48 protein-coding genes and 1 pseudogene are annotated in these 53,746 nt (G+C 68.1%); 35 read left to right on the top strand and 14 right to left on the bottom strand.

Annotated features, from left to right (window positions below):
- The 3 genes from AC36XV_RS13950 to AC36XV_RS13940 form a co-directional block, all read right to left on the bottom strand.
- A partial coding sequence (locus tag AC36XV_RS13950) for an ABC transporter permease (RefSeq protein WP_492204295.1) occupies positions 1–1,353 on the bottom strand: 1,353 nt, incomplete at its 3' end.
- Between the two features lie 137 nt (positions 1,354–1,490).
- On the bottom strand, positions 1,491–2,660 hold the full coding sequence (locus AC36XV_RS13945; RefSeq protein WP_492204294.1) for a DUF819 family protein: 1,170 nt from the start codon (positions 2,658–2,660) through the stop codon (positions 1,491–1,493).
- 158 nt (positions 2,661–2,818) lie between these two features.
- Entirely contained in the window at positions 2,819–3,760 is a 942-nt protein-coding gene (locus AC36XV_RS13940; protein ID WP_492204297.1) for an alpha/beta hydrolase family protein, read from the bottom strand.
- Here AC36XV_RS13940 and AC36XV_RS13935 point away from each other — a divergent pair.
- Positions 3,671–4,306: an LEPR-XLL domain-containing protein gene (locus tag AC36XV_RS13935; protein ID WP_492204296.1), complete on the top strand. Its 636-nt coding sequence runs from the start codon at positions 3,671–3,673 to the stop codon at positions 4,304–4,306. The two genes, AC36XV_RS13940 and AC36XV_RS13935, sit on opposite strands and share 90 nt — an antisense overlap.
- A gap of 631 nt (positions 4,307–4,937) precedes the next feature.
- On the opposite strand, the gene AC36XV_RS13930 is transcribed toward AC36XV_RS13935, so the two are convergent.
- On the bottom strand, positions 4,938–6,560 hold the full coding sequence (locus AC36XV_RS13930) for a trypsin-like peptidase domain-containing protein (protein WP_492204293.1): 1,623 nt from the start codon (positions 6,558–6,560) through the stop codon (positions 4,938–4,940).
- 143 nt (positions 6,561–6,703) lie between these two features.
- Here AC36XV_RS13930 and AC36XV_RS13925 point away from each other — a divergent pair, with 143 nt between their 5' ends.
- Entirely contained in the window at positions 6,704–7,438 is a 735-nt protein-coding gene (locus AC36XV_RS13925; RefSeq protein WP_492204292.1) for a 3'-5' exonuclease, read from the top strand.
- A gap of 33 nt (positions 7,439–7,471) precedes the next feature.
- On the opposite strand, the gene AC36XV_RS13920 is transcribed toward AC36XV_RS13925, so the two are convergent.
- Positions 7,472–7,894 carry a PIN domain-containing protein gene (locus AC36XV_RS13920; protein ID WP_492204291.1) on the bottom strand — a complete coding sequence of 141 codons (423 nt, stop codon included), beginning with the start codon at positions 7,892–7,894 and terminating at the stop codon, positions 7,472–7,474.
- Positions 7,895–7,971: 77 nt separating this feature from the next.
- The gene (locus tag AC36XV_RS13915; RefSeq protein ID WP_492204290.1) at positions 7,972–8,226 is read right to left on the bottom strand and encodes a type II toxin-antitoxin system Phd/YefM family antitoxin; all 255 of its coding nucleotides are present in this window, start codon (positions 8,224–8,226) and stop codon (positions 7,972–7,974) included.
- A 138-nt stretch (positions 8,227–8,364) separates the two neighbouring features.
- Here AC36XV_RS13915 and AC36XV_RS13910 point away from each other — a divergent pair, with 138 nt between their 5' ends.
- Both AC36XV_RS13910 and AC36XV_RS13905 read left to right on the top strand, forming a co-directional pair.
- Positions 8,365–11,544, top strand: coding sequence for a PD-(D/E)XK nuclease family protein (locus AC36XV_RS13910; protein WP_492204289.1), 3,180 nt, complete (start codon positions 8,365–8,367; stop codon positions 11,542–11,544).
- Between the two features lie 2 nt (positions 11,545–11,546).
- Positions 11,547–14,999, top strand: coding sequence for a UvrD-helicase domain-containing protein (locus AC36XV_RS13905; RefSeq protein ID WP_492204288.1), 3,453 nt, complete (start codon positions 11,547–11,549; stop codon positions 14,997–14,999).
- Positions 15,000–15,046: 47 nt separating this feature from the next.
- On the opposite strand, the gene AC36XV_RS13900 is transcribed toward AC36XV_RS13905, so the two are convergent.
- The gene (locus AC36XV_RS13900; RefSeq protein WP_492204287.1) at positions 15,047–15,628 is read right to left on the bottom strand and encodes an SRPBCC family protein; all 582 of its coding nucleotides are present in this window, start codon (positions 15,626–15,628) and stop codon (positions 15,047–15,049) included.
- Between the two features lie 176 nt (positions 15,629–15,804).
- Between AC36XV_RS13900 and AC36XV_RS13895 the strand changes: the two genes are divergently transcribed.
- Positions 15,805–17,085, top strand: coding sequence for a dipeptidase (locus AC36XV_RS13895; RefSeq protein ID WP_492204286.1), 1,281 nt, complete (start codon positions 15,805–15,807; stop codon positions 17,083–17,085).
- A 51-nt stretch (positions 17,086–17,136) separates the two neighbouring features.
- Here AC36XV_RS13895 and AC36XV_RS13890 read toward each other — a convergent pair whose 3' ends face one another.
- Complete coding sequence (locus AC36XV_RS13890; protein ID WP_492204285.1) at positions 17,137–17,964, bottom strand: class II glutamine amidotransferase; 828 nt, start codon at positions 17,962–17,964, stop codon at positions 17,137–17,139.
- Between the two features lie 152 nt (positions 17,965–18,116).
- Here AC36XV_RS13890 and AC36XV_RS13885 point away from each other — a divergent pair, with 152 nt between their 5' ends.
- The 10 genes from AC36XV_RS13885 to AC36XV_RS13840 all read left to right on the top strand — a co-directional run bounded on the left by AC36XV_RS13885 (position 18,117) and on the right by AC36XV_RS13840 (position 25,837).
- Positions 18,117–18,845, top strand: coding sequence for a ZIP family metal transporter (locus AC36XV_RS13885; protein WP_492204284.1), 729 nt, complete (start codon positions 18,117–18,119; stop codon positions 18,843–18,845).
- Positions 18,842–19,579 (top strand): ZIP family metal transporter, encoded by a 738-nt coding sequence (locus AC36XV_RS13880; protein WP_492204283.1) that lies wholly within the window; start codon positions 18,842–18,844, stop codon positions 19,577–19,579. The genes AC36XV_RS13885 and AC36XV_RS13880 overlap by 4 nt, the downstream gene beginning before the upstream one ends.
- Positions 19,580–19,713: 134 nt before the next feature.
- Positions 19,714–20,316 (top strand): hypothetical protein, encoded by a 603-nt coding sequence (locus AC36XV_RS13875; protein WP_492204282.1) that lies wholly within the window; start codon positions 19,714–19,716, stop codon positions 20,314–20,316.
- A gap of 95 nt (positions 20,317–20,411) precedes the next feature.
- Positions 20,412–21,191 (top strand): 3-deoxy-manno-octulosonate cytidylyltransferase, encoded by a 780-nt coding sequence (kdsB, locus tag AC36XV_RS13870; RefSeq protein WP_492204281.1) that lies wholly within the window; start codon positions 20,412–20,414, stop codon positions 21,189–21,191.
- A gap of 2 nt (positions 21,192–21,193) precedes the next feature.
- A complete protein-coding gene (locus AC36XV_RS13865) occupies positions 21,194–22,381 on the top strand; it encodes a DegT/DnrJ/EryC1/StrS family aminotransferase (RefSeq protein ID WP_492204280.1) in 1,188 nt (395 codons plus the stop codon).
- Between the two features lie 3 nt (positions 22,382–22,384).
- Positions 22,385–23,455, top strand: coding sequence for an iron-containing alcohol dehydrogenase family protein (locus AC36XV_RS13860; protein WP_492204279.1), 1,071 nt, complete (start codon positions 22,385–22,387; stop codon positions 23,453–23,455).
- Between the two features lie 146 nt (positions 23,456–23,601).
- Positions 23,602–24,159, top strand: a complete 558-nt coding sequence (locus AC36XV_RS13855) for an RNA polymerase sigma factor (RefSeq protein ID WP_492204278.1) — start codon at positions 23,602–23,604, stop codon at positions 24,157–24,159.
- Positions 24,152–24,559 (top strand): anti-sigma factor family protein, encoded by a 408-nt coding sequence (locus AC36XV_RS13850; protein ID WP_492204277.1) that lies wholly within the window; start codon positions 24,152–24,154, stop codon positions 24,557–24,559. Before AC36XV_RS13855 ends, AC36XV_RS13850 begins: the two co-directional genes overlap by 8 nt.
- Before the next feature lie 10 nt (positions 24,560–24,569).
- A complete protein-coding gene (locus tag AC36XV_RS13845; protein WP_492204276.1) occupies positions 24,570–25,046 on the top strand; it encodes a hypothetical protein in 477 nt (158 codons plus the stop codon).
- Positions 25,047–25,420: 374 nt separating this feature from the next.
- Positions 25,421–25,837, top strand: coding sequence for a TadE family protein (locus AC36XV_RS13840; RefSeq protein WP_492204275.1), 417 nt, complete (start codon positions 25,421–25,423; stop codon positions 25,835–25,837).
- A gap of 136 nt (positions 25,838–25,973) precedes the next feature.
- On the opposite strand, the gene AC36XV_RS13835 is transcribed toward AC36XV_RS13840, so the two are convergent.
- A complete protein-coding gene (locus tag AC36XV_RS13835) occupies positions 25,974–26,336 on the bottom strand; it encodes a hypothetical protein (protein WP_492204274.1) in 363 nt (120 codons plus the stop codon).
- A 149-nt stretch (positions 26,337–26,485) separates the two neighbouring features.
- Between AC36XV_RS13835 and AC36XV_RS13830 the strand changes: the two genes are divergently transcribed.
- Positions 26,486–27,586 (top strand): PA0069 family radical SAM protein, encoded by a 1,101-nt coding sequence (locus AC36XV_RS13830; RefSeq protein ID WP_492204273.1) that lies wholly within the window; start codon positions 26,486–26,488, stop codon positions 27,584–27,586.
- Positions 27,587–27,661: 75 nt separating this feature from the next.
- Here AC36XV_RS13830 and AC36XV_RS13825 read toward each other — a convergent pair whose 3' ends face one another.
- The 3 genes from AC36XV_RS13825 to ligD form a co-directional block, all read right to left on the bottom strand.
- A complete protein-coding gene (locus tag AC36XV_RS13825) occupies positions 27,662–28,021 on the bottom strand; it encodes a hypothetical protein (protein ID WP_492204272.1) in 360 nt (119 codons plus the stop codon).
- A 90-nt stretch (positions 28,022–28,111) separates the two neighbouring features.
- Positions 28,112–28,804, bottom strand: coding sequence for a DUF72 domain-containing protein (locus AC36XV_RS13820; protein ID WP_492204271.1), 693 nt, complete (start codon positions 28,802–28,804; stop codon positions 28,112–28,114).
- 42 nt (positions 28,805–28,846) lie between these two features.
- Complete coding sequence (gene ligD, locus AC36XV_RS13815) at positions 28,847–31,432, bottom strand: DNA ligase D (RefSeq protein ID WP_492204270.1); 2,586 nt, start codon at positions 31,430–31,432, stop codon at positions 28,847–28,849.
- Between the two features lie 47 nt (positions 31,433–31,479).
- Here ligD and ku point away from each other — a divergent pair, with 47 nt between their 5' ends.
- The 9 genes from ku to AC36XV_RS13770 all read left to right on the top strand — a co-directional run bounded on the left by ku (position 31,480) and on the right by AC36XV_RS13770 (position 40,780).
- A complete protein-coding gene (gene ku / locus AC36XV_RS13810) occupies positions 31,480–32,343 on the top strand; it encodes a non-homologous end joining protein Ku (protein WP_492204269.1) in 864 nt (287 codons plus the stop codon).
- A 9-nt stretch (positions 32,344–32,352) separates the two neighbouring features.
- The gene (locus AC36XV_RS13805) at positions 32,353–33,180 is read left to right on the top strand and encodes a tetratricopeptide repeat protein (protein WP_492204268.1); all 828 of its coding nucleotides are present in this window, start codon (positions 32,353–32,355) and stop codon (positions 33,178–33,180) included.
- A gap of 56 nt (positions 33,181–33,236) precedes the next feature.
- Positions 33,237–34,910, top strand: a complete 1,674-nt coding sequence (locus tag AC36XV_RS13800; protein ID WP_492204267.1) for an aminopeptidase P N-terminal domain-containing protein — start codon at positions 33,237–33,239, stop codon at positions 34,908–34,910.
- A gap of 114 nt (positions 34,911–35,024) precedes the next feature.
- A complete protein-coding gene (locus tag AC36XV_RS13795) occupies positions 35,025–35,507 on the top strand; it encodes an aminoacyl-tRNA deacylase (protein ID WP_492204266.1) in 483 nt (160 codons plus the stop codon).
- A gap of 237 nt (positions 35,508–35,744) precedes the next feature.
- Positions 35,745–38,246 carry an ABC transporter permease gene (locus tag AC36XV_RS13790; protein ID WP_492204265.1) on the top strand — a complete coding sequence of 834 codons (2,502 nt, stop codon included), beginning with the start codon at positions 35,745–35,747 and terminating at the stop codon, positions 38,244–38,246.
- A 143-nt stretch (positions 38,247–38,389) separates the two neighbouring features.
- Positions 38,390–38,983 (top strand): PadR family transcriptional regulator, encoded by a 594-nt coding sequence (locus AC36XV_RS13785; protein WP_492204264.1) that lies wholly within the window; start codon positions 38,390–38,392, stop codon positions 38,981–38,983.
- On the top strand, positions 38,980–39,288 hold the full coding sequence (locus AC36XV_RS13780) for a hypothetical protein (RefSeq protein WP_492204263.1): 309 nt from the start codon (positions 38,980–38,982) through the stop codon (positions 39,286–39,288). Before AC36XV_RS13785 ends, AC36XV_RS13780 begins: the two co-directional genes overlap by 4 nt.
- Positions 39,289–39,359: 71 nt before the next feature.
- On the top strand, positions 39,360–39,917 hold the full coding sequence (locus tag AC36XV_RS13775; RefSeq protein WP_492204262.1) for a DNA-3-methyladenine glycosylase I: 558 nt from the start codon (positions 39,360–39,362) through the stop codon (positions 39,915–39,917).
- 74 nt (positions 39,918–39,991) lie between these two features.
- Positions 39,992–40,780 (top strand): SDR family NAD(P)-dependent oxidoreductase, encoded by a 789-nt coding sequence (locus tag AC36XV_RS13770; protein ID WP_492204261.1) that lies wholly within the window; start codon positions 39,992–39,994, stop codon positions 40,778–40,780.
- A gap of 92 nt (positions 40,781–40,872) precedes the next feature.
- Here AC36XV_RS13770 and dpp5 read toward each other — a convergent pair whose 3' ends face one another.
- Positions 40,873–42,942 carry a dipeptidyl-peptidase Dpp5 gene (gene dpp5, locus AC36XV_RS13765; protein WP_492204260.1) on the bottom strand — a complete coding sequence of 690 codons (2,070 nt, stop codon included), beginning with the start codon at positions 42,940–42,942 and terminating at the stop codon, positions 40,873–40,875.
- Between the two features lie 140 nt (positions 42,943–43,082).
- On the opposite strand from dpp5, the gene AC36XV_RS13760 reads away from it, so the two are divergent.
- The 7 genes from AC36XV_RS13760 (at position 43,083) to hypE (ending at position 51,359) form a co-directional block, all read left to right on the top strand.
- On the top strand, positions 43,083–45,230 hold the full coding sequence (locus tag AC36XV_RS13760; protein WP_492204259.1) for a S9 family peptidase: 2,148 nt from the start codon (positions 43,083–43,085) through the stop codon (positions 45,228–45,230).
- A 221-nt stretch (positions 45,231–45,451) separates the two neighbouring features.
- On the top strand, positions 45,452–45,706 hold the full coding sequence (locus AC36XV_RS13755; RefSeq protein WP_492204258.1) for a hydrogenase/urease maturation nickel metallochaperone HypA: 255 nt from the start codon (positions 45,452–45,454) through the stop codon (positions 45,704–45,706).
- Positions 45,693–46,370 (top strand): hydrogenase nickel incorporation protein HypB, encoded by a 678-nt coding sequence (gene hypB, locus AC36XV_RS13750; protein WP_492204257.1) that lies wholly within the window; start codon positions 45,693–45,695, stop codon positions 46,368–46,370. The genes AC36XV_RS13755 and hypB overlap by 14 nt, the downstream gene beginning before the upstream one ends.
- The gene (gene hypF / locus AC36XV_RS13745) at positions 46,367–48,787 is read left to right on the top strand and encodes a carbamoyltransferase HypF (protein ID WP_492204256.1); all 2,421 of its coding nucleotides are present in this window, start codon (positions 46,367–46,369) and stop codon (positions 48,785–48,787) included. Before hypB ends, hypF begins: the two co-directional genes overlap by 4 nt.
- Before the next feature lie 3 nt (positions 48,788–48,790).
- A complete protein-coding gene (locus AC36XV_RS13740) occupies positions 48,791–49,144 on the top strand; it encodes a HypC/HybG/HupF family hydrogenase formation chaperone (RefSeq protein WP_492204255.1) in 354 nt (117 codons plus the stop codon).
- Positions 49,141–50,253: a hydrogenase formation protein HypD gene (gene hypD / locus AC36XV_RS13735; protein ID WP_492204254.1), complete on the top strand. Its 1,113-nt coding sequence runs from the start codon at positions 49,141–49,143 to the stop codon at positions 50,251–50,253. Before AC36XV_RS13740 ends, hypD begins: the two co-directional genes overlap by 4 nt.
- Positions 50,250–51,359, top strand: a complete 1,110-nt coding sequence (gene hypE / locus AC36XV_RS13730; RefSeq protein WP_492204253.1) for a hydrogenase expression/formation protein HypE — start codon at positions 50,250–50,252, stop codon at positions 51,357–51,359. The genes hypD and hypE overlap by 4 nt, the downstream gene beginning before the upstream one ends.
- A 27-nt stretch (positions 51,360–51,386) precedes the next feature.
- On the opposite strand, the gene AC36XV_RS13725 is transcribed toward hypE, so the two are convergent.
- Positions 51,387–51,845, bottom strand: coding sequence for a hypothetical protein (locus tag AC36XV_RS13725; RefSeq protein ID WP_492204252.1), 459 nt, complete (start codon positions 51,843–51,845; stop codon positions 51,387–51,389).
- A gap of 199 nt (positions 51,846–52,044) precedes the next feature.
- On the opposite strand from AC36XV_RS13725, the gene rpmE reads away from it, so the two are divergent.
- The 3 genes and pseudogenes from rpmE to AC36XV_RS13710 form a co-directional block, all read left to right on the top strand.
- A complete protein-coding gene (rpmE, locus tag AC36XV_RS13720; protein ID WP_492204251.1) occupies positions 52,045–52,383 on the top strand; it encodes a 50S ribosomal protein L31 in 339 nt (112 codons plus the stop codon).
- A gap of 51 nt (positions 52,384–52,434) precedes the next feature.
- Positions 52,435–53,523: a peptide chain release factor 1 gene (gene prfA / locus AC36XV_RS13715; RefSeq protein ID WP_492204250.1), complete on the top strand. Its 1,089-nt coding sequence runs from the start codon at positions 52,435–52,437 to the stop codon at positions 53,521–53,523.
- Positions 53,523–53,746 (top strand): annotated as a pseudogene (locus tag AC36XV_RS13710) (hypothetical protein); the annotation flags it as partial. The gene prfA and the pseudogene AC36XV_RS13710, both read left to right, overlap by 1 nt.

Genomic DNA, 53,746 nt, shown 5'->3' with positions numbered 1-53,746 from the left:
GAAGTTGATCGAACGCAGCTGGGCCACGCTCTTGATCATGAGCCCGGCCGCGATCAGCAGTCCGCACGAGACCGCCACCTCTCCGATCACGATGATCGAGGTGATGCGGCCCATGCGCAGCCCGGAGGACCCTCGTCCCTCGTCCTTGAGCGCCTCGTTCATGCCGCGTCCCGTGGAGCGCAGGGCAGGAAAGAGCCCGGCCGCGACGGCGGAGAGGACCGTCACCACCACCACGAACACCATCACCCTCCCGTCGGGCTGGAACGTCATCCAGAAGGGCGGGGGATTGGTCGCCACGGCCCGGTTGAACCAGGCGACGCCGCCGAGTCCGATCAGCACCCCCACCGCGGCCCCCAGCGTGGACAGCACGCCCACCTCGATGAGGAGCTGCCGGATGATCCTTCGCCGCCGCGCTCCCATCGCCGAGCGCACGGCCACCTCCTTCTCCCGCACCGCGGCCCGGGCGAAGAGGAGGTTGGCCACGTTGGCGCAGGCGATCAGGAGCACCCCGATCGCCGCCCCGAGCATCGTCATCAGGAGCCCGAAGATGTCATCGCCGATCACGAACTTCGTGTAGGGCTCGACGAGGGGCGAGAAGCCTTCGTTGGATTCGGGGTACTGGGACTCGAGTCGCATGCCGATGGTCGCGAACTCCGCGGAAGCCGCGTCGAGAGACACGCCGTCGCGGAGCCGACCGAATGCCGGATACTGCGGCCCCTCTCCCCTCGCGTGCTCCAGGGGGTCGATGACGAGCGGGGCCCACATCTCCGCCTCGATCGGGAACCGGAAGCCCTCCGGGGCCACCCCCACGATCGTGCGGGGCTCCCCGTTGGTGCGCACCGTCATTCCGAGGACCTCGGGCGATCCGTCGAACTTCTCCTGCCACACGTCGTAGCCCAGGATCATCACCGGCTCCGCACCGGGCGCGTCCTCGCCGGGCAGGAAGCCCCGCCCGAGGACCGGCGCCACGCGGAGCGTCTCGAACATGTTCGCGCTCACCCGCGCGCCTTCGTATCGCTCGGGCTTGTCGTCCGCTCCCACCAGGTTCACGGCCCCGCCGGCCCACAGCCCGAAGTTCTCGAGGGTGGTCTGCTCGTCCCGATAGTCGACGAAGTCGTGCAGCGACACGCCGCCCCGCTCGATGTCCCGCTCCGGATTCGCCCTCCAGATCGACACGATCCGGTCGCCCTCGGGGAAGGGGAGCCCCTTGTACATGGCCCCGTTCACGATGCTGAACACCGTGGTGGTCAGGCCGATGCCGAGAGAGAAGGCGAGGATGGCGATGAAGGAGAGAACCGGCGAACCGATCAGCATGCGGACGCCGTACCGGACGTCCTTGAAGAACCCATCCATGTCACTGCCCCTTCGACCGGAGTCCCTTCCGCCCCACGACCACGCACTCAGCCCCGGCGGCGGATCCGTCGCTGCCGGGGTTCTCTACGGATCGATTCCGAAGGGAGTTTCAGTCGCCGGCCGGAGGAGGCCGCGTCCTAGGCCACCAGGCTGCACAGATACGCAGTCGCTACCCCGAGGTAGTTCCCGAGCGCGTACCCGATCAGGGCGAGCATGATCGAGATCGGGACCAACTCCTCCCGGTGGTAGCCGGCCGCCACCGGGGCCGAGGCCGCGCCCCCGACCGCCGCCACGCTGGACACGGCCGCCATGCTCACGTCGAGCTTCAGGGCCTTGGCCCCGATGAGCACGAAGACGAGGTGCACCGTGATCGTCAGGAATCCGGCGATGAGGAAGAACTGGCCGCCCCCCAGGGCCCTCAGGTCGGCGGAGGCGCCGATCATCGTCATGTAGATGTAGACGAAGGCCATGGCGAGCGGCTCCGTGCCCGGCACGTCCTTCAGCTTCGTGGCCGACAGGAGGATCCCGAAAGTGGTGACCAGGAGAAGGTACCAGGTCCGCTGCGTCAGCACCGGGGGCAGGGGAGGCACGAGCGTCGACAGCCAGTTCGCCGCCAGCATGACCACGAACGCCCACCCGACGAGCGTCAGCACGTCACGGAAGTGGACCTCGTGCGTCTTGCGCTCCACCTGCTTGGAGACCTCGGTGAAATGGTCGAGCTGCGCCTGGGACACTCCGGTCCAGCGATTGAACGGCTTCGCCCACCGCTTGCAGACCAGGATGAGCGGGAAGTACGCGAGGTACACGAAGTTGTCCACGAGAACGACGAGGCCCAGCTGCTCGGCCGGCGTGTTCAGGCTCTCCGCCACGGCGGCCAGGTTGCCCGTGCCGCCGATCCAGCTGCCGGCCAGGGCGCCGAAGCCCGACCACGCGTTGGAAGGCAGCCCCGAACGGAACAGGATGAACGCCACCACGGCGCCGACGACCACTCCGACCGACCCGATCACCAGGACGATGGCTCCGCGCCAGGCGACCTTCATCGCCTCGCGGATGTTGATGTCGAGCAGCATCAGGACGATGAACATCGGTACGGCGAACGACTTGAAGGTATCGTACACCGGGCTCTGACGGGGTATGACGCCGAAGTTGCTCAGGAAGACGGGGGTGAGGAAGATCCAGATGATCGCCGGCAGGACGTTGAAGACCTTCCAGCCCGTCTTCCTCTCCAGCCACAGGAAGACCACCGGGACCATGAGGATCACCGCCATGATCCCGGTGAGATCGTTGAAGATCGGTTCGGCGTTCATGCATTCTCCGGTAAACGTGTTCGGGCCGCGCGTGATCGTCGGCCGGACCTCGGACGACCGGACAACCTCGGCGGGGCCCAGCGATCCTGCAACACGCGCCAGGTTCGTCTACGGGCGTGGACCGCTGCGGATTTCGGATCGCCGCCGCATCCGTCCGATCAGGGAGCCTCGCAGGCCTCCGGTTCGTCCCCCCGGGCGATCCCCGACCCGCACACCACGTCCTGCAGGAAGTCGAAGCGGGTCTGGTAGTACGTGACCTGGTTCTCCAGGCCCGAGATGCCGTGGCCCTGTCCCTCGAACTCCACGTAGGTGACCGGCTTCTCGAGCCGACGGGCCGCCTCGACGAACGCCCGGCTCTCCGTGACACCGACGCGGTTGTCGTTGGAGCCGTGGGTGAGGAGAATCGGCGAGTCGAGAAGGTCCACGTGGGCGATCGGAGAGCGGTCGAGCAGCTTCTCGCGCTCGGTGGCCGGGTCTCCGGCCTCGAGGATGATCCAGTCGGGAATGTTCGTGGCGTCGTAGAACGAGACGATGCTCGAGAATCCCGCGTGGCTCATCCCGAACCCGAAGTCGTAGTCCTCGCCCCGCCCGTTCGTCTCCGGTGGGAAGGTGAGGGCGCGCATGGTCGCGTATCCACCATGCGAGCCTCCGGCCACCCCGATCTGGCGCGGCTCGAGGCCGAGCTTCCGCTCCAGGAACCGGGCGCCGTAGAACAGGTCGATGATCTCGTCGCCCCCGAGATCGCCGTCGTTCAGCGCCATGAATTCCTTGCCGAAGCCGGAGCTCCCCCGGACGGCGGGCGAGAGCCACGCGATCCCCGCCTCGCAGAACACCTGCGTGCCGACGCTGAAGCCGTTGCCGCCCCCGTAGAAGGAGGTGATCACCGCCAGCCGGGCCTCCGGATCGTCGAGCTCGTGGCGCGGAGTGAAGAGGAAGGCGTGCAGCCTCCGGCGCTCGCCGGTGGCCGGATCGATGTCGAACGTCGGGTACTCGACGCGCTCGACGTCGCACTGCTGGATCGCCGCCAGGTAGTCGTCCGGGAGGCGGATCGCCGGCGAGAACTCGAATCGGGCCTCTCCGCCCTCCACGGACACCCGCATCCGGTCTCCCTGAAACGGGGAGGACGCCGACGTCTGGCTGACCACGAAACGATCCCGATCGTCGAATCCGAGGACCCCGAGGTTGGTGTCGATCGTGCGCTCTCCGAGCAGGTCGCCGGTCTCGAAGTCCAGCACCTGGAGCACGTTCTCCCACGGACGGTCCAGCACCTGGAGGATCGCGCGCCCCCCGTCCGTGTCGAGCAACTGGAACCACGCATTCTCCTCGACGGACGTGAGGGGCGTAGAGGTGCGGCTCGCGAGATCGTACGCGTACAGGTTCGTGTAGCCCGTCTCGTCGGACGCGTACACGAAGCGGTTCTCGTCCAGCCACCCCTTCTCGAACGAGCCGACCGACGGTCGCTCCACGTCGTCCGGGAGCAGCAGGTCCAGATGGGGGTCGCGGAGATGCACGTAGGCGAGCGTGCCACGACTCCGGTGCCCGTCCCGGTTGAGCCGGATCACCACACCATCGCCGGACGGCCGGAAGTTCACCGCCGTCCACACCATGCGGTGTGTCCCACCCTCCTCACACAGCACCTCGGATGACTCTCCGGACTCGAGATCGAGCAACGTGAGGCAATTGCGGTACGGCTCCGTGTCTCCGTACCGTGCGATGTAGCCGATCGTGCGGCCGTCCTTCGAGAAGGACCAGCCGTAGAGGTAGGGGACATCCGTCAGCCGCGTCAGCGTTCCCTCGTCGAGCGACAGCCGGTAGAGGTTCATCACCTCATCGTTCCGCTCGTCCCCCTGCACGATCATGTCCCCCCGGATCGAGTCGTACTGCATCCCCCACAGGTTCCGGGTCGAGAGATCGATGTCGATCACCCGCTCACCGGCCTGCGGATCGACCCGCCCCGAGCCCAGGGCCTCCTCGAGGTCCTGCGACATCAGCCACGTTCCCTCGGGTGTCGTGTGACGGTAGAACAGCCGTCCGGCCTCGAAGTCGGCGTTCCAGCCGCTGTAGGGGTAGTCCTGGAAGTACGGTTCCAGGTCCACCTGGCGGTCGAGGAAGCGGACCGTGTAGTCGAGGCCCGGGTCTTCTCCCGTGCCCGGTTCTCCGCACCCCGTCAGGACGCACAGGAAACCGGCGATGAGAAGGGTCGAGGTCGAGATCAGGGATCGATGCATGGCTGCCTCCGGGTCCTCATGGCTTCATGCTGCCGTGGAATATCGCCGACTAGTCGCTGCCCCCGAGGTCCCGCGCACGCTCCAGGAGGCGCCGGACTTCGGCGACCGGGACGCCGAGGTTGGATCCGCCGAAGTCGGCGAGGATCGCGAAGGTGACGGCGACCACCTCGCCGTTCAGGGAGAGGACGGGCCCTCCGCTCCCTCCACGGGTGGTCTCGGCGTCGTAGGCCACCGTGGAGGGAGTCACCTGTCCGATGATGCCTCGAGTGGCCAGGGGCCGAATGAACCCGGCGTCGGAGAGCTCGCGGACGACCGTCCAGAAGTCCGGCCTCTCGCGCATGACGGAGTCCACGAAGACCTGCCCCGATCTGGCGAGAAGGGCTTCGATGCCTGCCGGATATCCGAGCACCAGGATCGGTTGCCCGGCCGCGGGATCCGATTCCGCCAGAGGCAGGGGCGTCCGACCCTCGAGGTCCGCCGCCCGGACCACCGCCAGGTCCGCCTCTTCGCTCGCGACCACGAACTCCAGCTCCACCGGCTCGGGCTGGTCCGGCAGGTAGGCGAGCAGTCGAAGTCGTGGCTCGAATCCCTGCTCGAAGATCGGTCCGATCTCCTGGTTCTCGCTCCACGGGATGGCCACGTGGCGGTTGGTGACGAGAAGGCCGTCCTCGTCCGCCAGCCAGGCGCTTCCGGTGAACTGCACTTCGAAGATCGGTCCGTCTCCCTCCAGCGTCGTCAGGGGGATGCCCCCGGGACCGATGCGGGGCGTCCCGGATGGACCGACGCGAATGCGAAGCGGCCGGCCGGATTCCGTCTGGTACAATCGGTAGCCGCCCTGAACGAAGAGCACCGAGGAGGAAGCCGCCGTGACCACCCGGCGTCCGGCATCGCTCATCTGCTCCAGCGCCTCGATTCGACCGGTCAGCGCTTCCTGGAGGTTCCGCACGAGTCCCCGAAGCTCGGGGTCTTCCTCGGCCATGGTGGCAAGGGCGCTGAGTGCGGCTTCGACCCGGGCGCTGCGCTCCTCCTCCGCTCCGAGTCGTCTCTCCACGCGGAGTCCATAGGAGACGAGCGCCGCGAGGCCGACGATCGCGAGCAACAGCACGCTTCCGACCGCGATTCGAATCCTCGGCGAAGTTCGGGTGAGGAGCTCGGCCGGGAGGGTTCGAAGAACCAGCCCGAATCGACGCAGCCGTCCATGGCGTCCGTGCCGGGCGCAGTCGAGGGCGTCCCTCCAGGCCTCTCCGACGGACTTGTAGCGCGGAGCCTGACGCGTCTCCATGACGAAGCGGATGACGGGACCGCCGGAACCGATCTCCAGGATGTCACCGGGCACGAGCGTCTCGCGCCCGTGCAGACCGGGCACGTCGGCGCTGTTCACGAAGACCTGGCCCTCGGCCTCGAGGATGGACCACCCGTCCTCGCCCCGAACCAGCACGGCGTGCCGTCCCCGCACGCGGGGATCGGCGCCGGTCGGGAAGTGCACCACGGCGTCCGGTGACGTGCCGACGATGGCGCGGGTGCCCGCCAGGTGCTGGCGGGTCCCGCGGTGGGGTCCGGTGAGGTGGAGAATCACCGCGTGACCTCCCGGCTCGCCGGAGGAACCGTCCGGCCGGTCGCCTTCCGGCGGCGGAAACGCGCTCTCCATGGCCGGCGTCGTGTCGGCTGTCATGCGAACTCTCTCCTCGACAGATGAACCCCACCAACGTAGGGGCAGGGCGACGGGTTCGGAACAGCGGTTCGTCGAGCGAGACTCGACGGGCCGGCCGGTGTAGATTGAGAGTCCCCCGACGCATCCAACCGGGAGGCCGGATCATGTGGGAACGCCTAGTCGCCGTCGATGTGGAAGCCACGGGCCTCGATCCGCACCGGGACCGTATCGTCGAGCTGGCGATCGTGCGGGCCACGGATTCCGTGGTTCTTCTTCACGAACGATTCGATCCCGGAGTTCCCATCCCCCCGCAGGCGACGGCCGTGCACGGCATCACGGACGCCGACGTGCGGCGCTGCGACCGGTTCGCCATCCACGCGGCCGAGGTCCAGGCCATGCTTGCCGACGCCGTCCTGCTCGGGTACAACTCCCGCGTCTTCGACACGGTCCTGATCGATGCGGAGCTGCGGCGCTCCGGAGAGCCGGGTCTCGATCTGGCGAAGCTGGCCGAGATCGACCTGCTGAGAGTGTGGGCGGAGTCGGAACGGCGCACTCTCGAGCTGGCCGTTCACCGGTTCCTCGGTCACGACCACGCCGGCGCGCACTCCGCCGTATCGGACGCTTCCGTGCTGATCCCGCTCGCCGCGGCGATGAAGCGCGCCTGGGCCCTGGAGGACTACGACCTGCTGGACCGGAGCCGGCCGCCCTGGGAGGTGGATCGCTCGAAGCGGCTCCGGCTCGATCGCGGGGGCCGCGCGGTGTTCAACTTCGGCAAGCACGCCGGCGAGCCGGTGGGAGACCACCCGGACTACGTGGAGTGGATGCTCACGTCGGACTTTCCACCCGATACCCGTGACGCGTTGATCCGCTTGAAGGAGAACGGCTGGCGGTGGCCCTGACCCCGCAGGGCCACCCTCGCGAGCTCCGGCGGGTCAGGCCGGTTTCCGGGCGCGGGGAAGAGAGCGGACGCTCAGGCCCGGCACCCGGCGGAATCGTTTCGGGCGGGAGGTCACGAGCTGAAGTCCGTGGTGGAGGGCGGTCGCCGCGACCTGCAGCTCGCGAGTCGACAGGTCGCCGGGCAGCTTCACGGACGAGCGGATCTCGCTGAACCTGCGGGCCACTGCGACATCGAAGGGAAGCACCGTGACGGCCGGCACCACCCGTTCCTCGATCAGCCGGCGCTGCCGACCGGGCTCGCTCGAACCGTCGGCCCCCAGATAGAGATCCGCCATGGATACCGCGCTGGTGAACTGGTCCTCCCGCGGTAACGTCCGCAGCCACTTCGCGTAAGCCGAGCCCGGCTCCGAACGAAGTGCGTCGGCGATCGCGTCGGCGTGAAACAGGTATGCGGTCACGGACAGAGACACTCCCCCCGGCTCCCGCGACCTCCGCGAGGCCCTCGAGAGTCGGGGGATTCAGGTGAATCGAGGCGTCAGCCGGTGCGCCGGCGGCCCTTCACCAGACGCACGAGCTCCTCCGAACCCTTCCAGCCGCCCGCCAGGCTGGCCAGTCCTCCCTCGGGGCCGGCCGCGCGCAGCTGCTTCAACCGTTCCACGTCGCTGACCTGCACCAGCGCCGCGACGGGCTTTCCGTGCCGACTGATGATCACCGGCTCGCCGTCCTCGGCCCACCGGACACAGGCCGCGAACGTCGCCTTCGCCTGAGCGACAGACAGTGTGCGGGACACGTCGTACCCTCCTCGCGGATCAGGGCGAGATTATGGTCATAAAGACTATTATGACCATAATTGGATCCTCCGCTTCCGGCAAGACCCCTGTCGGCCGCCGGGGCTTTTCCCGTCCGACGCGTGTGATATGTTGCCCCGATGCCGCTGCGACTCGTCCGCTCCCGCCGACACGAGGCCCTCTGGAAGGCCTGCTCCGAGGCCTTCCTGGAAGGAGTGCGCGGGAGCCCGGGACCCGAGGGCCATACCGCCTTCCTTCTTCTCACGCACCGGGTGCAGCGCGATGCCCTGCTCGAAACCGCGGCCGATGCGGGCGTCGGCGGCTGGCTCGATCCCCCGCTCGCCTTTTTCTCGGACCTCCGCCGGATGTTCGGGATCGAGGCGCGCCCCGTGGGGATCCTCACGGGGCGGATGCTGGTGGCGCGGCTGGCGGGGCAGGTGGCACTGCGAACGGGTGTGCGCACGGCGGGCCGCGACCGGGGTCCGGCAGGCACGCACATGCTCGACCGGGTGTTCAGCGAGCTGCTTCCCGAGGGTGTCACGCCGGATGCGCTGCGCCGGGCGCTCGAGCCGCTCTCCGTAGACGACTTCACTCGCCGGCGGAACGCGTGGGTCGCGGACACCTACGAGGCGTTCCGGGCGGAGCTGGATGCCCGGAAGCTGTACGATCCCCGCTCGATCCACGCCATGGTGGCCGAGCGGATCGAGCAGGGGGACCTTCGGAAGGGGATCGGCGGCGCCCACGTGCTTCACGTGTACGGGGTCACGTCCCTGCGCGCCCGGAGACGCCTCTTCCAGGCCCTGGCGGACCAGGATGAGGTGGAGGTTCGCGTCTACCTCCCGCTGGAGGATGAGCCTTCCGAATGGGAGCCGCTCGCCACCGGCGGGATCGAGACGCTGGAAGACGACGAAGCCGCGGGGGACGTCGAGGTGCAGCCGGCCCCGGACGCCATTCGTGAGGCGTCCTGGGTGGCCCGACACGTGAAGCGGATCCTGGCCGAGGGGCTGGCCGAACCGCACCAGGTGGCCGTCGTGGCGCGATCGGGGCACGAGGACACGCGCCTCGTACACACCGCGCTCGAGGAAGTCGGAGTGCCGTCCACGGCCCGGCTCCGCACCGTTCTGGCCGAAGTCCCCGCTCTCAAGGCCCTGTTGCAGCTCCTCCGCGCCGAGGCGGAGGGCTGGACCTTCGAGAGACTGCGGCAGGTGCTGACCAGTCCCTACTTCTCGCCCGGGGTGGACCTCCGGCCGGTGGACGTCCTCGCGACGACGCGCAGGCTGGAGGGGCGGACCGAGTGGCGCGCCGGGCTCGAGAGGATCCGCGACGAGATCGGGGGCGACACCGGCCGGAGGTGGCGCCGTGCAGGGATCTCGGAACCGAGCCTGCGCTCGGATCTGCCGCGACTCTTCGACTTCCTCGACCGGACCGCGGACCTCGGAGACCCGAGACCCGAGCAGGCCTGGATCGACCTCACGATGGACGTGCTGAGCGGAAGGAGGTTCGAGCTCCGCCAAAGGCTGTGCCAGCCCGTGGGCGAGCGGTGGGACATCGTGAGGCTGGACCAGCGAGGCGTGGAGCACGTGGAGCGTTTGTTGCGCGAGTGGCGGGACCTGGTGCGCTCGACAGATGCCGTTCCGATCCGCGAGTGGTACGAGCGCTTGCGCCGGCTGCTCGAGGCCAACGAGCTGGCGCTCTCCACTCCGTCGAAGGAGGGGGTTCACGTTCTGGAGGCCCACGAGGCAGCCCTGAGCCCGTTTCCCCACACGATCGTCATGCACGCCAACGACGGCGTCTTTCCGCGGACGCCCGTTTCGATGGGGGTGTTCTCCGACGAGGAGCGTCTCGAGCTCCGGGAGGCCGGCCTCCCGATGACCGATCGGCTCGAGTCGATGCGTCGAGAACGGACCCTGTGGCGGGCGGTCACCGGAGGCCCTCGGGTCACGGTCACGTACCGGACCACGGACGCCAGCGGGGTGCCCCGCCTTCCGTCTCTGATGGTGCCGGAGCACGACCCGGCCCGTGAGCTCCCACGGACGCTCGACCTGGACGCCGGGGCGGAGCGGAGCCCGGACGCGGCCGGCCTCGGTCCCGTGAGCTCCGGGCAGCTCCGGAGATCGGAGGCACTCAAGCTCAAGGCCGTCCGGCGCGCCGGCCTCCGTGATCCCTTCGAGACGGCCTCTCCGGAGCACCTGCGGCGTGCCGTGCTGGGAGCGTTCGCCGACGAGCTCCGTTCGGGAGGGCTGGACGATTTCGTGCGCCGCGAGGCGGATCTCGGCATCGCTCGCGGGCCGGAGCTCGAGGCGCCGGTCGATCCGGCCCGGGTGTTCGGCATCGATCGCCCGATTTCGCTTCGACCCACGGCCTGGAACGGGAAGATCCGGGATCCGGTGGTCCTGGCGGCGCTCGAGCGGACGTTCGGCGAAGACTACGTGTGGTCGTCGAGCCAGCTCGAAATGTACGGAAAGCGGCCCTTCGACTTCCTGCTCGGCCGGGTGCTCGGACTCGAGGAGATCGCGGAGGCCGAGGAGGAAACGAGCGTCCTGACGCTCGGGAACGTCGCGCACCGCATCCTCGAAGGTTTCTACGCTTCGATCCCCGAGACGCCTCCCGCCTCACTGGACCCGGCGACCGAGCGGCACCTCGAGGAAGTCGCCGATGCGGTGATCGCGGACATAGAGGCCGACCGGGACGAGTGGCTGGGACTGGAACCCCTGTGGGAGGTCACCCGCCGGGACGTGCGGGCAATGGTCCGGTCCTACCTCGAGTGGGAGCTTCCGTACCTCGCCTCGAAGGGCGAGCGACCGATCGCCGTCGAGCTGCAGTTCGGCATGGGCGACCATCCCCCGGTCGAGCTGCGCGGTCGCGATGCCGCGGGAGACCCGGCGCGGCTCCTGCTCCGGGGCAGGATCGATCGGGTGGACCGGCACGGCGACGGCGAGGGGGGCGTGCTTCGCGTCCTCGATTACAAGACGGGCTTGACCAGCCTTCCGAAGCAGAAGGGCTACGAGGACGGCGCCCTGCTGCAGACGGCGCTCTACATGCTCGCGGTGGACTCCCTGGGCATCGGGTCCGTCGACCGTGCCCGATACCGGGGCATTCGCCAACCCGGCGATCCCGCGAACAAGTACGAGCTCAAGTACACCCGCGCCGAGCCGACCCTTCGCCTGGCCCTGTCGATCCCGGGCCGCGTCCGGGCAGGCCTGTTCGAAGCCGTGCAGGCCGCGTCCGCCTCGATCGCGCACTGGCAGCCGGGCCGCGATGTGACCCGCAGCGAGGCGCAGCTGGCGGACGGTTCACGATTCGACCGGCTGTCGGAGTGACGATGGGCATCCGGGACATGCAGTGGACCGACGAGCAGGCCGCCGCCGTCACCGCGACGGGCGACGTCCTGCTGGCGGCGAGCGCCGGAACGGGCAAGACGACGACCGTGGTGGGCAAGATCCTCTGGATGCTGGGACTGGAGGCCGGGACGAGCGGCGCCACGGGTGAGCCACTCGCGGCGTGTCCGTCGCCCTGCCGGCTGGACGAGATCGCGGCCATCACCTTCACGGAGAAGGCCGCGTACGATCTGAAGAGGAAGCTGCGAATCGAAATCGAGGCTTCCGAGCGTGGCGACGAGCTGCGGTGGGAGATCGACCGCGCCTCGGTGGGAACGATTCACGGCTTCTGCGGGGAGCTCCTGCGGGACCACGCGCTCCGGCTCGAGATCGATCCGACCTTCCGGGTACTGGACGAGCGCGAGACCCGGGTACACCAGGACGACCTGCTGAAGGACGTCCTGAAGAGCGCGCTGGCGGAAGGCGAGCCGGAAGCGCGGGCGCTGGTGACGCGATTCAAGGGGCTGTACGACCGGACTCACCAGGCCGGGGCGATCGGGAACATCCGCGGGGTCATGCGCGATCTGCGGTGGCACGCGAGGCGGTATGCCCCGTGGCTGACCGAGGACCCGAACGGTCCTCCCCGGCTCGACACGGAGGGGCTTCGGGCCCTGGCGGATCGGGTCGGCCTGACGGATGCGGCCGGGACCACGGCGGAGCACGATGAAGCGTCCCTGAGCGTGGCCGCCGACCTCCACCGCTACGCATACCGGGCCCTGGCCCGGTGGCTGAACTGGCTCGAGACCGAGAACGTCCGTGACTTCGACAGCCTGATCCTCGACGCCCGGCGCCTGCTCACGCGCCCCGAGACCCAGCCGGCGCTCGAGGCGGTCCGTTCTCGATACCGCATCCTGATCATCGACGAGTTCCAGGATACGGATGCGGCCCAGCGGGACATCGCGTTCGCCATCGCGGGACTGCCGATCCCGGGAGCGACGGACACCGCCGCCGGTACGCCTGCGCGTGGCCGGCCGGCCGACCGGCCGCAGCTCTTCCTGGTCGGGGACCCGAAGCAGAGCATCTACCGCTTCCGAGGCGCCGACATCGGCGTGTGGAACGAGGTGCGCGACGTCGTAGGTACGAGGGGTCGGCTGCTCGAGCTCAGCTACAACTTCCGGAGTGAGCCGCCCGTCGTGAAGTTCGTCAACCGGGTCTGCGGTCCGGTGATGGATGAACGGGCCTCGGAGCTGAGAGAAGTCGCTCCTCGAAGCGCCGTGAACTACGTGCCGCTGCGGGACGCCATCGCGGGGACACCGGCGGGCGGACTCGAGTGGCTGGTCAACGATGGACGGGGGAGCGAAGCGAAGCGGGCCGAGGGGCGGCTGATCGCGTCCCGGATCCGACGGATCGTCGGACACGAGCTCGTGCGCGACCCCGACACCGGCCGCTGCCGCCCGGCGGCGTACCGCGACATCGCCATTCTCGCCCGCACCCGCCTGGCCCTGCGGGAGCTCGAGGAGGGGCTGCATCAGTACGGCGTTCCCTTCTACAACAGCTCGGCGGGCGACCTGACCGACCGACAGGAAATCCTCGACGTGGTCACCGCGCTGCGGCTGGTCGACAACCCGAGCGACGACCTCAGGGCCTTTGCGTACCTGCGATCCCCCTTCGTCGGATTGAGAGACGAGGTCGTGGCCCGGATCCGCCTGGACCCGAAGGTCCGGGGCGCTTCCGGTCGATCCTCGCTTCTCGCCCGGGCACGGTCCTGGTTGACGGGGCTCGAAGACGGATCGATCGAACCGTTTCCGGCGCCGGAGAACCCGCAGGTACACGAGGTGGAGGCTTGGGCCCTCCGCCAGGGGCTCGAGGCGATCGACCATGCCCAGGGGCTGGTGGACCGCGCCCACCACGGAGAGATCCTGCGCCGCCTCCTCGACCGGACGGGATACCGACTCCACCTGCTTCTGCGCGACCATGCCGCCGAAGCTCTGGCGAACATCGAGCGTTTCCAGGCCCTGCTGGAAGAGTATCGCCACCTGCCGCTCGGAGGGTTCCTGCGCCTGTGGGACCAGTGGAACGACCAGGACACGGGCGTGCCTCAGGCTCCGCTCACCAGCCAGGACGACGACGCGGTCACGCTCAGCACGGTGCACACGGCGAAGGGGTTGGAATGGCCGGTCGTGGTGCTGGCCGGCACCCGGGGCGGGCCCGACGACACGGGACGGCGGCTGACGGGCACCTACTGGAGCGATCCGGCCCTCGGTCCGGTCTTCATGGGCGTGAAGGGCGAGCGGGGCCCGCGATCGGAGCGCCTGTTCGACACCGCTCTCGCCGAAGACCACGCCGAGGAGGCGCGGCTGCTCTACGTGGCGGCCACTCGGGCGCGCGACCGGCTGATCATCTCGGGTCCGACGGAGCGCCCGCGGGGCTACGCGCTTTGGCTGCAGCCCGGCCTCGATGGAGCGGTGGAGGCGCACGAAGTCGTGGACTTGCGAGGAGGCGCCGCGGCCTCGGAGGGGCGCGATCGCCGGGGAGAGCCGGCCCGTGACGACGACTCGGCTACGGGCACGGGTCGGCAGCTGGATGCGTTCGGCTTCGACGACGAAGAAGAGGACGAGTCGGGCCAGCTCAACATCTTCGCCCATCGGGCCGACGACGGGGCGAGGGACGCGGGCGCTCCGGCCCCGGGAGACAGCGCGGAGCTGCCGGTGGTGCTGTACCGCACGCCGGACCCCATCCAGGCATCGCTCGTTCCCGCGCCGGTCGAGCTGTGGTGGCTCGATCACCTGGTCGAAAGGGAACCGCCTCCGATCACCCGTCCCATCCGGGGGGCGGAGGAGAGCTTCCTGAGCTCAGCCACCGAGCTCCGGCTCCGCGCGCTCGATCCCGGCGAGTGGGAGCTGCGATACCGGCACGGGGTCGTCCCCGAGGCCGAGTTCTGCCGGCGGTCGTCCGGCGACGGTCTGCCGGCCACCGTCCGGGGCACCCTGATCCACACGGTGCTCGAGCGGCTCGAGGCCGAGTCGGAGCTCTCTCGCCTTCTCGGGGAAGCGATCGCGGGCCTCGACGCCCCGGAATCGGAAACCCTGCTCGAGCCCGGATCGGCGTATAGGGAGAAGTTGGAAGCGGAGATCGCCGCCGTGGTGCGGAGCGACGAGTGGTCGCACTACGTCGCCGGTCCGCACTGGCGCGAGCTCCCGTTTCTTCACCTGATCGGGAGGCGCGAATGGCGTCTCGGCGCCTACGACCTCTTCCGTCCCGGCGACGGTGCGGGCGCGTCCGGTCCCTGGATCATCGACTTCAAGACCCACCAGATCGATGCGAACCAGGTGCCCCGGACGGCTGCTGGCTACGCGGTTCAGGTGTCGGTGTACCGCGAGGCAGCGTCCGCCCTCCTCGGCGTCCCGGTTCGGGTGAGCCTGCATTTCACCCATCCAAACGTGGCGGCCGACCTGTAGAGAGCGGGGGCGGAGCCGTGCGGCGATGGCGATCGCCGGTGCAGGACCTACTCGTCCACGTCCGTCTTGCCGCCCGCCTCCATGTACGCGACGAACTGCTCGTCGATGAAGTGGTGCCACACCTGTTCCACGGTCTCGGGCCAGCCGTCGTGCATCTCTCCTTCCGCGCGGACGGTGACGTTCACGTTCGTCGATGTGCCCTGCAGCCCGACTTCGCTCAGCTCGAACGTGGCCACCATCTGGATGGCATGACCGGCCAGGCCGAGCGGTCCTTCGAAGCGAAGCAGCAGCCCGCGCTCGGCGGCGGTGACCACGGCGTGTCGGATTCCGTCGCCCGATGCGTCGAAGATCTCGTAGAAGCCGCCCCCGGGACGGGGCTCGATGTACATCCTGTACGGATTCCCCGAGAAACTGTGGTCCCACCAGCCGCTGACATCGCCCGTCAGCGCGTTCCACGTGTCCATGGGCGAGCCCGGGACGGTGCGGGCGATCGAGAACTCGAAACCGCCCGTGTCCAGCCCGTCGGCCGCCGTCGGGGCATCCGGCCGGGCGCTTCCGAGCAGTGCCGTGACGAGGATGCCGGCCAGGGCGCCGGCTGCGAACACCGGGATGCGTCTGCGTGAGGCCATGTCTCCACTCCAGTAGCGGATTCAACTTCTGGGGCCGGTTCTTTCCACCAATATACGCGCGCCTCGCGCGAGTCGGGGGTCTGACGTGCCGCGGCCGGATTGCGCGATCGCCGATCCCCGTCCTACCGTGGCGTCGAGGGAAGAGTCATTCGTTCGTACCACACCGGGAGGCGGTCTTGCAGCGAGCGTGGTGGATGGTGGCGGTCATTGTGGCGGTCGGGGCGTGCGAGGCGGGCTCTGCCGGAAGGCCGGCGGAGGAAGCGACGGGGAGCGATGCGGACCCGCTCGCGCATGCCCGGGCGGTGCTCCAGCGCACCCCGGTGTTCGACGGCCACAACGACCTCGCGTGGGAGATCCGGGCCTTCGATGAGGCGCCGATGGACGTCGAGGCGTACGACCTCTACGAAACGGTTCCGGGACACACGGACATCGCGCGGCTGAGGGCCGGAAGCGTGGGGGCCCAGTTCTGGTCGGTCTACATCCCGGGCGAGGTTCCCGACAGCGGCTACGCGCGGATGCAGCTCGAGCAGATCGACATCGCCCGCCGGATGATCGACCGGTACCCGGAGCTGGTGCTGACCGGGACGGCGGACGAGGTGGAGCGGGCCATGGCGGAGGGGAAGATCGCGTCCATGCTGGGGGTGGAAGGCGGCCACGCCATCGAGAATTCGCTCGGGGCGCTGCGGGTGTACTACGCCCTCGGAGCCCGCTACATGACGCTCACCCACAACGTGACCCTGGACTGGGTCGATGCGGCACAGGACGAGGTTCGCAGCGACGGCCTGGCGCCGTTCGGCGAGGAAGTCGTGCGTGAGATGAATCGGCTCGGGATGCTCGTGGATCTGTCGCACGTCTCGCCGGCCACGATGAGTGACGTCCTGAACGTTTCGGAAGCGCCGGTGATGTTCTCGCATTCCTCGGCACGGGCCCTCGTCGATGTGCCGCGGAACGTGCCGGACTCGATCCTCGCGAGGATGCCCGAGAACGGCGGGGTCGTCATGGTGACCTTCGTGCAGCCGTTCGTGAACCAGGCGGCCGCGGACTACGATGACCGCCTCGCCGCCCGGGTCGAGGAGATGCGAGCCGCCGGAGCGTCCCGGGAGGAAATCCGGGACGAGGTGCGCCGGCTTCGAGGCGAGGAGCCGCGTCCGATCGGCACGGTCGACGACGTCGCCGACCACATCGAGCACGTCCGCGACGTGGCCGGAATCGACCACGTGGGGATCGGGTCCGACTACGACGGGATGACGGCCCCTCCGGACCTTCCCGATGTCTCCGCCTACCCGGTCCTGTTCGCGCGGCTGATCGAGCGCGGGTGGAGCGACGAGGATCTCGGGAAGCTGGCGAGCGGGAACATCCTGCGGGTCCTACGGGAGGCGGAGTCCGTGGCCCGCCGTCTCCAGGAAGAGCGCCCTCCGTCCACGGCGGTGATCACGGACTTCGCGCCGGTTCCCTGAGCAAGACCCCGGCGTGCGGGAGCTTCCGGTGGTCCGAGGGGGCGAGACGGATCAGGCGGGCCTTTCGGGCCTGAATGGACGCTGGCTGACCTCGCGTCCCTCCACCACGATGACGCTCGATTCGGGGATCTCCTCCCAGTAATCGGCGACGTCGCTCAGCGGCTCCGAGACGACGACGATCGCGTCATCGCTGTAGCGCTCGAACATCGGGTTCAGCTCCTTGAGGGCGCGGATGCTCCGGCTGTGGTAGAGCGTTCGCGACGCGCTGTTCGACGAGTAGCGGACCGCGTAGAGGCGGTGTCCGTTCGTCAGTCCGATCGTCATCTGCATCGGGTGCTCGATGCCCGCGTTCCAGCCGGCCTCCTCCACGAAGCCCACCATCCTCTGAAGGCCCCCGATCGGATCCTCTTCGAGCCCGAAGCTGAGAGCGAGGTGGAACATCACCTCCGAGTCCGTCGTTCCCTCGATCCCGTTGTAGAGCTCCGGGCTGACGGCGAATTCCAGGGCGCGCCGGATCTCCCGGTAGCCCTCGATGCGTCCGTTGTGCAGGAACAGCCAGCGTCCGTGAACGAACGGGTGACAGTTGGTCTGCTGCACCGGCGTGCCGCCGGTGGCCGCCCGAACATGGGCCACGAACATATGCGAGCGGATCTGCTGAGCCAGATGCCTCAGGTTGGCGTCGTTCCAGGCCGGCTGGATGTCGCGGTACACGCCCGGTGTGTCGCGGGAACCGTACCAGCCGATGCCGAATCCGTCGCCGTTGGTGGTCGTCGGCCCGCTGCGGGCCGACAGGCTCTGGTCGATGATCGAGTGCTCGGGCTCGAAGATCATCTGTTCGAGGTAGAGCGGGGCTCCGGAGTAGGCGAGCCAGCGGCACATGAGTGCTTCTCCGTGAAAGTGACCCGGCAGGGCTGACCGGACCGGGACAGAGCCGGTCATCGTTCCGAAGCTGAGGGTCACCCATGGAGGGACTCTGCGCAAGCGGTCCCGCACGTCTGGCCGGGTGGGATTCCGCAGGGTAACCTTCGGCCATGAACCAGGCGCTCACCGTCCTGCTCTACGCCTCGATTGCCGCGCTCTCGGCCGTTCCCGGAGCCTTCGTACGCTGGTCGTCCCGATCGGGGCGCGATCGGTGGATCGGCTGGGCTCACGCGCTCGCGGCCGGAGCCATGCTGGGCACGGCCTTCGTGCTGACGGCCGAGCCCGTCGGACCGCCGCTCGCCGCGGCCGCCGGAGGTCTGGTCGGCGTGCTGGCGATCGTGGCGACGCACGGGCTCACGCGCCTGGACGGTCTCGATCTGAGCCGTCCGAACCGGAACGACCCGACGGCGGCCCGGCGACTCGTCGCCGTGCACGCCTGGCACGCCTGTGCGGAGGGCGTGGCGATCGGCGTCGCCATGGCTCTCGATCCCTCGCTCGGCGTCTTCGTGGCGCTGGCCATCGCCCTCCACAACATGCCGGAAGCGGCGCTTCTGAAGGGGGCCGCCGGCGGGGAGGGGTCGGGCACGGTCCGGGCCATGCGTCTAGCGATCCTGTCGAACGCGGGCCAGCCCTTGTTCGCGGTCGGCAGCTGGCTGGCTCTCCAGGCGTTTCCGGGCTTCCTGCCCTGGTTCGCAGGCTTCGCGGTGGGAGCCCTGCTCAACCTCGTCCTCACGGAGCTCCTGCCTGCCTCGTATCGACACGCCGGCTCGACGAGCATCGCGCTGGTCTCCACGATCGCGCTCTCCCTGGTCGTCCTCTTCGGGGGCCAGCTGTCATGAACGAGGCCGTGACCGTCTTCGGGTACGGGCTGATCACGGCGCTCGCCACGGGGCTCGGGGCGCTGCCGTTTCTCCTCGTGCGGCGCGTGTCCGGCCACCTCGTGGGGCGACTGAACGCGGTCGCTGCGGGCCTCATGCTCGGGGCCTGCTTCGGGCTTCTCGCCGAGGGCACCCGCTACGGAAGCGGGCAGACGATGGCCGGCGGTCTGCTGGGCGTGCTCTTCATTCTCGGCGCGAACCGCTTTCTTCGGGAGCACCACGTCCACGCCGGGGACGAGGTCGGAGCGGAGGGGATGCGGCGGATGGTTCTCATCGTGACGGTGATGACGGTGCATTCCTTCGCGGAAGGAGTGGCGATCGGCACGTCCTTCGGGGGAGGCATGGTCCTCGCCACCTTCATCACGGCGGCCATCGCCGTGCACAACATCCCCGAAGGCGTGGCGATCAGCGCGGTGCTGCGTTCCCACGGAGTCGGCGTGCCCCGATGCGCGGCCTGGAGCGTCGTCTCATCGCTGCCGCAGCCCATCATGGCCGTTCCGGCCTTCCTCTTCGTCGACGCCTTCGCGCCGGCCCTGCCCTGGGGCATCGGGTTCGCCGCCGGCGCCATGGTGTTCATGGTGCTGCTGGAGGTCCTCCCGGAGGCATACGGAAGCGGCTCGGTGCGCGAGATCGGAGCTATCACGGCCCTCTCGATGATCGCGATGATCCTCTTCCAGCGACTGGTGGCTGGATAGCCGGGCGGAGCCGAAGGGACCGCGATCCGGAGCGAGCGTCGCCGGAACGGCTCAGAACGGACGCGACGGTGTAGGAGCTTCGAACGCAAGGGTCCCCGACGGACCCGCTCAGCCATCGGACGCCAGGAGGAAGCGTGCGGAATCGGAACCCGGACCGGAGAATGGTGGGCCTGCCCGGCCTGATGGCGTCGGTGGCCTGCCTCACGCTCGCCCTGCCTGCCGATCTCGCCGGCCAGCAGGCCCAGACGATGGTGCGTGGCGGAGGGGACAACGGCGGCTACGGCGCGGCCGTGTTCAAGGGATCTGCGGTCAACGACCAGTTCGCCGGATTCTTCGGCCTGCGGGGAGGCTACATCCTCGACCACGTGTTCTCGGTAGGGGCCGGCGGTTACCTGATGGGCGGCGGCGTGGATGTCGACCTGCAGGGAGGGGGCACCGGCTCTCTCGACATGTGGTACGGCGGGGCGGAGATCGAGTTCATCGGGATCTGGAACCAGCTCTATCACATCACCTTCCTGGTGCTGGTCGGCGGTGGAGCCATGGAACTGGATGGGGCGAACGATGGAATCTGGGCCACGGAGCCGGCGCTGAACCTGGAGATCAACGTGGCGCCCTGGCTTCGAGTGGACTTCGGGGGCGGGTATCGGTTCATCTGGGATGTCGACACCCCCGGGTTGAGCAACGGGGATGCCAGCCAGTTCTTCGGCCAGCTGGTCATGAAGTTCGGCACGTTCTGAGACGTGGGGCGTTCGCGAGCGGGCTTGCCGCCCCGGACGGGCCGCCGCTAGTCTCTCCTCTCGTTCCGGTCCACCTTTAGACGCCGCTGTCGACCATGTCTTCCTTGCACGCCGTCGCCGTCGTCCCGGCCCGCTACGCATCCCAGCGTTTTCGAGGCAAAGTGCTCGCGGACATCGGAGGCGAGCCCCTCATCCGCTGGGTGTTCGAGCGCGCCGCGCGCGCGACACGGATCGACCGCGCCTACGTCGCCACCGATTCGGACCACGTGGCCGACACCTGCCGTGCGTTCACGGACCGGGTGTGGGTGAGTCGCGCACGGCATGCGAGCGGCACCGATCGGGTGGCGGAGGTGGCCCGGGAGGTGGAGGCCGATGTCTTCGTGAACGTCCAGACCGACGAGCCCCTGATCGACCCGGCGCTGATCGATGCCCTGGTGGATCTCATCGACCGGGAAGGGGTGCCGTTCGCCAGCGCGGTGGCGCCGATCCGCGAAATGCGGGACTTCCTGGATCCGAACGTGGTGAAGGTGGTGTGTGACTCCCGTCGGAACGCGCTCTATTTCTCCCGGGCCCCGATCCCCTGGCCGCGCGGCGAGACCATCGCTCCGGACGCGGAGTGGCCGGCGGGGCTGGCGGCCCACAAGCACATCGGGATCTACGCGTATCGCCGGGAAGCGCTCCTGGAGCTGGCGGAGCTTCCGCGCTGCCGGGCCGAAGAGATCGAGAGCCTCGAGCAGCTGCGAGTGCTCGACCAGGGCTGGGCCATGCGCATTCTGGAGTGGGAATACCGCGGCGTCGGCGTGGACACGGCCGACGATCTCGATCGACTTAGAAAGTACATAATACAAAACAATATAACCGTATCAGGAGTATAAACTTGCCCGGATTCGAGTGGTTCGGCGAAGAGGAGAGGCGCGAAGTCGGCGAGGTGCTGGAGACGGGGGTGTTGTTCCGGTACGGGTTCGACGAGGCAAGAAACGGAATCTGGAAGACCCGCAGCTTCGAGCGGGAGCTGTGCGAGAGGCTCGGCGCGCGCCACTGCCACGTATGCTCGAGCGGTACGGCCGCCCTCGGGGTGGCCATGGCCGCCTGCGGCATCGGGGCTGGAGACGAGGTGATCGTTCCCCCGTTCACCTTCATCGCCACGATCGAGGGCGTGCTGCAGGCGGGCGCGGTGCCCGTGTTCGCCGATGTGGACGAGACGCTGTGTCTGTCCCCGGAGTCCGTGGCGGCGCGGATTACGGAGCGCACGCGGGCGATCGTTCCGGTCCACATGTGCGGCTCGATGGCCCGGATCGACGAACTCAAGACGCTGAGCGATGAAGCGGGCGTCTGGCTGATCGAAGACACGGCGCAGGCGCTCGGGGCTTCCTTTCGTGGCCGGTCCCTGGGCACCTTCGGAGCGGTCGGCTGCTTCTCGTTCGATCCCGTGAAGACGATCACGTGCGGAGAGGGCGGGGCCATCGTGACCGATGATGAGAGCCTGTACGAACGGGCCGCACAGTACGCGGATCACGGGCACGATCACCTGGGAGCGGACCGGGGGGCGGACGGCCATCCGATTCTCGGCACCAACCACCGGATCAGCGAGCTGGGCTCGGCCGTGGGACGGGCGCAGCTCCGTAAGCTGGATCGCATGCTCGAGGTGCAGCGCGCGAACAAGGCGCGACTTCGGGCGGCGTTCGAGACCTGCGAGGCGGTACGATTCCGCTCGATCCCGGACCCCGCAGGAGATTCCGCCACCTTCCTGTCGATCTTCGCGCCGGACGAGGCGACGGCGCGGGGCTGGAGCCGATCCCTGTCCGACTCCGGAGTGCCCGGCTGCTTCTACTGGTACGACAACAACTGGCACTATCCCCGCCGCTGGGATCACCTGAAGGCGCTGCGGACGCCGGGAACCTCGCCGCTCGTGCTCATGGATCCGCGTCCGGACCTTTCGAAGCCGGACATCCAGGCTTCCGATCGGGTGCTGTCTCGCACGATCTCCATGCTCGTGAAGCTCTCGTGGACCGACGCCGAGCTCGAGGAGATCCAGGGGCGCATCGAGAAGGCACTGGAGGACTGAGCCATGGCCAGGAACTTCCCGATGATCTCGCGCGTCGTGTACGGCCGGGGCTGCTTCGACCAGCTGGACGATATCCTGGTGGAACGGCGCGCAGGCGCGAGCGATGCCATGGTGTTCGTGGTCGATGACGTGTTCCAGGGGGCCGCGCTCGAGGACCGGGTGCCGGTACGGGACGCCGACCTGCTCCTGTGGGCCAACGTGGACGTGGAGCCGAAGACCTCCTACGTGGATGAGTTGACCGAGCTGGTGACCGCTTCGGTAGGCCCGCGTCCGGCGGGCGTCGTCGGAATCGGCGGGGGGAGCGTCATGGACCTGGCGAAGGCCGTGTCGCTCATGCTGACCAACCCGGGGTCGTCCGCCGACTACCAGGGCTGGGATCTGATCCGCGAACCTGCGGTCTACCACGTCGGCGTGCCGACGCTTTCGGGCACCGGAGCCGAGGTCTCCCGAACGGCCGTGCTCACCGGCCCGGAGAAGAAGCTCGGGCTCAACTCGGACCACACGGTGTTCGACCAGGTGGTGCTCGACCCCGACCTCATCGCAGGCGTGCCGGATCGCCAGCGCTTCTACACCGGGATGGACTGCTACATCCACTGCGTCGAGTCCCTGGAGGGCACGTTTCTGAACGCGTTCAGCGAGGCGTACGGGAGCAAGGCCCTCGAGCTGTGCCGCGAGGTGTTCCTCGGGGACCGAACGGCCGAGTCGGACGAGAAGCTCATGATGGCCTCCTTCTTCGGAGGCATGAGCATCGCCTACTCACAGGTGGGCGTGGCCCACGCGACCTCGTACGGTCTGTCCTACGTCCTCGGCTTGAAGCACGGAGAAGGGAATTGCGTGGCGTTCAACCATCTGGAGGAGTTCTACCCGGAAGGCGTGGCCGAATTCCAGCGCATGGCCGAACGGGCCGGTGTCGACCTCCCGTCGGGGGTGACGCGCGATCTCTCGGAAGAGGACATGGAGAGGATGCTGGACGTGTCGCTCGGCATGGGGCCCCTGTGGGAGAACGCACTCGGCCCCGACTGGCGCCAGACGATGACCCGTGACCGCCTACGGGAACTGTTTGCCCGCATGTAGGCGACCGCACGCGGCGCCCGATGCGCGTCGCGGGAATGAACCTCACCCGCCGCGGGTCTAATCTGCGTCCGCTCGTGATCGAGGGGAGACGAGAAGCCCGGCGCCCGTGCCGTTCAGGTCTTCGAACTCGGGATGGTTGAGATCGCATGCGCAGGCCCGAACCGGACGATGTCTTGATCGAGCGGGCCCGAGCGGGTGACGACGGGGCCTTTCGACGGATCGTGGAACGGTACGAGCCCCGGGTGGCGGCCACGGTGATCGGGATGCTGGGACCCGGGGACGATGCCGAGGATGCGGGCCAGGAGACGTTCATTCGACTGTACCGCTCGTTGGACCGGTTCCGGGGAGAGTCCTCTCTGGCGACCTACCTGACCCGAATCGCCATCAACCTCTCGCTGACGGCGCTCGAGAAGCGGAAGCGGTTGCGGTCCCGATTCGTGAGAGAGGAATCCGCTCCCGATGCGAGACGGGTCGAGGATCCCGGGAAGGACCTCGAACGGGAAGAGGTGCAGCGCCGGGTGCGGGCGGCGATCGATCGGCTGAGTGCCGATCACCGGGCCGTCGTCGTTCTGCGGATGATCGATGGATACTCGACGCATGAAGCGGCAGAGATACTGGACGTTCCGGAAGGCACGGTCATGTCGAGACTCGCACGCGCCATGAAACGGCTGGAAGAGGACATGAGGGAGAGGTCCGATGGATGACCTGACGGACTGGATCCGATACCGGGACGGGGAGCTCGAGGGCGAAGAACGGGCTGCGTTCGAGCGGAAGCTCCAGAGCGAGGCCGGGCTGCGCGCCCGGTTCGAGCATCTGGAGGGAATCGCCGGAACACTTCGCGAGGGGGCGAACGCCTCCTTCGAACCGTATTTCGCCACGCGCGTGATGCAGCGGATCGCGCGAACGGGTGAGTCCGCGTCCGCGGAGAGCATGTACGATGCTCTGCTGTGGCTCTTTCCGCGCCTCGCGGCCGCGTGCCTCATGATCATGCTCGGCCTGGGTGCCTATTCCGCACTCCAGGGCGGCTACGGCGGGTCCGTGCTCGACGTGGTGCTCGGCCTTCCGGAAGCCACGCTGGCGACCGCGCTCACGATCGGCGGGTGAGGAGATGGCGATGAGAGCAAGGACCAAATCGGCGCTGCTCCTGGCTGTGGTGCTCTTTCTCGGCGTGGCGATCGGAGTCCTGGTGGCTGGGGCCCTGCACAACCGTCGCCTCGAGCGGATCGCCAACCTGAGGACGGGACCGGGCATCGCGAGGCTCGTGGAACGCGCGGTTCGTCCGGAGAGCGAGGAGCAACGGGAGCAGATACGAGCCATCATGGACGAGGCCTCACCTCGGTTCGTGGAGATCTTCCGGCGTTCCCAGGAGGACATGCGCGCCCTGTCGGACTCGGTCATGAGCGAGCTGGAGGCGATCCTGTCTCCGGATCAGATGGAGACGCTGCGAAGGCACATGGATCTCCGGCGGGGCAGACCCCCGCTCAGGGATGGATGGAGTCCGGAGCGACGGCCGCGCAATCCGCATCCGGAGGGTCGGCCGCTCGGGCGGCCGCCGCCGGACACGGTCGTTCCGCCTCCTCCGAGTCCCTGATGCGGGAAAGTCAGGAGAACGCAGCCTCTCAAGATTGTGCGGTACTCTGCAAACAATGACCCGACTTTGCCCGCACCGCGTCCCCGGGTGAAGGTACGATTCGGGCGGTCCGGCGAGCCGCGAGCGCCCGTTCTCGAGTCGTCTGCAGAGGGTCGACCGCCGTCCCGGGGCTCCCCGAGCCCCGGATGTGGAAAACTCGCCTGTCTGGCACACGATTCGCACCGTCAACTCGGGTGGCCCGCTCCTGTTGGTGGTTCCTGCCGGAGTGATTATCTTGGATTTCGCGGCCGTAACTACGATAGGTCAGGGGGGACAACGAAGTGTTGAGCATAAACCGAACTGCGCGGCGACTCCTTTTCCGCGTCCGTGGTCGGGTGCGACCTTCGACTCGCCTCGGCGAGGCCGGACAGGCCCTGGTCGAGATCGCGATCGCCCTGCCGATTCTGCTCGCCCTGCTGGTAGGCATCTTCGAATTCGCCCGAGCGTACAACGTCCAGCAGGTGATCACGAACGCGGCCCGGGAGGGGGCGCGTGAAGGCGTGCTTCCGACGAGCGGTCAAACGCAGGCCGTGAACCGGGCGAACGACCGTCTTTCCGATGCGAACATCACTTCGGCGACCGTGACCTACACCTGCTCCGGCTCCTGCAACACGGGAGACGAGGTGCAGGTCACCATCTCCGTGAACTATACGTTCGTGTTCATCGGTCCCGTGCTGAGTCTGTTCGCGAGCGGGGACAACGATCCCGGCACGATCAGGCTGAGCACCACCGCGACCATGCGGAAGGAATAGCGGAGGTCCGGGAGCTGCGGGCAGACGCGGGCGCGGGGGCGAGGAGCGGGGCTGGAGGCTCACGGATCACCCCGATGCACGAGGCCCGGCCACTCTGGAGTGGCCGGGCCTCTTCGCATCCGGGATCGAGGTCCGACTAACGCCGGAAGAACCCGCCGCTCTTCTCCTCCTCGCCTACCGGCTCGTGCAGCGTGCTGATGAACGAGTCCCCGGGAAGGTCGGTGTCGATGTTGCCGTAAATCGGCTTCTCGTTGCGCAGCAGATCCACGAAGGCGGGCATGACCGAGAACGGCATGAAGGAGACACAAAGCCTGGCGTCCTCGTTCCACATCGGGCTCGGCGTCTCGGTGCCCTCGGGAACGAAGTAGAAGATGAGCCTGAGGAATTCACCGAAACACGCTACCGCGCCCCAGGAGCGGACGTCGATTCCGCCAAAGGTCTTGGGGTGATCTCCCAGAGTGATCTGGTAGCGCTCGACCAGGAAGTTGTGCTTCGCCATTTCTCGCTCCTCGGATGGTGATCCGACCGTACCCGTCCATCGTGAGCCGGAATTATACAGCGAGCGTAGCCGGAGCGCGACCGCCCGCTCCTTCGCGGTCAGCCCGTGGCAGGGTTGCCGAACAAACACCGAAACTCCATCCTGGTGGCATGGTGAGCCCCCCTCCAGCATCGGGATCGCGGAAGCCTCGCGGCGTACGGTTCAACCCGACCGGCCGGTTCGAGCGCCTCGCCATCGAGCCCCTCGAAGACAGGGGTCCCGAGGAGCCGGAGACGGTGTGGCTCAGGGACGCCTCGAAGTCCGTAATCTCCCGTAACCGGAGTCCGGACGTCCGGTTCGACGCATCCCTCAATCCGTACCGGGGTTGTTCGACCGGGTGCGTCTACTGCTACGCCCGACCGGGCCACGAGTACCTCGGATTCTCGGCCGGCCTCGACTTCGAGACCCGGATCCTGGTCAAGACCGAGGCCCCGGTACTTCTCAAGCGCGAGCTGTCGTCTCCGCGCTGGATTCCGCGGACGCTCCTGATGAGCGGGGTGACGGACCCCTATCAGCCGGCCGAGAAGTCCCTCGGTCTCACGCGGAGCTGCCTCGAGGTGTTGGCCGAGGTGCGTCATCCGGTGGCCGTCATCACGAAGAGTTCCCTCGTGCGCCGCGATATCGATCTCCTGTCCCGACTCGCCGCCGTGGAGGCCGCTGCCGTCACCATCTCGGTCACGACCCTTCGCGACGATCTCCACAGGGCGATGGAACCACGGGGGGCCTCGCCGGGCCGGAGGCTCGCCACGATTCGCGCGCTCGCTTCCGCCGGCATACCGGTCTGCGTGAACGTCGCCCCCGTGATCCCCGGGCTGACGGAGCACGAGATCCCGTCGATCCTCGAAGAGGCAGCCGCGGCGGGCGCATCCGGCGCGGGGTGGATCGCTCTCCGACTTCCGTACGGCGTCGCGACGCTGTTCGAGGGCTGGCTCGACCGCCACTTTCCCGACCGTAAGGAGAAGATCCTCGGCCGCGTGCGCTCCATGCGGGGTGGCCGTCTCAACGATCCGCGATTCGGCACCCGAATGAAGGGTGAGGGGCCGTTCGCCGAGCACATCCGACAGTCGTTTCATGTGCATCGGAGGAGGCTGGGGCTGCGCATGGGACCGCCGCCGCTGTCGGTCGACGCGTTCCGGAGACCGCCGACCCCTGTCTCGCGGCGAGCGGGCCGGGATCCGCACCAGACGGAGCTGTTCAGCTCATCGTCATGAAGCGTCGTCCGCGGACCGCGCGTGGCTGATCGGACCCGAAATCTGCCGGCCGCTCCCGGAAGCACGGGGGTCTCGCTAGAAGGTGGGAGAGTATCCCTCCGTACCATCGTAGCTGACCGCCACGATGATCACCATCGCAGCCACGACCAGCCCGACCCCGATCAGTACGGTGCCGGCAACGTTCGTGGAACGAGATTCCACTTTCTCGACGTCACCCACGGGAAACGAGAGTCGATCGTAGTTATGCTTTCCCTTGATCGTGTCCGCGACGAGGTGGGGTTCGCTGAGCACCGCTCGATCGCCGTCCGCAAGCGTCACCCGGATCTTGCCGTGCTCTGGAACGTCATTCACTCCGATCTCCGTCCAGGAGGCACAACCGGTGATCCAGAGCATGAGGCCGACGAGCAGGAGCGTGAGGGGGCGTTTCGAGGTCACGGGACACCTCCACAGTCGAGGGATGTAGGGCCAAGCTAGCTGCTCTGCCTCAGAAGGGAAGGACGACCGCACCCTTCCTCGATCGCAGGGTCAGGCGAGTTGCATCAACTGCTCGGCCATCCGGGGTCCCGCGGCCTCGTCCTCGTGCTTGAAAATGACGAAACACCGATCCCAGCCGGTGCCGCGGATGCGTTCGGCCCACTCGACCAGCGCAGCCTCGGGATAGTCCGCCTTTCGCAGCCTCAGATAGCCCCATGGCGCCGTCTCCACGATCTCGGCGTCGGCCTCGTCCGTGTCCGCGATGCAGAGGGCCGCTCCATGCGCCCGCAGGGAATCGTAAGTCGCCTCGTCGAACCAGGACGGGTGTCGGAACTCGAAGGCAGCGCGCGTCGGATCACCCAGCCGCGCTAGGAAGCCGTCCAGTCGCTCCCGGTCCTGCTTCAGGTTGGGCGGCAGTTGAAACAGCACCGCGCCGAGCTTCTCGCCGAGCGCGCTCACGGCCCGAAGGAGGTAGGTGGTCTCCTCCTCCGCGTCCTTCAGCCGCTTGAAGTGCGTGATGCGCCGGGATGCCTTGATCACGAAGCGGAAGTCGTCGGGAACCCGGTCTGCCCAGCTCTCGAGCACCGACTCCTTGGGCAGGCGATAGAAGGTGTTGTTGATCTCCACGGCGGGCAGGCGGGAGGCGTACCAGGCGAGCATGTCCCCCGGGGACAGATCCTCCGGATAGAAGGCGCCCTTCCACTCCTTGTAGCTGAAGCCGCTGGTTCCTGCGAGCCATTGCATCGATCGTCCTCCCCTGCGGGCCGGGTCCCGCCGCCTGGTGTGTCAGAGCCGCTTCGCGAGCCGAGCCAGGACGGCCGGAAGATCCGGCGTTTCCTCGAGCAGCGGCCGCATGGGGTCCGATTTCGAGCGAGCGAGCCGCCTCGGCACGCTGCGGATCGTGTACCTGCCTATGTCGAGGCCCCGGTTGACCTCGTGCCACCCGAGCGGAGTGGAGACCGCGGCTCCGGGTACCGGGCGGACGCTGAACGGGGCCGCCAGGAGCTGTCCCCTCCGGTTCTGAAGGTAGTCGACGTAGACCTTGCCCTCCCGTCCGTCCACCGAACGGGTCACCGTCGCGATGTCACCGGCTTCCTGGAGCACCACCCTGGCGAGCAGCTCGCCGAGCGTGCGCGACTGCTCGTAATCGAAGGCGCGCCCCAGGGGGATGAGCACGTGCAGCCCGGTCGAGCCGCTGGTCTTCACGTAGTTGGGGAGCTCGATGTCATCGCAGATGGCATGCAGCAGGCGAGCGATCTCCACCACGTGCTCGAACGGTGCCCCCTTCGGGTCGAGATCCAGAATGCACCAGTCGGGACGGTCGAGGCTCTCCACGCGGCTGGCCCACACGTGGAGGGGGATGGAGCCGAGGTTGGCCATGTACAGGAGCGACGCGCGATCGTCGACCACGAAGTACTCGATCGTCTTGTCGGACCCCTCGCTCTCGACCGTCTCCGTGCGGATCCACTCCGGCGTCGACACCGGGACGTTCTTCTGGTAGAACGACTTTCCCCCGATGCCGTCCGGATATCGGGTGAGGACGAGGGGACGATCGGCCAGGTAGGGAAGCAGCCAGGGAGCGATCTTCCGGTAGTACTCGAACAGGTCCTTCTTGGTGTAGCCCTCCTCGGGCCAGAACACCTTGTCGGGATTCGAAAGGGGCGGATCGCCGTGCGAGTCGGCCCGTGCTCCGGCCAACGGTCCCGCTTCCGCGTCCTCTTCGAAGTCGCGTCCATCCTCCGTGGAGGACGGCCCGCCGCGGCGCGCAGGGGCCTCGCATTCCTCCGGGGCCTTGTCCTCGCGAATCCCGAGGAAGACGGGTTGCCGGAGAAGGCCATCCTCGGTTCGCTCCAGGTAGCGCACTTCGGCGACGAGCTCCGGCCGGACCCAATGATCGGTTCCCTCCGGAATCACGCCCTCCGCCGGGGGAACCTCCGCCTCCAGAGACTCCAGTCGCGCTCGCAGCTCTCGCCGCCGGGCTGACGTGAAGCCGGTGCCCACGCGTCCGAGGTACATCCTCCGACCGCCCTCGAGACCGGCCAGGTGAAGCGCTCCCAGCCCTTCCAGGCTACCCCCCGGCTCGGTGAAGCCGACGATCACGCAGTCGGTCGAAGGGACTGCGCGCACCTTCAGCCAGCTCCGGGAGCGTCCGCCCCGATACCGGCTTCCGGCCTTCTTGGCCACGATTCCCTCCAGGCCCATCGCCGTCACCTGCTCGAACAGCGCCTCCCCGACACCCCGGAAGTGGTCCACGAACCGAAGCGGTCCGACCGGCGGAAGCAGATCCTGCAGCAAGGCCTTGCGCTCCTCCAGCGGCAGCGAGCGCAGGTCGTGGCCCCCCACTCCCAGGAGATCGAAGGCGTAGAGGGTGGCCGGCTGGCGGAGCGAAGCGCGCTTGACGTCCATCGGACGCCGGACTCGTGCCCTGCGCTGCAGACGCTGGAAGCTGGGCCGTCCCGCCTCGTCGTGCAGGACCACCTCTCCGTCGATCACGAAGTCGTCGACCGGCAGTGCCCGGAGGGCGCGCACCAGCTCCGGAAACCAGGAGGTGGCATCGTTGCCGTTGCGGGTGACGAGGCGGCATACGCGGCCGTGACGGTCCGCCAGCATCCGATAGCCGTCCAGCTTCAGCTCGAACAGCCATTCGGGGTCCGAGAAGGGGGCCTCGGCCGTGTGGGCGAGCATGACCGTGACATGGTCCGCCCGCACGGATCGCCGAGCCGCCTCCGCCGCCGCGGCTCTGTCGGCCAGTGCCCCGGTCCGATCCAACCTCGAGCCCAGCTCTTCCACCGTGAGCCCGCTGAGCACCGACTCCTGCGGGACCGCCGCGTCCGCGGCGGGGACAGCCGCCAGCTCCTCCCTCGACAGCGTCCGCTTCTCCCGGATCAGGAGCCACTCCTTCTCCGTCTTCTTTAGCTTCACCAGGGTCCACACGCCACGCAGCTTGTACCCGCGGAGCTCGAACAGGAGCTTGCCTTCCTCGAGGCCCCGAACCGGGTCCTCCAGGGCGACCCAATGGCCGCGGTCCCAGACGATCATCGGGCCCGCCCCGTAGTTGCCGGGAGGGATCACATCCTCGAAGTCGACGTACTCAAGAGGGTGATCCTCGACGTGGACGGCGAGTCGCTTTTCCTCGGGATCGAGCGAGGGGCCCTTCGGTACGGCCCACGAGGTGAGGGTCCCTCCGAGCTCGAGGCGAAGGTCCCAGTGCAGCCGGCTGGCCGCGTGCTTGTGGATCACGAAGAGCCCACCCGCAGGGGAGTGGGAAGGCTCGGCATCGCTCGGGTCACCGGACGGGGCGAGCCCCGGCTCGGGGGTCTTCCCGGCGGTCCGCTTGTCTCGATACGGGGCGAGGGGATCGCGCTTAGACATGGCTATAGCATATTTTGATAGACTGATCCGAGAAACAGGAGCGACGCATGAGCGCACGTCCCATCGCCTCGGCCACCATCTCCTTCGGGCTCGTGTCGGTGCCCGTCAAGCTCTTTTCGACGGCCGACAACTCCCAGAAGGTCACGTTCAACTGGATCAATCCCGAGACGGGGATGCGTGTCCGGCAGCGTTATTGGGACGAGAAGGAGGAGCGGCTCGTCGAGCGCGATGAGCTGGTGAAGGGATACGAGTTCGCCCGCGACCAGTTCGTTCTGTTCAGCCCGGAGGAGCTCAAGGTCCTCGAGGCACAGTCGACCAACCAGGTCGAGATCACGGAGTTCATTCCGTTCGAGCAGGTGGAGCGGATGTACCTCTCGAAGGCCTACTTTCTGGGGCCCGATCGCGGCGGCGAGCGGGCGTATCGACTGCTCAGCGCCGCCCTCCGCGAGACGGGTCGGGCCGCCGTGGGCCGGTATGCCGCGAGAGGCAAGGAATACCTGGTGCTGGTTCGACCGATGGGAGACGGGCTCGTCCTCGAGCAGCTGTTCTATGCGCAGGAGCTGCGTTCGTTCGACGAGGTGCCGATCGGCGAGGGAGAAGTGAAGAAGGAGGAGCTGGATCTGGCCGTTCAGCTGATCGAGCAGGCGGCGTCGGACGTCTTCGAACCGGAGAAGTACGAGGACGAGGTCTCGAAGAAGGTCATGGCCCTGATCGACAGGAAGATCGAAGGGGAAGAGATCACCACGGCGCCCGAGGCCGAGGCGGAGGACAAGATCGTGGACCTCATGGAGGCCCTGAAAGCCAGCCTGGGTGGCGGCGCCGAAGCGGAGGAGGCGACCGGCGGGCGAAAGCCGGCCAGGAGAGCCGCTTCACGGGGCAAGGGAGCGGCCAAGAAGCGGGCCGCCAACTAGGAACCGAACGTGGGTAGCTACTCGACGAGAGAAGCGGCGGAACTGCTCGGACTGTCCCAGCAGAGGATCAGGCGACTCGCCGAGTCGGCCGCTCTCCATCCCGAGAGACCGAGGCACGGCTGGTACCGGTTCGACTTCCGGGATCTCGTCCTCCTCCGCACGGCACTCGAGCTCGAGGAATCGGGCGTGTCACCGCGCCGGCTCCTGCGCTCCCTGCGCGACCTGAAGAAGCAGCTTCCCGAGGATCGACCGCTGACCGCGATCCGCATTACCCTCGAGGCCGACCAGCTGGTGGCCCGCGACGACGATCTCGCCTGGAACCCGGAGTCCGGACAGGTGCAGCTCGGCCTCGAGGTCGAGGAAGGTGGGGAGGTCGAGCCGCTCGACCGCCGCCGGGCCCGCCCGGTGGCCGCGGAGAAGCGGCTCGAGGCGGCCGACTGGTACGAGCTGGGGTGCGGCTTGCAGGCCCAGGCCCCCGAGCAGGCCGCCGAGGCCTTTCGCCGGGCGGTCGAGCTGGATGCGGGGCTCGCGGACGCGCACATCAACCTGGGCGTGCTGTTGCACGAACGATCGGATCTGGAGGGCGCGGAGCTGTGCTACCGTCTGGCTCTTCGTGCCGATCCGGCGAGCGCGACGGCGGCCTACAACCTCGGGGTCGTGCTCGAGGACCTCGGGAAGCCGGAAGAAGCGACGGACGCGTATCGGCAGGCGATCGACAGTGATCCGCTGCTGGCCGACGCGTACTACAACCTGTCCCGGCTGTACGAGAGGGCAGGGGATCGGGCGACGGCGTTGAGACACCTCCGATCCTACAGCGAGCTGGTCAAGGTCAACTGACCGGTCCGAGTTCATGCTGCCGGTCGAGCGTGCGGCCGGCCAACCCGGGGAGCTTCATGATCCGACCGACGAGAAACGGTGGACTCGGCCTGCTGGTCGCGATTCTGCTCGGCGTGTCCGCCGATCGCGGGCTCGCCCAGGAGTCCGCGTACGGGGCACCCGGTGTATCCGCGGAGAACGGCGCCGGAGGGCTGCCCGCCATGTATCTCGAGGATCGGCCCTCCCCGGAGTTCCACCGTGGGCGGCGCGCGGCGGTGCTGGAGTCCCTTCCCGCCGACGCCGTGGCGATTCTGTTGAGTGCGCCGACGAGGCTGAGGTCGAACGACGTCGAGTATCCCTACCACCCGTCCAACGACCTCTATTACCTGACCGGCATGACCGAGCCGGCGACGGTGCTCCTCCTCGTGCCGGCCGGAGTCGAGGTGGGCGGCCGCCTCGTCCGGGAGGTGCTGTTCGTGCCGGAGAGGAACCCGAGCACGGAGCGTTGGACCGGGCAGCGGCTCGGCGCCGAGCGCGCCGAGGAGGTGCTCGGGGTCGAGGCGGCGCTTCCGCTCGACCGGCTCGAAGAAGTGCTGGATCCGCTCCTGGCGGGCCACCAGGCCTACCTGCAGTCCTGGCCCGAGGGCGTGGCGGGAGCGAGCGAGCTCGCCGCGCAGATCGAGTGGCTGTCGGAGCGCATCTCGCTGCCGGAGCTGGCGGAGGGACGCGTCGGCTTCGCGCAGCGCGCCATGATGCGGGCCCGGGACGAGGCTTCGTACGCGCGGACCCTCCGGATGCTCGAGCGAATGGGGGGCGCTCCGGCGCTGGAAGATACGGAGGCGTCGGACATGGCCCGCGCGTTCGAGGGGGCAGGCAGCGCGGGAGCGTGGTCGTCCTGGCTCGACGCCTACCTGGCCGACTACGCCGATGGCCTGCGGCTCGACTCCATCCTGACGGCGCTGCGGGAGGTGAAGGCGGAGGAGGAGCTGACGTTCCTCCAGCGGGCCGTCGACATCACGTCGGAAGCGCACCGGGAAGCCCTGCGGGCCATCGAGCCCGGCCTGTACGAGTACGAGATCGAAGCGGTGATCGAGTACGTCTTCCATCGCGAGGGAGCAGAACACGCGGGCTTTCCGAGCATCGTCGGCAGCGGCGCGAACTCGACGGTGCTTCACTACGGGTCGAATCGCCGGCGGATGGAGGAAGGCGATCTCGTGGTGATGGACATCGGGGCGGAGTACCGGGGCTATTCCGCCGATGTGACCCGGACGGCTCCGGTGAGCGGCCGGTTCTCGGAGGCGCAGCGCCTGATCTACGAGAGCGTGCTCGAGGCCCAGGCAGCGGCCATCTCGAGGGTCCGGGTGGGCGCCACGATCGCCGAGCTGAACGAGGCCGTCTTCGAGGTGCTCGCCGGGCGGCTGGAGACGCTCGGCATCATCGACGAGCCCGGAGAGGTTCGGCGTTTCCTTCCGCATGGGGTGAGTCACTACCTCGGGCTCGACGTGCACGACGTCGGCTCCTACGGACCACTCCCCGCGGGCGCCGTGGTGACCGTTGAACCGGGTCTCTACTTTCCGCCGGCCAGCGACCTCGACGAACGGTGGTGGAACATCGGAGTGCGGATCGAGGACGACGTTCTGGTCACCGAGAGCGGCCCCGTGGTCCTTTCCGCGGGTGCGCCCAAGGCGATCGAGTCGATCGAGTCGCTGATGCGGGAGCCCGGTCTGGAAGCGGCTCGAGCTGTCCGCTGAGAAGGACCCTGCCGCCCGGCGCTCGCGTGAAGTGACCGGGAGGCGCGTTGCAGTCGTGAGGGCGGTTCCCCCTCCATCGCCCCGCCGAGAACCCGTTGCCACAAGGAGGGAGCGATGAGTGTTTCCCAGCGACTCGAGACCCTGCTCGAAGAGAGCGGAGTGCCCTTCGAGGTGATCGATCATCCCCTGGCGTACACGGCCCAGGAAGAGGCGGCTGCCAGTCACGTGCCGGGTCGGCATTGGGCCAAGACCGTCGCCGTCCTCGTCGATGGCGAGCCGGCCCTGGCCGTCGTTCCCGCCACCTGTCGCCTCGACCTGGAAAAGCTCCGCAAGGTCGTCGGCACCGAAGACGTGACGGTCGCCCGTGAAGCCGAGTTCCAGGATCTCTATCCCGATTGCGACCTCGGGGCCATGCCCCCGTTCGGAGAGCTCTACGGTCAGAGGACGTTCCTCGACGAGGTGCTCCGGGAGGAGGAGAAGATCGCCTTTCATGCCGGGGACCATCGGACGGCGATCGAGATGTCGTTCACGGATTTCGAGCGGCTGTGCAGTCCGGTTCCCGCCGATCTGTCGGGTCCGCAGCGGGAGACTGCCTGACCCCATCGGTACCGGGCCGATCTGCGGGTCGCGTGCCGATCCCGTACACGTCGTCCCAGTCCCGAACACCCGGAGGCGGTCGCCGTCGCCGTGGCGGAGTGCTGAAGTATCGTTTGGACAGGGACATAGAGCCGGTGCCCCGGTCTGGCATACGGGTTGCACGGTGGGTGGAGGCGAGGCGCGAGCCCCGACCCGGGGCGCGCGTCGGGGTCCGAGCGACACGGGAGAGCGAGCGGGATGGGCGCACTGACACAGGACGTGAGATTCGGGCTACGGGCCCTGATGAAGCACCCCGGCCACACGGCCGTGGTGATTCTCACCCTGGCGCTCGGAATCGGGGCGAACACGGCCATCTTCAGCGTGATTCACGCGGTGATGATTCGCCCCCTTCCGTACGAGGATGCCGACCGGCTCGTTCTGCTCCGTCACCGCATCGAGGCGACCGACTTCGTCGACGGTCCGATGCCGCCGGCGGACGTGATGGACATTCGCGATCATACGGACGTGTTCGAGGGTGTGGCCGCGACGGATCGCACATTCGAGCAGAACCTCACCGGCGACGGCCAGCCGATCGAGGTCCGGGTCGCCGGGGTCACCGCGAACTTCTTCGACGTGCTTGGCGTGGAAGCGGCTCTGGGCCGCACCTTCCTGCCGGAAGATGAGGAGCCCTTCCCGCCAGGTGCCTTCGCCCAGGACGCACCTCCACCGGTCAACCACGTGGTGATCAGTCACGGCCTCTGGATGCGGCGCTTCGGCGGATCTCCCGATGCCATCGGTGCTTCCCTGGTGATCAACGACTTCACGAACACGGTCGTGGGAGTGATGCCGGAGGGGTTCGAGCTCCTCATGCCGGCCAACGCGGGCATGCCGAGGGGGACCGACGTCTGGGCGCCCACCCGCTTCGACTACCGACAGGCTCCCCGCACGAGCGCGAACGCGAACCGCCGTGTGATCGCGAGGCTGAAGCCGGGCGTCACGCTCGCCGAGGCGCAGGCCCAGGCGGACAAGGTGGCCGAGTGGCAGCGCGCGAACTTCGACTACAACCGGGGCGGCGAGATCTACATCGATGTCAAGCCGATGCACGCCGATATCGTCGGTCACGCACGCCCGGTGCTGCTCGCCCTGCTCGGGGCCGTGGTCTTCGTTCTGCTGATCGCCTGCGCGAACGTGGCCAACCTGCTCCTGGTCCAGGCGGCCTCCCGGGAGAAGGAGATGGCGATCCGGGCCGCGCTGGGGGGCTCGCGAGGGCGGATCATCCGTCAGCTTCTCACGGAGAGCCTGCTCCTCGCCGTGGTGGGCGGGCTGGCGGGCCTCCTGCTGGCACGCTGGGGCGTCGACCTGCTGCTCGCGCTCCGGCCCGCGAACCTTCCGAGGGTCGACGTCGTAGGCATCGATGGACCGGTCCTGCTGTTCACGCTGGGCGCCTGCCTGTTCTCTGCGCTCGCTTTCGGGCTGGTGCCCGCGCTGCAGGCGTCGAAACCCGACCTGAACGACTGCCTGAAGGACCGGGGAACGGTTTCGCCGGACGTGAAGCGACGCCGTCTCCGGAGCGGCCTCGTCGTGGTCGAGGTCGCGCTGTCGATGGTCCTGCTCATCGGCGCCGGGCTCATGCTGAGGTCCTTCCTTGCGCTCCAGAAGCAGGATCTCGGCTTCGACTCCGACGGCGTGGTCACCTTCCGGCTCACCATGCCTCCGCTGAGGACGCAGTACGGAACTCCGGAAGGTCGTGCGAGCTTCATCTCGGAGCTCGAAGAACGGTTGGAGTCGATCCCCGGCGTCCAGAGCGCCGGTGCGGTGCAGGTACTTCCGCTGAGCGGCCGCTTCTGGACCTCGCCCTACTACTTCGAGGGAGCTGAAGAAAGAGACCTCGACGCTCTCGAAGCGGACTACCGGTTCGCGACCCCCGGGTTCTTCGACGCGCTGGGCATGCGCGTTCTCAGCGGACGGGTGTTCAAGGAATCCGAGAACGAGGACGGGGCCGAGGTCGTGGTGATCGACCGGGCCCTGGCCGCTCGGGCGTGGCCGGGAGAAGATGCGGTCGGAAGGTACCTTCGGGCGGTCATCAGCCCCTTCGACGGCACGGGCGCGGAGAACCGTTGGGTGAAGGTGGTGGGGGTCGTCGAGAACGTGCGATCCGAGGACCCGCGCGTCGCCGGGCGCGAGACGCTCTACTTCCCATACCGGCTCCAGGGGGCCTTCTTCAACGTCACCATGGCCGTGCGCGCGGAGGGGGACCCGGTGGGCCTCGTCCCCACCCTGCGGGAGGCCGTTGCCTCGCTCGACGCCGACATGCCCGTGGCGGCCGTGACGACGATGGACGAGTACGTACGGCTCGCCATCGGCCCGACCCGCTTCGCCATGATCCTCATCGGACTGTTCGCCGGCGTCGCTCTCGCCCTCGCCCTGATCGGACTGTATGGAGTGATCGCCTCGCTCGTCCGGCAGCGCACGCACGAGATCGGCGTGTACATGGCCTTCGGGGCCGAGACGCCGCACATCCTCGGAATGGTCGTGCGTCGCGGCGTCGTTCTGGCCATCGCCGGCGTGCTTCTCGGAGTCCTGGCGTCGCTGGCCCTCACCCGGGCGGTCTCGAGTCTGTTGACCGGCGTGACCGCCACGGACCCGGCGACCTTCGTCGCGGTCGGTCTGCTTCTCGCCGCGGTCACCCTGATGGCCAGCTTCATACCGGCGCACCGCGCGGTACGCATCGATCCGATGGACGCTCTCCGCTACCACTGATTCCGAGAGGGCGGGGGAGTTTCGCACGGCCCTCTCGCGTGCCCCCTTGACAGAACTCGATATATCGTTACGATATTCTTATCGATATATCGCGTAACAGTCGACACGCGACACCGTCGCCCAATCGAGGGGAACGATCCTGCATGACGGCCCAATTCGACAACCCCTGGTCTTCCATGTTCGGCCCCGGCGCGGCCGGGTTCGGCAAGGGTTTCCGCTGGCGGGTCTTCGACCGGGGTGACCTCAAGTACGTGATCCTCGAGCTCCTGCGGGAGACGCCGATGCACGGCTACGAGGTGATGCGGGCGCTCGAGGAGACCTCCGGCGGCGCCTACACGGCGAGTCCCGGGTCCGTGTATCCCGCTCTCCAGTCCCTCGAAGACGACGGCTACGTCCGAAGCGAGGAGACGGACGGTCGGAAAGTGTACACGATCACCGACGAAGGCCTGAAGTTCCTGGATCTCAACCAGGACCGCGTCCAGCGGATCCTCAGGAGGATCAAGGACCTGGCCAGGCATTTCTCGGGAGCGCCGATGACCGATGTCACGCGCTCGTTCATGCGCCTCGCACAGGCCAGCTTCGAGCAGTCCGTGCGGCGGGTCGGGGACGCCGACACGATGGACCGACTGAGCGAGATTCTCGAGCGGGCCGCGCGGGAAGTGGAGAGCGTGGGCCGCAGGGCGGAACAACCGGAATCGTCGGAGCCTTCAGGACGAGGGGTGGAGGAAGAAGAATGAGCGCGATCCTGTTCTCGGCGTGGGCGTTCTCGGTGGTGTGCTTCTGTGTCGCCGGCGTGACCTGCCGGGTCGTCTGCCGGCGCCGGCGGAGCCACGGTGGCGCCTGCATCTGCGGTCGACACGTGGCCCAGCCCGGGCGCTTGGGTCCGCGGTCTCCGACGTCCCTTTCCTCGTTCACGCCGGGCTCCGCCCGACTCAGGGCCGCCGAGGCGCGGGTCCGAGCCCTCCAGCAGCGGTACGTGGAGGGCCGCCTTTCGATGGAGCAGTACGAGATCGAGTTGGACCGGGCCGTGGGCCTGGCGTGACGGCTTCAGGGTCCGGCTCTCCGGATGCATCCGCGGGGGCCGTCGGCTCCGAACCGATCCGGTGCGCATGGGTGGGCGAAGATCCCGCGATGCGGGCCTACCACGACGAGGAGTGGGGCGTGCCGGTGCACGAGGACCGTAGGCACTTCGAGTTCCTGCTTCTCGAGGGGGCCCAGGCGGGGCTCAGCTGGCGGACCGTGCTGCACAGGCGAGAGGGCTACCGCAGGGCGTTCGCCGGATTCGACCCGGCCGCCGTGGCCCGCTTCGGAGAGGGTGAGATCGGGACCCTGCTCGAGGATCCAGGGATCATCCGGAACCGCCTGAAGATCCGGTCGGCCGTTGGAAACGCCCGCGCCTTCCTTCGAATCCAGGACGAGTTCGGGACGTTCGACCGGTACGTGTGGAGGTTTACAGGGGGAGCCCCGTCGAGGAACGAATGGCGGACCCTTGAGGAAATCCCGGCCGAGACCGAGGTGTCGCGCGCCCTGAGCCGCGATCTCAAGAAGAGGGGATTCCGGTTCGTCGGTCCCACGATCATCTACGCGTACATGCAGGCGGCCGGGCTGGTCAACGACCACGTGATCGGCTGCTTCCGACGGGCCCAGATCTCGGCCGCAGCCGCCGGGTGACGCAGGTTCCAGGACGAACAGGAGGCGTTGTGGTTCGGGACGGAAGCCCACACGAACGATCGGCGGAAGCTGCCGTGAGGCCCGGGGCCGTGGTCACGGGCGCTTCGAGCGGCATCGGGTACGAGCTCGCCCGGGTCCTTGCCCGGGAAGGGCACGACGTGGCGCTCGTCGCCCGGTCGGCCGACCGCCTCGCGGACATCGCCGCCGGGCTCGAAGGGGAGTTCGGCGTGAGGGCGCTCGCCATTCCGGAAGACCTCGCGGACCCCGGGGCTCCCGAACGGCTGGTCGGCCGTTTGAGCGCGGAGAGCTTCCCGGTGGACGTTCTCGTCAACAACGCGGGGTTCGGAACGATGGGGCGCTTCTGGCGATCGGATCCGAGCGCCCAGGTGGACATGGTGCAGGTCAACGTGGCCGCGGTCACGCACCTGACCCGTCTGTGCCTCGGACCGATGGTGGAGCGCGGGAAGGGCCGAATCCTCAACGTCGCGTCCACGGCGGCGTTCCAGCCCGGTCCCTACATGTCGGTCTACTTCGCCACCAAGGCGTTCGTGCTGTCGTTCTCCGAAGCGGTCGCCGAGGAGCTGCGGGGCACCGGGGTCACCGTGACGGCGCTGTGCCCGGGTCCGACCGCCACGGACTTCCAGGCACGAGCCCGCATGCAGCGCACACCGATCGGGGGTCGGCTGGTCACCGGCGATGCCGAGGCCGTCGCCCGCGCCGGGTACCGCGGCATGCGGCGGGGAAAGCGGCTCGTCATACCGGGCTGGCACAATCGGATCGGATCGTTCCTGCCGCGCCTGTTTCCCCGTGGCCTGGCGACGCGGATCGTCGCACGGCTCACATCGGCCCGCGGGGAACCCTAGGAATCCGGGGTGCGAACCCCGCTGAACAGGGCGAGACAGAAGGAGAGGGCGCCGCTCGGCGCCCCCTCCCGCACTCGGGCCGAGCGGGCCCGTCAGCTCACCGGCTTCAGGTACCGTCCCAGCCAGTCGAAGAACACCCGGTGCCACAGGATCCCGTTTTGCGGCGTGAGGATCCAGTGACCTTCCTCGGGGAAGTACAGGAACCGGCTCTCGATGCCGTTCAGCTGGGCGGCCGTGAACGCCTGCATGCCTTCGCCGATCGGAACGCGGAAGTCCTTCTCACCGTGAATCACCAGGATCGGGGTGTCCCAGTTCTGCACGAACCGGTGCGGTGAGAATCGCTCATAGCTGTCGGGCCGGTCCCAGTACGCGCCGCCGAGGTCGAAGTTGACGAAGAACATCTCCTCCGTGGCGCCGTACATGCTCTCCAGGTTGAACACGCCCGCATGGGCCACGAAGGTCTGGAAGCGATCTTCGTGGTTGCCGGCCAGCCAGTAGACCGAGTAGCCGCCGAAGCTCGCGCCGATCGCCCCGAGCCGGTTCGCATCCACGTAGGGCTCGGCGGCGACCGCATCGATGGCGGACAGAAGGTCCTGCATCGCCTGTCCCCCCCAGTCCCCGGAGATCTCCTCCTTCCACGCCTGGCCGAAACTCGGCACGCCGCGTCGGTTGGGCGCCACCACGATGTATCCGTTCGCCGCCATGAGCTGGAAGTTCCACCGGTACGAGAAGAACTGCGACACGGTGCCCTGCGGACCGCCCTGAGCGTACAGAAGAGCCGGATAGCGGCGGTCGGGATCGAAGCCGGGAGGGTAGATCACCCAGGTGAGGATCGACTCGCCGTCGGTCGCCTCGACCATCCGCTTCTCGACCCGGCCCAGCTCGACGCCGGCCAGGAGGTCCCGGTTCGCGAAGGTGATCGGCTCCGCCGTGCCCGAGCCCGGTTCGACCCGGTAGATCTCGTTCGGGGAGGACATGGACCGACGAGAAGCCACGAGCACCTCTCCGCTTCCGGAGCTCGCGACGTCCAGGGAGACGTAGTCGAACACCCCATCCGTGACCTGCTCCACATCGCCCGCTCCGTCCGCCGCCACCGTGAAGATCTGGACCGTGCCCCGCGAGTCGCTCGTGAAGAAGATTCGCTGGCCGTCCGCCGTCCAGGCGGGCGAATGCGCGTCGTCGTCGTACCCCTGCGTGAGCTCGAACCGCTCTCCGGTCCGAAAGTCGTGGACGAACAGTCGATTGCGGTCCGACTCGTACCCATCCCGCTCCATGCTCAGCCACACGATCCGGTTACCGTCCGGCGAGAAGACGGGCTGCACGTCGTAGCCCATCATTCCCTCCGTGAAGTTCGTCGTCTCACCGGACTCGAGGTCGACGATGTAGATATCGGAGTTGGTGCTGACCGCGTACTCCGTGCCGGTCAGCTTCTTCGAGGTGTAGGCGATGCTCTGCCCGTCCGGGCTCCAGGCGATCTGCTCCACGCCCCCGAACGGGTTGAGCGGGGTGTCGAACCGCTCTCCCTCCATCAGGTCTCGAGGCTCGCCGACCCAGCCGTCCCTGTACGGCGCCACGAACAGATGGCTGTAGGCATAGTCGTGCCAGCTGCTCCAGTGCCGGTACATGAGAGCATCCATGATCCGGGCGTCGGCGTCCGGGAGGTCGGGGTACAGATCGTGGATCGTTCGATCCAGCTTCACGTCGGCGGTGAAGGAGATGTGCGTCCCGTCCGGTGAGTAGAGGAAGTTGGCGATTCCGCCCTCCACATCGGTGACCTGGCGCACCTTGCTTCCGTCGGCTCGCACCTCCCACAGCTGGGTGGACCCGCCCTTGCTCGAGAGAAAGCCGATCCACTGTCCGTCGGGCCGCCATGCAGCGGAGTGCTCGGAGCCCTTCATCTTGGTGAGCCGGACCGGCTCTCCACCGTCCACGTCCACCCGGTACAGGTCCGTGTCTCCCCGGTTCGCCTCCACGTCATAACCGGTGATTCCGTATACCACTCTGCGACCGTCCGGCGAGACCGCGGGGGCCGACACGCGCTTGAGCTTCCACAGGAGCTCGGGCGTCAGGACTTCCTGCGCCGGTGCCGGGCCGGCGGTGGACAGGAGCGCAAACAGGAGCGCCGTGGCGACGCCCGCCACAGCTCGCTTCGCATGAGCCATATCGACGTACCCTCTGCCAGAGTTCGACCATCACGCCCGGGCGGGCGGAAAGGGCTGTCATGGTGCGACGACAGGGGCTACCATGCAAGCCGCCTGCCGCCGGCGTGGCGGCGATACCGGCAACTGGAGGGGTGCGCGAGATGGGTTCAAACAGATCGGGTATCGGGGGAGGTGCGGTCCTGATGATCGCTTTCGTGGTGTCGGCCGGAGGGTGCGGCGAAGATTCGACCGAGGTCAGCCGAGAGGCTCCCGTGGCGCGTGTGGAGCCCACGGAGCTGGTCGCGCACGGAGACACCCGGGTGGACGAGTACTACTGGCTCCGGGAGCGCGAGAACCCGGAGGTGGTCGGGTACCTGGCCGCCGAGAACGAATACCTCGAGGCGGAGATGGCCCATACGGCGAATCTCCAGGAGCGGCTCTTCGAGGAGATCGTGGGACGGATCAAGGAAGACGACGAGTCGGTGCCGTACCGGTTCCGTGACTACTACTACCGGGCGCGATTCGAGGAAGGGAAGGAGTACCCGGTGTACGTCCGCCTTCCCGGATCTCCGGATGCCCCGGAGGAAGTCATGGTCGACGTGAACCAGCTGGCCGAGGGGCACGAGTTCTACGCAGCGAGCGTCGGCGTCGGTGGCATCAGCGAGAACCAGCGGGTCCTGGCGTTCGCCACGGACGACATGGGGCGCCGCAAGTACACGATCCGGTTCAAGGACCTGGACACCGGGGAGTTCCTGCCGGATGTGATTCCCGACGTGACCCCGAACCTGGCCTGGGCGGCGGACGACCGTACGCTGTTCTACACGAAGCAGGACCCAGAGACCCTCCGATGGTACCAGGTCTACCGACACACCCTCGGCACGGACCCGTCCGAGGACGTGCTCGTGTACGAGGAGCCCGACGAGGAGTTCAGCGTCTCGGTCCGGCGCACCAAGTCGCGCGATTACATCATGATCGCCGCCTATCAGACCCTGTCCACCGAGTACCGGTACCTTCCGGCGTCCGAGCCGGCCGGTGAGTTCCGGGTGATCCTGCCGCGCGAGCCGGATCACGAGTATTCCGTCGACCACTTCGGGAACGACTTCTACATCCGAACGAACGACGGTGCGCGGAACTTCAAGCTGGTGCGGGCCCCGGTGAGCGATCCCGCCCGGGCGAACTGGGTCGAGGTCGTTCCCCACCGGGACGACGTCCTGCTCGAGGGGTTCGAGATCTTCCGGGACCACCTGGTGGTGGAGGAGCGGAGAGAGGGCCTCGTGCGCCTGAGGGTGATGCCGTGGGCGGGCACCGGGGCGTACGACATCGCGTTCGATGATCCGGCGTGGGCGGTGTTCCCGACGGCCAACCTGGAATTCGACACCCCGCTGCTCCGGTTCGCCTACACATCCATGACCACCCCGCTGTCCACGTACGACTACGACATGAACACGCAGGAACGGACGCTGCTCAAGCGAACAGAGGTCGTCGGTGGCTACGATCCCGCCGACTATCGCTCCGAGCGTCTCTGGGCGCCGGCCCGGGACGGACGCCGGGTGCCCATCTCCCTGGTGTACCGTGCAGGGACCGAACGGGATGGGACCGCTCCGCTTCTCCTGTACGGGTACGGCTCCTACGGCGCCAGCATGGATGCCAGCTTCAGCTCGGCCCGGCTGAGCCTCCTGGATCGCGGCTTCGTGTACGCGATCGCCCACGTGCGCGGCGGCGAGGAGCTGGGACGGTGGTGGTACGAGGAGGGCAAGCTGCTGAACAAGATGAACACCTTCACCGACTTCATCGACGCGGCGGAATTCCTCGTCGGTGAAGGGTACGCGGACCCGGATCGCCTGTTCGCCATGGGAGGGAGCGCCGGGGGACTGCTGATGGGGGCGGTGATCAACCTCCGACCGGACCTGTGGCGGGGCGTCGTGGCCGCGGTGCCCTTCGTCGACGTGGTCACGACCATGCTCGACGAATCGATTCCCCTGACCACCAGCGAATACGACGAGTGGGGAGACCCGAACGACCCGGAATACTACGAGTACATGCTGGCGTACTCGCCGTACGACAACACGGTGCCGGGAGAGTACCCCAACTTGCTGGTGACCACCGGTCTGCATGATTCCCAGGTCCAGTACTGGGAACCGGCCAAGTGGGTGGCCCGGCTGCGGGCGGTGAAGACCGACGACCATCGCCTGTATCTGCACACCAACATGGACGCCGGGCACGGCGGAGCGTCCGGCCGCTTCCGGCGCCACCGGGAGACGGCCCTCGAATACGCCTTCTTCCTCGACCTGGCGGGCATCGAGGAGTGACAGCATGGCCCGAATAGCGCCAGCGTGACCGGAAGTGTTGCGCAATAATGTCCCGAAGGGCCGCCGGGCGACGGACCGTTCTGGACGCCGCGGGGCGCAGGAGGACGGCGCTTCAGCGTGTTTGCACGCCCTCCGGGTAGCCGCGGCCCCGCCGTTGCGTGGGAACGCCGTGTCGGGAGCGGGGCCGGCTCCCGGAAACCGAGGCCAGGAACGGAGCCCGAGTGCACGAGCTCAGCATCGCATTCGACATCTGCCGCATCACCGAGGAGCACGTGGGCCAGAAGGCCCTCGACCGCGTGCTGGAGGTCGGCGTGGAGGTCGGCGCGAACGCCGGGATCGAGATCGACAGCCTCGAGTTCTGTCTCGAGGCGCTCCTCGGGGCTCCTCCCTTCGGACAGGCCGTTCCGAGAATCGAGCGCCTGGAGGGCGATGAGCTCCGGGTGACCTACGTGGAGGTCGACGATGGCGGTTCGTAGGATCGACGTGAGGGAGAAGGTGATGGCTCGCAACGACGAGCTCGCGGCCGAGGTACGGGATCGTCTGTCCCGGCACGCGACGCCGGCCCTCAACCTGGTCTCCTCCCCGGGCTCCGGAAAGACGAGCCTCCTCGAACGGACCCTCGACGAGCTCGGGGGCCGGGTCCGCATGGCCGTGATCACCGGGGACGTGCAGACGCAGAACGACGCCGACCGCCTCGCCGCCCGGACCGATCGACTGGTCCAGGCGGTCGTCACCGGAGGGGCTTGCCACATGGACGCGCGCCAGGTTTCGACCGCGCTCGAAGAGATCGACCTGGCGGACACCGACCTGGTGTTCGTGGAGAACGTCGGGAACCTGGTCTGTCCGGCCTCGTGGGACCTCGGCGAGAACGCCAAGGTGGTGATCTTCTCGGTCACCGAGGGAGAGGACAAGCCGCTCAAGTACCCGAAGATGTTCCAGCAGTCGGGTGTCTGCGTGATCAACAAGATCGATCTGCTCCCCCACCTGCCGTTCGACATCGAGAAGGCCGAGGAATTCGCCCGCCAGGTGAATCCGTCGCTCCGGTTCTTCCGCACCTCGGCCCTCACGGGCGAGGGCATGGGCGACTGGTACCGCTTCCTGTTGGACCTCACAGGGGCGCAGGAGGGGAAGGGCCGTTGACTCCGGGGGGCTCCCCCCTCGGGTCCTCTCCCGATCCCGGGAGCCCGGGGCGGCGCGCGCCTTCCGAGGCCCTCGAGGCCCGGCGCATTCACGTGCGGGGCGTCGTGCAGGGGGTCGGCTTTCGTCCCTTCGTGCATCGCCTCGCTTCGCGCCACGGCCTGGCGGGTTGGGTACGGAACGAGTCGGGCGCCGTGTTCATCGAGGTGGAGGGGCCGCCCGATGCCCTGAGGCGATTCGTCGAGGGCCTCCGGGACGAGGCACCGGTTCTCGCACGGATCGACGACCTTCAGGAAGAAACGGTCCCTCCGCGCGGGATCGATGGATTCCGGGTCCTCGAGAGCCAGTCCACCGAAGGCCGGCTGCCGGTGTCGCCTGACGTGGCCACCTGCGCGTCCTGCCGCGACGAGCTCTTCGACCCGGCGGACCGCCGGTTCCAGTACCCCTTCATCACCTGCACCGACTGCGGCCCGCGCTACACGGTGATCGAGGACATGCCGTACGATCGCGAGCGGACCTCCATGCGCCGGTTCCCGCAGTGCGCCGCCTGCCTGCGCGAGTACTCGGATCCGAGAGACCGACGATTCCACTCGGAGACCAACAGCTGCCCCGACTGCGGTCCTCGGCTGTGGATCACGGGCCCCGACGGGGAGCCCGTGGCGTCCGGCCCGGCCGCGGTGGCCGAGGCAGGGCGGCGCCTGCTCGAGGGCCAGATCGTGGCCATCCGGGGCCTCGGTGGCTACCACCTGGCCTGCGATGCGACCGATGAGGACGCGGTCCGCCGACTCCGCGAGCGCAAAGCCCGGGAAGCGAAGCCGCTCGCCGTGATGGTGCTGAATCTCGACCGGGCGAGGCAGCTGTGTCGGGTCTCCGGCGCCGAGGCGATGGCACTGGAAGGGGCCGAGCGACCCATCCTCCTGCTTCGTGCCCGTCCCGACACTCCTCTCGCCCCCTCCGTCTCCCCGGGACTGGACGCCGTGGGCGTGATGCTCGCCTATACGCCGCTCCACCTGCTGCTTCTCGAGCGGACCGGGCGCCCTCTCGTGATGACCAGCGGAAACCGGAGCGAGCTTCCGATCTGTACCGACAACGCCGACGCGATCGAGAGGCTCGGTGATGCGGCCGACGCGTTCCTGATGCACGACCGGGACATCGTCGCCCGGTACGATGATTCGGTCGTTCGGGTCGTCGATGGCTCGCCCGTGTTCATACGGCGGGCCCGAGGCTACGCCCCACTCCCGATCCCGGTGCCGGTCGTTCCTCCGCGGCCGCTTCTCGCCGTGGGACCGCATCTGAAGAACACGTTCTGCCTGGCCGGAGACGGGGCGGCGTTCGTGAGCCAGCACATCGGGGACCTCGAGAACGTCGAGACGCTCGACCACTATCGGGAAGCCCTGGTCCGGTTCCGCGCTCTCTTCCACATCGAGCCGGAGGCCGTGGCTCGCGATCTCCATCCGGGCTACCTGTCCTCTCGGATCGCCGAGGAGATGGGGCTGCCGGCAGTGATCGACGTCCAGCACCACCACGCGCACGTGGCGGCCGTGGCCGGCGAGCACGGGATCAGGGAGCCGGTGATCGGCCTCGCCTTCGACGGAACGGGCTACGGGGACGACGGGCACACCTGGGGAGCCGAGATCCTGCTGGCCGACCTGATCGGGTATCGACGACTGGCCCGTCTCCGGTACGCCCCGATGCCCGGCGGAGATCTCGCGGCTCGCTCCCCCTGGAGGGTGGCCGCCGGGTACGCCTCGCTCGATCCCGATCGCGCCGGCGCGTTCGAGAACGCCTTCCATGGAGTCGATCCGGAGACGAGGCGAATCGTCGAGGCTCAAATCGACCGCAACGTGAACGCCCCCCTGGCCTCATCGATGGGCAGGCTGTTCGACGCGGCAGCGGCCATCCTCGGGGTGAGGCGTGAATCGCGGTACGAGGGACAGGCCGCCATGGAGCTCGAAGCGCTGGCGTCCCGGTATCTGGCGAACGTGGAACCGGGAGAGGCGGACGCGGTGGATCGCTTCCTTTCACCCCGCATCCGCTCGAGTCTGCCGGATCTCGACGTCCCGGTGGAAGGCGACGGCGAACTCCGCGTGATGGATCCGATGCCGCTCCTGGCGGGCCTCGGTGATCGCCGGAACGCGGGAGAGGATGCCGGTCGCCTCGCGGCGGCCTTCCACGCCTGCCTGGGCGTCGCGGCGGTGGACCTGACAACCGAGCTCTGCCGCGCTCACGGCGTCGAACGGGTGGCGCTCGGCGGCGGCGTCTTCCAGAACGCACTGCTACTGGCGATCATGAGAGGTGGGCTCGAAGCGCGAGGGCTGGAGGTCTTGCTCCCTCGCAGACTGGGGCCGAACGATGGGGCGATCAGCTACGGCCAGGCGGTCGTGGGCGCGGCCCGACTGGCGGCCGAGCACGGGAGGTAAGCGATGTGTCTAGGGATTCCCGGCCGGGTGGTGGACGTGTACGGGAGCGAGGGTCTCCAGATGGGGACGGTCGACTTCGGAGGAGTGAAGCGCGAGGTGTGCATGGCCTACGTGTCCGGGGAAGTGGACCCCGGGGACTACGTGATCGTGCACGTCGGCTTCGCGATCTCCAGGGTCGATGAGGAGGAGGCGCGCCGCACGTTCAAGCTGCTCGAGGAGCTCAGCGAGTTGGACGAGCTGGAGTGGATGAAGGAGGTCGCCGAGCAGAGTCTGTCCGGGATGGATCGCCCGCCCGGTCCGCCGCCGGACGGTGGAGGGCGGGACGAGATGCGCCGGTCGGAGGGCGGGAGCGCGTGAAGTACCTGAGCGAGTACCGGGATCCGGCAGTGGCCCGCTCGCTGGTCGACAGGATCCGCGCCACGGCGACCCGGCCGCGGGTCCTGATGGAGGTCTGCGGCGGCCAGACCCACACGATCGTGCGGCAGGGCCTCCAGGAGGTGCTGTCGGGAGCGGTCGAGATGATCCACGGTCCCGGGTGTCCCGTGTGCGTGACGCCGCTCGAGCAGATCGACCGGGCCCTTCACCTCGCCTCCAGACCCGAGGTCATCTTCACCTCGTTCGGTGACATGCTGCGAGTTCCGGGCAGCGCCTCCGATCTTCTTCAGGTACGGGCGCAGGGCGGGGAGGTGCGGGTCGTGTATTCGCCTCTCGACGCGCTGGAGATCGCACGGGCGCACCCCGATCGTGAGGTCGTGTTCTTCGCCGTCGGGTTCGAGACGACCGCTCCGGCGAACGCGATGGCCGTCTGGCGGGCGCGGGAGCTGGAGATCCAGAACTTCAGCGTGCTCGTGTCCCACGTGACGGTTCCGCCAGCCATACAGGCCATCCTCGACGCGCCGGACAGCCGGGTGGAGGCCTTTCTGGCCGCCGGTCACGTCTGCACGGTCATGGGCTGGCAGGAGTACGAGCCGCTGGCGGAGAGGTATGGAGTGCCGATCGTGGTCACCGGTTTCGAGCCGGTGGACATCCTCGAGGGCATCTACATGGCCGTGCGGCAGCTCGAAGAAGGTCGGGCCGAGGTCGAGAATCAGTACGCCCGGTCCGTGCGGCGGCAGGGCAACGAACCGGCCCAGGAGCTCGTCTCGAAGGTCTTCCGACTGGTGGATCGGGCGTGGAGAGGGATCGGAGAGATTCCGGCCAGCGGTCTGGGGCTCCGGGAGGAGTTCGAGGCGTGGGATGCGGAGCGGAAGTTCCGGCTCGGCTCGATCCAGGCTACGGAGCCCGAGGAGTGCCGGGCAGGCGATGTTCTGCGCGGGCACATCAAGCCGTTCGAATGCGCCGCCTTCGGCGTCGCCTGCACACCCGAGCGGCCCCTGGGCGCCCCCATGGTTTCCTCCGAGGGCGCCTGTGCCGCGTACTACAACTACGCCCGCTTCCAGTCGCAGGCGGCGGGAGAGCCGGCATGAGCGAGACGCCGGGGCGCGAGGAACGGGACGACGTGTCGGCGACGGGAATGGCCCGGGTGGCGACCTCCGGCCTGACCTGTCCCGTTCCGGCGCCCGCGTCCGAACGCGTGCTCCTCGGGCACGGGTCCGGCGGGAAGCTGAGCGCAGCCCTGCTCCGCGATCGCTTCCTCCCTCGGTTCGGAAACCCGGTGCTCGAGCCACTCGGGGACGCGTCGATCGTCGCCGTGCCGGGAGAAGAGATCGCGGTGTCGACCGACAGCTTCGTGGTCAGTCCGCTCGAGTTTCCCGGCGGGAACATCGGTCACCTGGCGGTCCACGGGACGGTCAACGATCTCGCCATGGCTGGCGCCGAGCCGCGGTATCTCTCCGCCGGCTTCATCCTCGAGGAGGGTCTGCCTCTGGATGTGCTCGACCGGGTGCTCGATGCCATGGAGAGCGCGGCCCGCGAGGCCGGGGTTCTCGTGGTGACCGGTGACACCAAGGTGGTCGAGCGAGGCAAGGCGGACGGGATCTTCATCAACACGACCGGAATCGGAAGCGTCGATCCCGACTTTCGGCCGGATGCGGCGCGAGCGCGGAGCGGGGACATCGTGCTGGTGTCCGGCCCGATCGGTCGTCACGGGGTGGCGATCATGGCCGCGCGGGAGGACCTCCGGTTCGAGGTCGAGGTCCGGAGCGATACCGCGTGTCTGGTTCCATTGGTCTCGGCGCTGCGGGAAGCCTGCGGAGGGGATGTGCACAGCCTGCGGGACCCGACGCGCGGCGGAGTGGCGAGCACGCTGAACGAGATCGCGGGCTCTTCGGGCGTGGGCATCACGCTGGATCAAGGTGCGCTCCCGATCCCCGGACCGGTGGCGGCCGCGTGCGAGATGCTGGGGCTGGACCCGCTGTACGTCGCCAACGAGGGGATCCTCGTCGCCATCGTCGATCCACGAGCTGCCGAGGATGCCCTGACGGCCCTTCGGTCTCACCCGCTGGGAGAGAATGCGGCCCGGATCGGAGAGGTGAACTCGGATCGGCCGGGCCTGGTGACCGTCCGCACGATCCTCGGATCGAGTCGGGTGGTGGACATGCTCCCCGGCGACCAGCTGCCCCGGATCTGCTGATCGCCGGGCCCCGGACCCCGAGGCCCCCTACTCCAGCTCTTCGTGGTCCAGCCGGACCTGCGTCGATCCCAGCACGGTCTGCCCGGCGGCCGCATTCACGTCCACGGCATAGGTGGCCAGCGGGCACTCCAGCTCGTCGAGCCCGGCGAAGCTGAACGTGACCGATATGTCGGCCGTTCCGCCCCCCGGGAGCGGCGGGAGCTGCGTCGGGGAGAAGACGACTTCCAGGCCGGGACAGGTCGAACCGGGCGGTATGCTGAGGGGGAGAGAGCCCGCACCGATGAGGATCGGTCCGATGGAGCCGTTCGAAGCGTTGCGAAGCTCGAGATCCACCTGCCGGGCCAGGCCCACGACGACGGGCGATGCCGGTGTGAACTGGAGGTCCCCGTACTCGGGACCGGTGGGCTCCTCGTCGCCGCAGGCGGCTGCAAGAAGGAGCAGGGCGGCCACGCCTCCCCGGGTCCGTCGCAAAGCTGTCGAATCCATCGCGTTCTCCGTGATCTGCAGGCGGTTCACGCCGCCCCTCTCGTAGCCCCGTACCCGCCGCGACCGTCAAGGTTGCGGACGGAATGCGGTCTGGCAACGCATGTTGACGAATCGACCGATCGAATCCATTTTGACAAGCTTTGCGTCCCACGGGAGACCGTGAGGATCGGATGCCGTCGCCGACCAGTTGGAGTAGAAGATGAAGCCAGGGATTCACCCGGAATACAAGCCGACGCGAATCACGTGCGCGTGCGGCCGCGTGTCCGAGACGTACTCGACGGTGGACGAGCTCCACGTCGAGATCTGTTCACACTGCCACCCGTTCTTCACCGGTCGCCAGAAGCTGGTGGACACGGCGGGGCGTGTCGAGCGGTTCCGCCGCAAGTACGGCGGCAGCGAGGCCGAAGCCGACGAGGCGGTGGCAGAGACGGTGGCCGTGGCCGAGGAGCCGGCAGAGGAGGAGAGCCCGGCCGAGGCGGTCTCCGCCGACGATGGGGACTCGGCCGAGGGCGAGACGACCGAGGAATCGAAGGACTGATCCGCAGGGGCGCCGGGCGCCCCGCGGCTCTCGTCGCCTCACCGCGCCATCATGGCCGACGCCCCGTCCCTCTCCGAGCGCCTCGCCGCCGCTCTGGAGACCTATGGCTCCCTGGCTTCCCAGCTGGCGGACCCGGCGGTCCTCGGCGATCCGACCCGCCTGAAGACGATTGCCCGGCAGCACTCCGACATGACCCCCCTGGCCGAGGCGGCCCGGCGGCACCTCAAGCTTCTCGACGATCTTTCTCAGGCGCGTGAGCTCCTGGAGACCCAGGATGAGGAGCTTGCCGCTCTCGCCCGGGGCGAGGTCTCGACCCTCGAGGAGCAGATCGAGGCCTCCGAGGAACGGATTCGGGAGCTCCTGGTGCCCAGGGACCCTCTGGACGATCGACCGGCCGTGGTCGAGATCCGTGCCGGAACCGGTGGCGACGAGGCCGGCCTGTTCGCGGCGGACCTCTATCGCATGTACTCCCGGTACGCCGACCAGCGGGGCTGGACCGTGGAGGTTCTGTCCTCCAGCGAGGGCACCCTCGGGGGATTGAAGGAGATCATCTTCCTGGTGAGCGGTCGGGACGCCTATGGCTCGCTGCGGTACGAGTCCGGTGTCCACCGTGTGCAGCGCGTTCCGGTGACCGAGAGCTCGGGAAGAATCCACACTTCGGCTGCCAGCGTCGCGGTCCTTCCCGAGGCCGAAGAGGTGGACGTGGAGATCGACCCGGCCGACCTCAAGGTCGACGTGTTTCGCTCTTCCGGGCCGGGAGGCCAGTCCGTGAACACGACCGACTCCGCCGTCCGGATCACGCATGAGCCGACGGGACTCGTGGTGTCGTGTCAGGACGAGAAGTCGCAGCACAAGAACAAGGCGAAGGCCATGAAGGTGCTCCGCAGCCGGCTCCTCGACCGGATCGTGGCCGAGCAGGAGGCGGAGAGGTCGAGAGAGCGCCGGGCGCAGGTCGGGACGGGGGACCGCTCCGCCAAGATCCGCACCTACAACTTTCCGCAGAACCGCGTCACCGACCATCGCATCAACCTCACGACGCACCAGCTGGATTCCATCCTCGGTGGCGAGCTCGACGAGATCGTGGACGCATTGCGTTCAGCCGGTCTCGAGGAGCGCATGCGCTCGGAGGTCACGGGCTGATGCGGCCTTCGGCGCACGGTGCGGCACCCCGGAGACCTCCCGCTCCCACCCGTCGCGAGATCCTCGACGGGCTGGCCGAAGAGCTGTCCGCCGCCGGCGTCGAATCCGGACGTCGCGAAGCAGAGCGCCTCGTCGCCCACGCGTTGGGCGTCACCCGTTCGGAGCTCCTTCTCGATCCGGGCAGGCCGATCGAGGCCGAACAGGCCGGACGGATCGCGAGTCT

Source organism: Candidatus Benthicola sp., from assembly GCF_058719085.1.
The sequence above is the reverse complement of the archived record's forward strand: the minus strand, read 5'-3'. Positions and strand labels throughout refer to the sequence as shown.

What these genes read in the sequence shown, in the direction of transcription:
- AC36XV_RS13945 (WP_492204294.1), bottom strand. Translation starts at nt 2,660, where the DNA reads ATGAACGCCGAACCGATCTTCAACGATCTCACCGGGATCATGGCGGTG.
- AC36XV_RS13940 (WP_492204297.1), bottom strand. Translation starts at nt 3,760, where the DNA reads ATGCGGGTGTCCGTGGAGGGCGGAGAGGCCCGATTCGAGTTCTCGCCG.
- AC36XV_RS13930 (WP_492204293.1), bottom strand. Translation starts at nt 6,560, where the DNA reads ATGACAGCCGACACGACGCCGGCCATGGAGAGCGCGTTTCCGCCGCCG.
- AC36XV_RS13925 (WP_492204292.1), top strand. Translation starts at nt 6,704, where the DNA reads ATGTGGGAACGCCTAGTCGCCGTCGATGTGGAAGCCACGGGCCTCGAT.
- AC36XV_RS13910 (WP_492204289.1), top strand. Translation starts at nt 8,365, where the DNA reads ATGCCGCTGCGACTCGTCCGCTCCCGCCGACACGAGGCCCTCTGGAAG.
- AC36XV_RS13905 (WP_492204288.1), top strand. Translation starts at nt 11,547, where the DNA reads ATGGGCATCCGGGACATGCAGTGGACCGACGAGCAGGCCGCCGCCGTC.
- AC36XV_RS13900 (WP_492204287.1), bottom strand. Translation starts at nt 15,628, where the DNA reads ATGGCCTCACGCAGACGCATCCCGGTGTTCGCAGCCGGCGCCCTGGCC.
- AC36XV_RS13890 (WP_492204285.1), bottom strand. Translation starts at nt 17,964, where the DNA reads ATGTGCCGCTGGCTCGCCTACTCCGGAGCCCCGCTCTACCTCGAACAG.
- AC36XV_RS13885 (WP_492204284.1), top strand. Translation starts at nt 18,117, where the DNA reads ATGAACCAGGCGCTCACCGTCCTGCTCTACGCCTCGATTGCCGCGCTC.
- AC36XV_RS13880 (WP_492204283.1), top strand. Translation starts at nt 18,842, where the DNA reads ATGAACGAGGCCGTGACCGTCTTCGGGTACGGGCTGATCACGGCGCTC.
- kdsB (WP_492204281.1), top strand. Translation starts at nt 20,412, where the DNA reads ATGTCTTCCTTGCACGCCGTCGCCGTCGTCCCGGCCCGCTACGCATCC.
- AC36XV_RS13860 (WP_492204279.1), top strand. Translation starts at nt 22,385, where the DNA reads ATGGCCAGGAACTTCCCGATGATCTCGCGCGTCGTGTACGGCCGGGGC.
- AC36XV_RS13855 (WP_492204278.1), top strand. Translation starts at nt 23,602, where the DNA reads ATGCGCAGGCCCGAACCGGACGATGTCTTGATCGAGCGGGCCCGAGCG.
- AC36XV_RS13850 (WP_492204277.1), top strand. Translation starts at nt 24,152, where the DNA reads ATGGATGACCTGACGGACTGGATCCGATACCGGGACGGGGAGCTCGAG.
- AC36XV_RS13845 (WP_492204276.1), top strand. Translation starts at nt 24,570, where the DNA reads ATGAGAGCAAGGACCAAATCGGCGCTGCTCCTGGCTGTGGTGCTCTTT.
- AC36XV_RS13835 (WP_492204274.1), bottom strand. Translation starts at nt 26,336, where the DNA reads ATGGCGAAGCACAACTTCCTGGTCGAGCGCTACCAGATCACTCTGGGA.
- AC36XV_RS13830 (WP_492204273.1), top strand. Translation starts at nt 26,486, where the DNA reads ATGGTGAGCCCCCCTCCAGCATCGGGATCGCGGAAGCCTCGCGGCGTA.
- AC36XV_RS13820 (WP_492204271.1), bottom strand. Translation starts at nt 28,804, where the DNA reads ATGCAATGGCTCGCAGGAACCAGCGGCTTCAGCTACAAGGAGTGGAAG.
- ligD (WP_492204270.1), bottom strand. Translation starts at nt 31,432, where the DNA reads ATGTCTAAGCGCGATCCCCTCGCCCCGTATCGAGACAAGCGGACCGCC.
- ku (WP_492204269.1), top strand. Translation starts at nt 31,480, where the DNA reads ATGAGCGCACGTCCCATCGCCTCGGCCACCATCTCCTTCGGGCTCGTG.
- AC36XV_RS13800 (WP_492204267.1), top strand. Translation starts at nt 33,237, where the DNA reads ATGATCCGACCGACGAGAAACGGTGGACTCGGCCTGCTGGTCGCGATT.
- AC36XV_RS13795 (WP_492204266.1), top strand. Translation starts at nt 35,025, where the DNA reads ATGAGTGTTTCCCAGCGACTCGAGACCCTGCTCGAAGAGAGCGGAGTG.
- AC36XV_RS13790 (WP_492204265.1), top strand. Translation starts at nt 35,745, where the DNA reads ATGGGCGCACTGACACAGGACGTGAGATTCGGGCTACGGGCCCTGATG.
- AC36XV_RS13785 (WP_492204264.1), top strand. Translation starts at nt 38,390, where the DNA reads ATGACGGCCCAATTCGACAACCCCTGGTCTTCCATGTTCGGCCCCGGC.
- AC36XV_RS13780 (WP_492204263.1), top strand. Translation starts at nt 38,980, where the DNA reads ATGAGCGCGATCCTGTTCTCGGCGTGGGCGTTCTCGGTGGTGTGCTTC.
- dpp5 (WP_492204260.1), bottom strand. Translation starts at nt 42,942, where the DNA reads ATGGCTCATGCGAAGCGAGCTGTGGCGGGCGTCGCCACGGCGCTCCTG.
- AC36XV_RS13760 (WP_492204259.1), top strand. Translation starts at nt 43,083, where the DNA reads ATGGGTTCAAACAGATCGGGTATCGGGGGAGGTGCGGTCCTGATGATC.
- hypB (WP_492204257.1), top strand. Translation starts at nt 45,693, where the DNA reads ATGGCGGTTCGTAGGATCGACGTGAGGGAGAAGGTGATGGCTCGCAAC.
- AC36XV_RS13740 (WP_492204255.1), top strand. Translation starts at nt 48,791, where the DNA reads ATGTGTCTAGGGATTCCCGGCCGGGTGGTGGACGTGTACGGGAGCGAG.
- hypE (WP_492204253.1), top strand. Translation starts at nt 50,250, where the DNA reads ATGAGCGAGACGCCGGGGCGCGAGGAACGGGACGACGTGTCGGCGACG.
- AC36XV_RS13725 (WP_492204252.1), bottom strand. Translation starts at nt 51,845, where the DNA reads ATGGATTCGACAGCTTTGCGACGGACCCGGGGAGGCGTGGCCGCCCTG.
- rpmE (WP_492204251.1), top strand. Translation starts at nt 52,045, where the DNA reads ATGAAGCCAGGGATTCACCCGGAATACAAGCCGACGCGAATCACGTGC.
- prfA (WP_492204250.1), top strand. Translation starts at nt 52,435, where the DNA reads ATGGCCGACGCCCCGTCCCTCTCCGAGCGCCTCGCCGCCGCTCTGGAG.